This is a genomic window from Clostridium tanneri (assembly GCF_033659955.1).
Taxonomy (GTDB): domain Bacteria; phylum Bacillota; class Clostridia; order Clostridiales; family Clostridiaceae; genus Clostridium_AM; species Clostridium_AM tanneri.
Map to the genome: position 1 here is coordinate 57,672 of NZ_JARUJP010000011.1, position 57,671 is coordinate 115,342.

Here is a 57,671-nt window from a genome sequence, read left to right on the forward strand (position 1 = left end):
TTGTAATATATGGTGGATATTTTTATGCAACTTATTTTAGCTTTAAAAGAATAGTTAAAACTAGCAATTAGTATATAGAATTATAAAGCAGGGTTCATTGTAACCCTGCTTTTCTGTTATAACCACGTTAATATAAATTGCAAGTCATATACCGTTGATAAAAAGCCTATGTCATTTTATAGTACAGTTCACCTTGAATGATTTTAGTTCTATATTAAATATCATGGTTTTTTAGATGATATCAATGATTTATAAGAGGTTACAAAATTTAATATAAACCTCCTTTACTTATGGTACGGTTCACCATTAATTATTCTGAACCCTCTATAAACTTGCTCTAGTAGAATAACCCTCATAAGCTGGTGGGGAAAAGTCATTTTGGAAAAACAAAGACTGAAATCTGCTCTGTCTAAAACTGCCTTAGAAAGTCCAAGGGAGCCACCTATAATAAAAGCTATGTTACTATTACCTCTGACACCAGAATCTTTTATAAAGCTTGCTAGTTCCTCAGAGGAGAGCATCTTACCCTTAAGGTCTAATGTTACTACGAACATATTATCTTTTATATGCCTTAGTATATTTAATCCTTCTTTCTCTTTTATCATAAATTCTTCTTTTTGAGAGGCATTGTCGGGTGTCTTTTCATCAGGAATCTCTATAATATCAAGTTTACAGTATCTTGATAGACGCTTAGAATATTCATCTATAGCTTGCTTTAAATACTTTTCCTTAAGTTTGCCTACACATATTGTGGATATGTTCATAACTTTATCTCCAATCTGTTAATAAATTTTAATGATTTCATAAAATTTGTTTATAACATAAGTAAAAAATCCTTACACAATAGTGTAAGGATTTTAATTAAATTAAGCGTTTTTTCCGCAACATTGCTTATACTTTTTGCCACTTCCACATGGACAAGGATCATTTCTTCCTACCTTGTTTTTGTTGACAATAGTCTTAGAAGCTACCCAGCTTTGACGAATTTCTTTTCTTTTCTCTGGTGAGAATATAGCTTCCCATTGAGGAAGTCCATAAAGATAATCAGCCTTAGCATCTAGCATGTTAAAGTATAATTTTTCAAAGTTTACTTTAGCATTGATTTCAGAAGTTTCTTCTAAGTTTTCAAGATCTAAAGACTCTACAAGACTATCATTTATTCCATCAAGGAATCCCATGAAAAATACAGTTGTTGTTTCGTATTTTTCAGCTAAGTCTTTTATAGTGCCATTTATAGCGTCATTATGTTCAGCTAAAAGTTTAGAATAAATATGCTTTTCAATAGAACCATATTCTTTCCAAAATTCAGCCTCTCCTCTAGTCTTTACAAATTCTATAACCATATCTGTCCAGTTTTTATACAAACTCATAGTAAATTCTCCTTTTGAAAATATATTATTATTTAACAATATACATTACTTCAAATATTATAATAAAAATTATAATATTTTTCAACAACTTTTGTTATAATCAACGTATATTAGTCATTAACTAGGTAGCTTAAGAACATATTCTGCTTTCTTATTACAATAGCTGCATTTACTGTCCTCTGACTTCTCTAAGCAAGGAAATGTTTCTTTTTCTACTAAAAAGTCATCAAATGCCATGTCAACATGATCCTCACAACAATATTTATTTTCTTTTAACATTCAACAGGTCATCCTTTCCTAGTGGTTTGGATAAATCATAGTGGCCTCCCCAAAGTTCTGTATCTTTATTGTCTATTAAAATTTTCACCTTTTCAACAGAAGAAATCTGGGTTAGGGACCAAATAATGCTTTTAAGGGATGTTTCTGCTTTTAGTGGGGTCATTGCTACATTTGCCTCTTTGCTAAGATTAACATAACCAATGTTGTCTTTTATTGAAAAACTTATTAGTCTAGTCTCCTTAGGTAAAACTGGCTTAAGATTGCTTTTCACTGAAGGTCCTTTAATCAATTGGTTAACAATAGTTTCACCAAATATTTCATCCTTTTTCATGACCCTTTCTTCTTTAGAAATCTCTGAATTAATATTATCTTTAGAAGAATCAAAATAAATATTCAGGTCTAATAAATTATCTTTTTCTTTTGATAATACAATCTGCTTCTCTTTTTCAGTCGAATTAAGGCTTAAACTATCTTTCTTTTCGCATCCAGTTAGGCTTAATGTTGAAAACATTATTGTAGAACAGATAAATAGACCAAAAATCTTTTTCATATTCCTCACCTTTTTAGAATTCTATATAGTTGCTTGGCATATCTCGCTTTGCCATATATAAAGATAAATCTTTATCCAACTTAACATTGGAGTCATTTAATACATTTACTACAGTCTGATATGCAAGCTCAGGGTAATTATTTGTTTTACTTAGATGACCTAAGATTACCTTTTTAAACTTATTATTTGTAATACCTACTACAGCTTTTCCGCAATCTTCATTGGATAGATGACCAATATTGCTTAGGATTCTTCTCTTTAGATTATAAGGATAAGGTCCAAACTTCAGCATTTGAACATCATGGTTGCTTTCTAGAAGTATTACATCAGCGTCTTCCAATATTTTTTGCACCTCATTAGAAAACTCACCTAAATCTGTTGCTACACATGCCTTTTTATTTTTACTTATCAGTGAATATCCAGAAGGATCAGCCGCATCATGAGATATTTTATAGCTAATTACATCCATGTCTTTAATATTTACATAACTATTATCAATTATTTTAATGTTATGTTCTTTTATTTTACCTACGGTTTTTGACATAGCATTCCAGGTAGATAAATTTGCGTATACAGGAATATCATATTTTCTCGATAGCACACCTACGCCTTTTGTATGATCAGTATGTTCATGGGTAACAAATATTCCATCAATATTTGTTGGATTTTGTCCAATATCTACGAGAGCCTTTTCAATACTTTTCCCTGGAAGTCCAGCATCTATTAAAACTTTAGCACCGTCAGATGATACAAATATGCTATTTCCACTACTACCACTATATAAAGGACAAAAAATCATAGCAATTCTCCTATCTAGAGCTATTCGCTATAAGAAGCTCTTTTTATATCAGCGCCTAAAGCTTTAAATTTATCTTCGATATTAGGATATCCTCTATCTATATGCTCAATATTTAAAACTTCAGTGATTCCGTCTGCAATCAAGCCTGCTATTACCATAGCAGCTCCAGCTCTTAAGTCAGTTGCTTTTACAACAGCGCCTGTAAGTTTATTTACTCCATCTATAATAGCTGTTCTACCTTCAACTTTTATATTAGCACCCATTTTCTTTAGTTCATCTACATGCTTAAATCTGCTTTCCCATATGCTTTCATTAATAATACTTCTACCTTCAGATGCTGTTAAAAGCGTACTCATTGGTTGTTGAACATCTGTTGGGAATCCAGGATAAGGTTGAGTCTTTATATTTACCCCTTTTAATTTACCACTAGATTTTACAGTTACAGAGTCACCATCTTCTCTTATTTCTGCTCCCATCTCTATAAGTTTTGCAGAAATAGACTCAAGATGCTTAGGAATAACATTTTCTATAGTTACTTCACCACCACAGGCAGCAACAGCAATCATATATGTACCGGCTTCTATCTGGTCAGGAATAACACTATAGGAGCAGCCCTTTAGCTCTTCTACACCAAACACCCTTATTACATCTGTACCAGCACCTTTTATATTAGCACCCATGCTGTTAAGGAAATTTGCTACGTCTACTACATGTGGTTCTTTTGCTACATTTTCAAGAGTAGTAACTCCTTCAGCTAGTGTTGCTGCTAACATGACGTTTATTGTAGCACCAACGCTTACCACGTCAAAAAATATATTAGTACCTATTAGTTTATCAGCTTCAACTGTTACACAACCATGTTTAATCTCAACTTTTGCACCTAAAGCTTCAAAGCCTTTTATATGCTGATCTATAGGTCTAACACCTATAGGACATCCACCTGGAAGTTCTACTGTTGCTCTTTTAAATCTTCCTAAAAGGGCACCAATTAAGTAATAAGAAGCTCTCATTCTTCTAACATCTTCAGTATTTGCATTCACGTTATTTATAGCAGTGCTATCTATTACAACTGAGTTCTTTCCTCTAACTAATTTACAGCCTAATCCTTCAATTATTCTCTCTATACAGTGAACATCTTCAATATCAGGTATGTTATCTATGTTACAGGTACCTTTACTGGCCATTATAGCAGCAGGAAGTATTGCTACAGCAGCGTTTTTAGCACCATTTATCTCAATACGACCAGAAAGTGAGTTACCACCATTAATTACTAATTTATCCATTCCCGCATCCATCCTTATCATAAATTAAAAATTATATTCAAGTTTAGAAATCTTGATTTCAAATTATTACACAAACCTTATTATAACATAATTCTATAATATTTTAACACTAATTTTAAAAATGTGAATAGGTTGATTATAAATTGCATAAAGTTTCCTAGAATTTATCATATATTTATGCTTTATATATTGAACTATAATACTAAAAAAAGCACCATAACGGTGCTTTTTTTAGTATTATAGTTCAGATTCAAAACTACCACAATCAGTGCATTGTTTAGTTGTAGCTTTTGACTCATGTTTTGTAACCTGAATTTTGTTTAATGTACAATAGTTTTGGTCTTTTGCATGAAATTTACATTCAGATACTATACATCCTATACTATCATTTGGTCTTTCGTTCATAGATTCGTACCTCCATATTATATTATTTATTATTTCAAACAGTATTATTTTTTCATTTTTACTTTTTTATATGTATGGTATAATATTGAAATTAGGTTTTACTTAACTTAATTTTAATATAAATATATAACCTATATAACATCAATACAATTTTTTAATGGACTTTTATTTAGTAGATTTAAGAATATGTTTAAGTAAGAAAATGATAATATGATATAATAATATTCAGGTTATATATTTGTGTTTTAAGACTATTAGTTTTGGGGGATTATAAAAATATGAGATATTACTTAGTAGCTTTATTTGATAAGCAATCATATTCCTATATGGAAGAAATACAAAGAACTATATGTAAAAAGTATAAGATATATAAAAATATGCCTATGCTTCATATAACTTTAGAGGTTATAGGAGACCCTGATATGGAGAAATTAACGAAAATAGTTTCAGATATGTTGAAACCTTATAAGAAATTTAAAGTAGAGGTCAATGGTGCAATCTGCTTTGATCCACCTTATAAATCTGTTAATTTAAAGATAGAAAATAAAGGTTATATTATTAGATTAGCTAGGCAGATAAATGATACTCTAAAGCTGCATGGCTTTGATGTAAGGGATAACATAAGTAAGTGGGACCTGCATGTTTCCTTAGCAAATACTAATTATGCTGCAAGAGAGTGGAGTGCTAAAGAATACATAGCAGCCTGTGAAAGCACTAAAAAAGAAGATATTCACAGAATGGCTAAAATTGATAGAATAGAACTTTGGAAACCAATAAACAGTAGAAGAGATATGGTAGTAAAAAGTTTTCCGCTTAGAGATTTTTAAGGACAATTTATAAAGTAATTCTAGGAATCCTCGTGTATGGTTATACATGGGGTTTTTTTTAATATTTAACTGAATGAAAACAATTACTTTAGTAATTGACATTAGATTAATAGTAATATAAAATATACTTAACCGGTTAAATAAACCGGTTAAGTAGAGAAGAGGTGATTTAAAGTGGAAAGTATTTGTATCTTAGGAAGTATAAATATGGACTTAGTATTAAGAGTAAATAGAATGGTTCAACCAGGGGAAACTATTTTATCAAAGGACTATAAAAAGATTTTTGGGGGAAAAGGTGCAAATCAAGCAGTAGCTGCAAGAAGGTTAGGAGCCAATGTGAATTTCATAGGACAAGTTGGCAGAGATGAAAACGGTTACGAAATACTAGAGGCTTTAAAAAAGGATAACATAGATGTAAATTATATAAGGCATAGTGATAACAGTCCTACTGGAATGGCTATAATTACAGTAGATGATGAAGGAAGAAACTCAATTGTAGTAGTTCCAGGTGCCAATATGGATATTAGTAAGCAGTGGATAAGAGAAAGAGAAGATATTATAAGTGAATCAAGAATGCTTATATCACAGTTTGAAACACCATTAGAGGCTACAATAGAAGCATTCAGGGTAGCTAAGGAAAAGGGAGTAATTACAGTTCTAAATCCTGCACCGGCGAAAGAGATTCCAGATGGATTATTAAAGCTTACAGATATTATAATTCCAAATGAAACTGAAGCATTTGAACTTACAAATACTAAAGTTGATGATGAGAAAAGTATTAAAGAAGCAGCAAGTAAGTTCATGGAAAAGGGTGTAAAGTTTGTAATAATTACATTAGGAGAACGAGGGGCTGCCTTAGTTTCAAAAGATAAGTTTAATATCATACCAGCATATAAGGTAAAAGCAATAGATACTACAGCAGCTGGAGATAGTTTTATTGGTGCACTAGCAAGTAAACTTCAAAATGAAGAAAATATAGACTTTGAGCAAATTGAAAAAGCTATTAAATTTGCTAATAAAGTTTCATCAATAGTTGTACAAAGACAGGGAGCTCAACCATCACTGCCTTATTTAGAAGAAGTTGAAGCAATATACGGGGAGGAATAAAGTATGAGAAAAACTACATTGCTAAATTCAGGTATATCGGAAGTTATATCAAGAATGGGACATACAGATGGATTGGCAATAGGAGACTGTGGATTACCTATTCCAGAGGGTACTAAAAGGTTAGACATAGCACTCATAAAAAATGTTCCAGGATTTATAGATACATTAAAAGCTATTTTAACAGAACTTGAAATTGAAGAAGTTGAAATAGCTAAGGAGACAGCAGAGGTTAGTCCCCATATATATGAAGAAATAAAAAAATCAATAGGTGATGTTAAAATAACTTTAATTAGCCATGAACAGCTTAAAGAAAAGTTAAAAGACTGCAAGGCAGTTATAAGAACAGGAGAACAAACTCCTTATGCTAATGTTATTTTAAGATCGGGAGTTGTTTTTTAGAAAAGTTTAGGAGGAAGGAATATGACTGATAACAAACCTTTTTTAGAAATGGTTAACATATCAAAGTCTTTTCCAGGTGTAAAAGCACTCCAAGATGTAAATTTAAAGGTTCATAAAGGAGAGGTTTTAGCACTTCTTGGAGAAAATGGAGCTGGAAAGTCTACTCTAATGAAAATATTAAGCGGTGTTTATAAAAAGGATACTGGTAAAATTTTAATAGAGGGCAATGAAGTTAACATACAAGGAATTAAACAGGCAGAAGAGTTAGGAGTCACAATTATTCACCAAGAGCTTAGTGTACTTCCTAATTTAACAGTAGCGCAAAATATATTTTTAGGGAACGAAAAATACAGTAAAGGTACTAGAAGAATAAATAAAGGGTGGATGAAGGAAAGAAGTAAGAGTTTTCTAGAGCAGATAGGGTGCAGCGTTGATCCTAATACTCTAGTAAAAGATATAAACGTAGGCGAAATGCAAATGATAGAAATTGCAAAGGCGTTAAGTAAAAATTCAAGTCTTATCATTATGGATGAACCTACTACAGCTCTTACTGATGTGGAAACAAAAAAGCTTTTTGAGGTAATCAGAAAGTTAAAAGAAAAGGGTATAGCTGTAATATACATCTCCCACAGAATGGATGAAATTTTTGAAATTTGTGATTCTATAACAGTACTAAGAGACGGAAAATACGTTGGGGATGTAGCTACTAAAGATGTAACTAAAGATGAGTTAATAACAATGATGGTAGGGAGAAAGCTTGAGGAACAGTTTCCTTATAAAGAGGTAGAAAAAAGATCAACTTTACTAAAGGTAGAAAACCTATCATTGAAAGACAAGGTTAGAAATGCTAGCTTTGAGATAAAAGCAGGTGAAATTTTAGGCTTTGCTGGACTTATGGGGGCTGGTAGAACGGAGTTAGCAAAAACTATCTTTGGAGACTACAAAAAGAACTCAGGTGAAATTTATATAGAAGGAGAAAAGGTTAATATTAGTTCTCCTAAGGATGCTATTGAGCAAGGAATCTGCTATCTTTCAGAGGACAGAAAAAAAGAAGGCTTAATTTTAGGAATGTCTGTAAAAGAGAATATGACACTTTCTAATTTACAGAGTTATGAAAATAAGTTTATGAGAATAAACAAAAAGTCAGAGAAAGAAGAAGCACAGACATATATTAAAAAGCTTTCTATAAAAACTCCTAGTGAAAATCAAATAATTAAGAATTTAAGTGGAGGAAACCAGCAAAAAGTAATTTTGGCAAAATGGCTTATGCTTTCGCCTAAGGTTCTTATTATAGATGAGCCTACTAAGGGTATAGATGTAGGTGCAAAAAAGGAGATCTATGAAGTATTAAATGAATTAAAAAGTATGGGTAAGGCGGTAATAATGATTTCTTCAGATATGGCAGAAGTAATAGGTGTTAGTGACAGGGTAATAGTAATGCACGAAGGTAAGATAACTGGAGAACTAAAAAGGGACGAACTTACTCAAGAAAATATAATGAAGTATGCAGTAGGAATATAATTTTATAAATTAAACTTCAACGACAAAGGGGTGTTAAAGTTGGAAAAGGACGTTAAAAGTTTACTTTTTAAGTATAGATCTTTAATAGGACTAATAGTACTTTGCATTATTATATCTGTGGTTACACCTAGATTTTTAACTGTTACAAATGTACTCAATGTACTAACACAGGTTTCTGTTAATGCTATAATTGCCGTAGGAATGAGCTTTGTAATATTAACAGGGGGCATAGACTTATCAGTTGGCTCCACACTAGCTATAACAGGAGCAGTTGCAGCAGTCATGGTTAAGGCAGATATAAACGTTGTGCTAGCATTGATGGTAGCTCTAGTGATTGGTGGATTAGTTGGGTTATTTAATGGAGCATTAGTGTCTAAAGGAAGAATTCAAGCCTTTATAGTAACCTTAGCTACAATGACTATATTTAGAGGAGTTACTTATGTTTACACAAAAGGAACTCCTGTATCAGGACTTGGTTCAGATTTTATGGTGATTGGAAATGAAAAGATAGCAGGTATACCTTTACCAGTAATAATAATAGTAATTGTAGCCTTAGCAGCTTGGTATGTTTTAAATCAAACAAGGTATGGTAGATATGTATATGCAGTAGGAGGAAACGAGGATTCAGCAAGATTATCAGGGATTAATACTGATAAAATTAAAGCTTTAGTATATGTTGTTTCTGGTGTAACAGCGGCATTAAGTGGTGTAGTTGTAACCAGTAGAATAGGATCAGCATCTCCAAATGCCGGTGTAGGATTTGAACTTGATGCAATTGCAGCAGTTGTTCTTGGAGGCACAAGTCTTTCTGGTGGAGAAGGATCTGTAACCGGTACAATAATAGGTGCCATGATAATAGGTGTATTGAATAATGGATTAAACCTAATGAATGTTTCTCCATTCTATCAATCAATAGTAAAAGGGTTAGTTATTTTATTAGCAGTAATGCTTGATAAGAAGAACAAATAAGCTGTATATAAATAAAATTTATATAAATAAAACTAAGGGAGGACTATTAATCATGAAGAGAAATCGTTTAAAAATGTTATCATTAGCTTTGACAGGAGCACTTGTTATAGCAGGATTTACAGGTTGCGGCAGCAAAACTGAGCAAGGAGCTCAAGGTGGTGGGGACAAAAAGAAAATAGGAATGGTAGTGTCTACGTTAAATAATCCATTCTTCGTATCCATGAAAGAGGGAGCTGAAAAGAAGGCTAAAGAATTAGGTTATGATGTAGTAGTTCTAGATTCACAGAATGATGCTGCAAAAGAAAGATCTAATGTTGAAGACCTTTTACAACAGGGGGTATCAGCTCTTATCATAAATCCAACAGATAGTGATGCAGTTGGAAACTCAATTGCAGTTGCAAACGACAAAAAAGTACCAGTTCTAACTGTAGATAGACAAGCAAATAAAGGAGAAGTTGTTGCACATATAGCTTCAGACAATGTTGCTGGTGGAAAAATGGCAGCAGACTTTATACTTGAAAAACTAGGTGGAAAAGCTAACATAGTTGAGCTTCAAGGAATACCAGGAGCATCAGCTACAAGAGATAGGGGACAGGGATTCCACCAAGGCGTTGACGGAAAAGCAGATGTTAAGGTTGTTGCAAGTCAGGCAGCAGATTTTGATAGACAAAAAGGTTTAAATGTAATGGAAAACATAATGCAAGCTACACCTCAATTTGATGCGGTATTTGCTCACAATGATGAAATGGCTTTAGGAGCAGTTAAAGCATTAAAAGGTAAGAAAGCATTAGTTGTAGGTTTTGATGGAAATGACGATGCTAAGAAAGCAGTTGAAAGTGGAGAAATGGCAGCTACAGTTGCACAGCAACCAGATTTAATGGGAAGCTTAGGTATAGAAAATGCTATAAAAGTTATTAAAGGAGAAAAGGTAGAAAAACAAATACCAGTAGATTTAAAATTAATAAAGAAATAACAAAATCCAGGGTTAGCACCCTGGATTTTATAAAGTATAATTAAAGATAATAGCATGAAGAATGTCAATATTTTAAATTTGATTTATATGAGGTATTACAATGAAAAAGGTTACGATGCTGGATATTGCAAAACAAGCTGGGGTATCTAAAGCTACTGTTTCTATGGTATTAAATAAAAGAGACGAAAGTATAAGTGATGAAACTAAAAATAAGATATTAAACTTGGCTAAAGAATTAAACTACATTCCTAACTCATTAGCTAGAGGATTAAGTACAAAGAAAACAAGAACAATAGGGATAGTTTTACCGGATATTACAAACCCTTTTTTCTCATCTATCGCAAGGGCTATTGAAGATAGTGCTAGCTCTTCTGGGTATAATGTTATATTTTGCAATACAGATAATGAAATGGGAAAAGAACAAGAATACATTAAGCTTCTTATAAGCAAGTTGGTGGATGGGGTTATTTTTGCAACTGGTGGAGAAAGTTGCAGTAGCGTAAATATGTTAAAGCATAACAGTGTACCTTTCGTTTTAGTAGATAGATATATAGACGGATATGAAAAGGAATACGGAGTTTATTCCTTGAATCAAGAAGGTGTTATGAAAGGTATAGACTACCTACATAGTATAGGTAGTAGGAAAATAGCATTTGTTAAAGGAAATGAAAACCTTCAAATATCTAATGAAAGATTAAAAGGCTATAAGAAGGCTATGGATAAGTACTGTATATATGATAAAAATCTTATATTTTCAGGTGACTTTACTATAGAAGGTGGAATTAATGCTACAAAGCAGATATTAGACCATATTGGTAATATAGATGCAATTTTTTATAGCAATGATATGATGGCTTTAGGAGGTATGAAGGTACTACTTAGAAACGGACTTAAAATTCCAGAGGATGTAAAGATCATGGGATTTGACAATATAGATATATGTGAAATTTTTGAACCAGAGCTAACTACTATAGCTCAACCTATTTATGATATGGGAAAAGAAGCTTGCAATCTATTGATAGATATAATAGATAATAAAGACATTGAGAAGAAACAAGTTTACTTTAAAACCAGTTTGGTAATTAGAAAAACAACTTAAAAGTCCCCCCTGCATCTTTAAATGTGCAGGGGGGTTCTCTTATTATATATCTAATAGATTTTTCTTATATGAGGAGTAGAGATCTCTTAATTGTTTCATCTTTTCATCAAGTTCTATTTGAAGAACTGATACTTCTTTATAATTTTTAGCATCTGTAGCATTCTTTATTCTTGTAAATAAGCTTTGTTTTGAATAAGAGTCTTTCATTATATAATGTCTTAATTCGTTTATTTTCATCCAACTAGCTACATCAAGGTCTAGTGCTTTATCTATTGAATGAAGCATCTTATAACTTCTTATCTCATCAGAGTAGTTAGATATTATTCGGTTATTTATTTCTACAAGCCATCTTGTGGTTGTACCAAGTCTAAAGCTGTTTATGATTTTTTCATTTAGTATGTCTCCAGCCATAAGGGTAGCCGTCTTTTCAGGATACACATCGAAGGCTGTGAGATTTTCATAAACTGTAGCAGGAGCTTTACCGAAGAACTTTATCCTTTCCTCTTCAGTAAAGTCTTCGAAGACATCCTCTTCACTTCTATAAGCTCTTCCTTTTTCTAGATAAGCACTATCATCCTCAGGTTTTTTAGAAAGCTCTTCTAAAAGTTCGTCTTCCGTTCTATTGTTAGTTATTGCATACTTTATACCATCTATCATAGTCAGATAAAGGGCAGCTACTGAAAGATAAGTATTAGTATGAGGGTTTGGTGCTCTAAGCTCAAATCTTGTAGACAGAGGGTTTTGTAAGTCTCTTATAACACCTACAAGTATTGTTCTATTTCTAGAAGGTACTTCAACAGAATTTCCTAGTGATGTTACTATACAAACTGGAGCTTCAAAACCTGGTTTTAATCTTCTAAGAGAATCATTAGTAGAAGATACGAAAGGATTTATAACCTCATAATTCTTAAGTATGCCCATTATGGAAGCATAGCCTAAAGTACTTAAGAAATGATGTTTTGGAGCTGAAAATAGGTTTACCCTTTTTCCATTTTTTAATTTTAATGCTATACCTATATGAGTATGCTTTCCACTACCGGCAACTCCTTCTATAGGCTTTGCAAGGAAAGTGACATCTAACCCATTTCTTCTAAAGGTTTCTTTAACTATAGTTCTTACCAAAAGCTCATTATCTGCAGCTTGTACTGCAGTTGAATATTTCCAGTCGATCTCAAGCTGCTCCATTATGTGGGTAAAGTTTCCAGACTGATCAAGTTTAGCTTTAACTCCCCCTACTTCCTTATGCCCCATTTCTGGCTCTAATCCATATGCCTCCATCAAAAGCAAAGATTGCTCAAGAGCTGTTCTTACAGCACCTTTTGTTCTAGTCCAATATTGTTCATGCAGAACCTGAGAGGTTGATAACTCTTCAACGTGAGCCTTATCATTAGGAGTTTGAACCCAGAACTCTAATTCTGTTGCACAGGTTGCAACAATCTTGTCTATATCATCATAATTTACTCCGAAAGGTAATAGTGACTTAGGATATTTTTTAAATAAATCTAGAAGAGTTTCTTTGAAATGTTCAATGGATCTCTTTAAAATATATCTTGAGTCAACAGCTTTATTTTCATGATATAAAAAACAAGGGATTCTTAAAGTACCTATAGGATTGCCGGTTTGAGGATCTATGTGCTCGTAATTATATTCTATAAACCAGTTAACATCTGTATCAGCTAGCATATCAACTTTTGCATTATTTAGACTTGCAATTCCAGGGAGAACAACAGAAGAGCCGTCAGTTTGAATTGCTCCTTTTAGAAAAGTAGAAATATCCTCTAGAAAGATTTTAATGGGAATTTTTTCATCAGTATCATTTCCAGATAAGTCTATACCAACTAGGGATACAAATTTTATTTCTGGATGAGATATTAGTATCTTTTTCAGGTCTTCTTCTGAATGTTTTTCCTTCGGTATAACGTAGATTAAGTCCTTTACCATGTCCTTACCTCCTAAAAATAATATAAAGAAAACATAAAATATGTTTTCCTCCAAGTTTTGTGTATATCTAACATTATTAATATGATAATTATATTATTTGTATTTTAATATATTCATGATTTTATAATTAATATACACTGATGTCAATAGCAAAGGTGAAAGTTATAATATAAAAAATTGCAGTATTCAGTTGTTTTTAGAATATACTTTTTATTATAAATTTGTGTACTTAATACCAATATTATATAATATAAAATATATATACATATGTTAACTAACACAATGAGGTGGTACAGTGAAGGTAGAAGATAGACCTATCGGTTTTTTTGACTCAGGAGTAGGAGGCATTAGCGTTTTAAAAGAAGCTATAGATCTCCTGCCAAAGGAGAATTTCATTTATTTTGGGGATTCTGCAAATGCCCCTTATGGGACGAAAACTGTAGATGAAGTTAAGGATTTAACTTTTAAAGCTGTTGATTTTTTTATGGAAAAGAAAATTAAAGCTTTGGTTGTTGCATGCAATACTGCTACTAGTGCGGCAATAATAGATCTAAGGGAAAGGTATGCTAAGTACATGCCTATAATAGGAATAGAGCCAGCATTGAAGCCAGCGGTAGAATATAGGAGAAAAGGGAAAATTCTTATAATGGCAACTCCTATGACTTTAGCTGAGACTAAGTTTAATAAGCTTATGAATAATTATAAGAATGAGGCTGAAATTGAACCTCTTCCTTGTCCTGGGCTTGTAGAATTAATAGAAAGGGGAGAATTTGAAGGAGAACAAGTAAATAGTTATTTAAAAGACAAGGTAAATACCTTTGGTAAGGATGGGATTGCCGCCATTGTTCTTGGATGTACTCATTACCCTTTTATAAAAAAGGAATTATTTAAGGTAATTCCTAGAGATGTACCGGTTATTGACGGAAGTAGAGGAACAGCAAAACAGCTAAAAAGACAGCTAACTGAGTATAATATACTCAATAAAGGTAATCAAAAGGGTAGTATAGAAATTTATAATTCTTTAAATAGTGATGAGATTATAAATCTAAGTCGTAAATTGCTAGGACTAATGGATTAGGAAATTTTGAATTGATTTGTTTAATAACTTAAAAATAGAAAATAATATAAAATATGATATAATTCAAAGTATATAATAAGATTTTATTACAAATTGAAGGGAGAAAACAACTATGAATCCTATAGTTACAATTAAGATGAAAGATGGAGGAGTAATGAAAGCGGAACTTTATCCGGAGATTGCTCCAAATACAGTTAATAATTTTATAAGCCTTATAAGAAAGGGGTTCTACAATAACCTTATATTCCACAGAGTAATTCCTGGATTTATGATTCAAGGAGGATGTCCTGAAGGAGCTGGTACTGGTGGACCAGGATATAAAATAAGGGGTGAATTTGACAATAATGGATTTAAAAATGATCTAAAGCATACAAAGGGAGTACTATCTATGGCAAGAGCTATGTTCCCTAATTCTGCAGGTAGTCAATTTTTTATAATGGTAGAAGATTCCCCACATTTAGATGGCCAATATGCTTCTTTTGGAAAATTAATAGAGGGAATGGATGTAGCTGAAAAAATTGTGAGTGTAGATAGAGATTTTAGAGATAAACCTTATGAGGATCAAGTTATGGAATCTGTTACAGTTGAGACCTTTGACAAAGAATACTCTGAACCTGAAAAACTTTAAAATACAGGGTGGTGACATTGTTGGAAAATAATAAGGTTGCTCTAGTTTATGGATTTGGAGAGGCTGAGCAAAGTATTGTTTCTGAGATATTAAAGGGAAAGTATAAAGTTATAGATGAATCAATGGGAAAGATGAAGATAGGAGATATACTTAATGGTATAAAACTAGAGGTTTATAACTGTCATCTTCCTAGTGAAAAGGTGGTTTTATTTAATAACTTTGAAGATGAAGAACTAAAAAACACAATGAGAGCCATTAAAGCTAGTATTCAGCCTTCTCCTATTTTTGCTATAGTTACAGATACTTCTATAGATTGGACCTTTGAATATTTGTTAGAGCATTTAGTTGAAGAAAGAGAATGGTACAAAAAGCATGGCAGATAAAAGCGGGGGGAAAGTATGAGCAGAGTTGGAGAGAAAATTAAGAGTATAAGAAATAGTAATGGTATGAGTCAAAAACAATTAGCCAAAAAGTTAGGAGTAGCAGAAAGTTTTGTTAACGAAGTGGAGTCCGGTAGAAAAGTTGCAAATCAAAATTTAATTGATAAATTATCAAAGATTTTTGGCAAGGATATAAATGATATAACTATGTCTTTTGAAGAGCAGGTATTTAAGGAAGATAAAAACCAAAAGTACGTAGCAGAACCAAAGAAGGAAAGCATAAAAGATGTATGGAATGAAGCTTTTGGGTCCGTATTAAAGAATGTGCCAGTTTATAAGTATGATTTGCAAAAAGCTATATCCACAAAGCAACTCCCGTTAATAAATAATAAAGTAGAGGGATATTCTCAAGATAAAGTACTATACCTAGAAGTAGAAGATGAGGATATGATAGGATTTAGAATTGGAAAAGGAGACTTAGCTTTTGGTCATATAACGCATGAAGTAGAGAATAACTCTATATGTCTTATAGAATATAACAATTCTAGGGCATTAAGACAGATAAAGAAACTAGATAACAGTAAGGTTCTCCTTATAAGCAATAGGGGGACTTTAAGAACAGAGACAGTAGGAATTAAAGATTTAAAAGTAATAGTAAAACTGGATAGGATTGAAATAAGACTATAGGTTTTAGATACTTTTTATAAGAAAGAGGTGTATTGCAGTTGAACGCAGTACACCTTTTGTCTTATAAATTTAGTATAGTCAGAGTTAAGTAAATACCTAATGTGATTTTAACTTCATGTCTATAATATTGTTAGCTTTATGCTTGTATCACTATATTCCTCTTAGGTCAAACTCAGGAATAAAGCTTTCCGAACAGGTGCCACTTTCTTGAATAAATGCATTTTTTATTCCTAGAGATAGACAATAGTCTATCATAGAATCATAATGCTTTGAATTCAGTGGTCTATCTATTTCCGGAAACTTGCTTGAATTATGTGCAGGAGTATATTGATTCATAATGCTTATATAAACTGAATGACCAAAGGTTTTATATACATAGTCCATAATTTTTTTTGAATCAAATAAAAGACTAGGCATCATAAGATGGCGTATAATTATACCTTTTTTTATCAATCCATTATCATCAAATTTTACCGCTCCCACTTGAGAAAACATTTCCTCAATAGCTTTAGATGCATAATTAAAGTAATTAGGAGCATTAGAGTATCTGAGAGAAAACTTATCGTCGAAATATTTAAGGTCTGGAAGATAAACATCAATATACCCGCTAAGTGTTTTTAAGGTATCAATATTTTCGTAGCTGTTAGTATTATAAATAATAGGTATAGCAAGTCCATTAGACTTGGCAATATCTAAAGCTTCAACTATATGAGGAACGTAGTGAGTTGGAGTAACTAAGTTTATATTATGAGCACCTCTTTGTTGCTGCTCTAAAAATATTTCACTTAACCTTTTTACCGATATTTCTTTGCCAACTCCTTCAGAGCTTATTTTGTGATTTTGGCAAAAGGAACATCTTAAATTACAATTAGAAAAAAATACAGTTCCTGATCCACTAGTACCAGATATACAAGGCTCTTCCCAGTGGTGAAGAGAAACCCTCGCAACTCTGAGTTCTCTTCCGGATTTGCAAAATCCTAAAGCATTTTCCAGTCTGTTAACACCGCAGTTTCTGGGACATAAATTGCAACATTTAAGCAAGTCTAACATTTATAACACCTCTGTTTTTATGGTAGTTCTCAAACAATTATACAATTATATATGTACAATTGTACAGCTTATGATTTTCTTCTAAAATAGAAAATTAGGCATTGAATCATAAATATAAAACTAACTACTGCAAAAGCTGGGTATAAGAAGTTTATAAGCTTCACAAAACCTACTTGTGATACAGGTATTGCTAAGAGAATAATTAAAATAACAGACTTTCTGTAGGATATATGAAATAACTCTTCTAGATTTTTGCTAACGCTATATATATTTGAAACTTCTGTAGAAAACATTTCTAGCCAAATTATGCATAAAAGCAGCATTTGTATTGGTTTACCAAACCTGTTAGCAATATAAAGAAGGGGAATTTCATATTTAAAAATATAAGGAACGTTTAGCAACAATAGAAGATTTATAATCAGGGCAAGGAAAGTAAGGCCTATGGACCCAATTATAACTCCTAGCACAAGATGTCTTTTTTTCTTAATTTCTAAGCATAAAGGTACAAGAACTCCGCTGCAGCACAATACATTAAAGGCACCATATATTAATGAGGATAACATCCAATTGTTTCTATAAAACGGAATGGTTTTAAGATAAGATACATTTATATCCTTATAAAAAGCTATATACAGAATAAATAGAGTTGTTATAACTATTATTAAAGAGGGTACTATAAAAGAATTTACTTCTATAAGTCCCTTTGTATCTCTATATAGCGCTACAATAGATACAAAAATCATTATGATTATACCAACCCATTTTGAAACTCCAAAATATTGATGGATGAGAGCGCCGCTGCCAGCTAAGATTGTAGCAGCACCTCCTATTAAAAAGATAGTAGTTAAAAAGTTTGTAGCATGTCCCAAAATACCTGGACTTACAAGGGCAATAAGGCCGTCATAAGAATTCAGCTTATATTTTAGGCTTAAGTCTATAATTATACTGCCCATAGCTATGTAAATAAAGCAGCAGATAACTATGCCTATAAAACTCTTGTATCCATAGGAAGTAAAAAATTGATTTATTTCTTGTCCCGATGCAAGACCTGCACCAACTACTGTTCCTATAAAAACAGCACCTATTTGAAAGATTAGAGCTAAGTTTTTCTTCAAGATATCCCTCCTAAAATTTTTTTGAATTACTCATAAGCTAGCAAGTAATCATTCTTTTATAAATATATAGATATAAAGCTAAAATGATGATTTATAAATTAAATTTTATTTTGAGGGAAAACTAAATAAAAATCTAATCTGCAAGAAATTTACATAAACGGAGGGAAGGCTATGAAGAAGATAGATAGTAAGTGGGTAAATAGCATTATAATAATAATTGTGATTATATTTGTTAGCTGTGCATTTGTAGGATGTAAATCTAATAAAAAGGAACAGGCAAAAGAAAGCACAGAAACTTTTGATATGAAGGCTGCTACAAATGTAACAGAAACATATATGAAGTATTTGATGAAAGGCGATATAGAGAATAGTAAAAAGTTCTATTCTAAAGAACTTTTAAAGTCTTCAGCACCAGAAGAAAATAAGAGTTTAAAGATTTTTGGTTATAATTTGTCTGACACAAGTGAGGTTGGAAAGTCTGGAGTATTTAAGCTGAGAGTTTCCAGGTCAGATGTTACAAAACCTTTTGCATCTTTAGATGAATATTCTATTAAAATATCAAAGGAAGACACCGATTATAAGATAAATGAGACTAATAATAATGTACAAAAGGAAGCATTTATAGAGGGTGATCAAATAAGATTAAGAAATAAGAACAATGTAAGCACAAACTTAGTGATAGACCTAGGCAGCATACCCAACTTTGCTTTTTCTAAAGATGATAAAAGTAATATAGATAAAATACCAGTACCAAGAGCTAAATTTAGCATAATTAATTTCGCCTATGGTGGAGATAACTTAGCATTAGCTACTGAAGATAAGGATTCCTACATTGCGTTAATAAAAATAGATGAATCCCTAGCCGTACAGTCAGATAAAGGCGGCGGCGGTGATGAACAAGGTGGTGGCGGAAACGGAGGTGGAGCTAAAGCAGGTCAAGATACCGGTGGCTCCAAAACAAAAGAAAAGCCTATCGGAAAGGAAATTACTACTTTAGACTTATTAAGAGATTCAAGAGTAGAATTAATAAGTTTTTCTCCAGAAGAAAAACATGTTACAGTTCAATATACTAAGCCTGGTGTTGGGCATTGCATACGTATTTATAAGATGGATGGTGGAGATATGATACCTTTTAAGTTTGAGGAAAAGTACCCATTAGATAAGGTGGATGTGGTTATTTCTTCATATGATAAGGACACTATAAACTATGATGTGATACCTAAAAAAGCAGGAGACAAAACTGTTAACAATATTATAGGGAAGTGGCAATTGAGTCTTAAGGATTTTAAAGAGAAGAAAATGTGATATAATTAAAGATAAAAAGTATAATTGGAGAGTAAATATGCTGTGGGGAGACAAAAGATATTATAATTTAAATTATTTTTTAAGACAAAAGTTTGGAAGTAAAGTATTTAAGATATCCTTGGATGCAGGGTTTTCTTGCCCTAATAGAGATGGTACTATAAGTAAAGGTGGATGCCTTTTCTGCAGTGAAAGAGGTTCCGGTGACTTTGCAGGAAATAGATGCTTTTCTATAAAGGAACAATTTAAAGATATAAAAACAATGATGAACAACAAGTGGAGAGAAGGAAAGTACATTGCTTATTTTCAGGCATATACAAATACTTATGCGACTGTAGAGGTATTAAGGCAGAAGTATGAAGAAGCAATAAGCGAAGAAGGTGTTGTAGCATTGGCAATAGCTACAAGGCCAGATTGCCTTAGTGAAGAGGTACTAGAGCTTTTAGATGAATTTAATAAAAAAATATATACCTGGGTAGAGCTTGGGCTTCAAACTTCTAATGAAATAACAGCAAAAAAAATAAACAGAGGTTATAGTTTAGATGTATTCGAGAGAGCAGTAAACAATTTGAGAAAGATAAATATTGATGTAGTGGCCCATGTAATATTTGGATTACCAGGTGAAGCTAAAGAAGACATGATGAATACTGTAAAATATGTTTCGAAGATAGGTGTTCAAGGAGTAAAGTACCATCTCCTACACCTGATGGAAAATACGCCTTTGGTGAGCTTATATAATAGAGGGGAACTTAAATTCTTAGAGCAAGATGAGTATATAGATATAATATGTTCAGCCATATCTATTACCCCACCTGATGTAGTAATTCATAGGCTAACAGGAGATGCACCAAGAAGTTTACTAATAGGTCCAAAATGGAGTTTAAAAAAATGGGAAGTATTAAATTCCATTGACGCTAAGCTTAAAGAAAAAGATATATATCAAGGAATACACTATAAATAACTAATTTTAGGTTCTCTACTTCTTAAATAAGGTAGAGAACTTTTTAATGGGGGAAAGTTTTATGAAGATTGATTTAATAATTTCCGCAGATGATATAAAAAGAGAAAAGGTTGAAGGAAAATCAGTAGTAGTTATAGATATGCTTAGAGCTACATCTGTAATAGTTACTGCTATAAATAACGGATGCCAAGGAATAATACCAGTACTTACAGTAGAAGAGGCTTTTACCATAGCAAATAGGGATAGAAAGGTATATGTATTAGGAGGGGAGAGAGAAGCGTTAAAAATAGATGGATTTAACTTTTCAAATTCTCCATTAGAGTATAAAAGAAATTCTGTGGAAGGAAAAAACTTAGTAATAACCACTAGTAACGGCACTAGGGCAATCAGAGGAAGCGTAGGAGCTAAGAATATTTTAATAGGAGCATTAATCAATGCTAGAGCTGTTGCTGACAGATTGATTGAGTTAAATAACGATATAGTTATAGTTAATGCTGGAACTTATGGGCAGTTTTCCATGGATGATTTCATATGTAGTGGTTATATAATACACTGTATAGCTGACAAAAAGTCTGATATAGAACTGACGGATATTTCAAAGACAGCTAGCTATATATATGGTGAAAATAAAGATGTGTTAAGATTTATAAAAGGAGCAACTCACTATAAAAGAATGAAAGAATTAAAATTAGACCACGACTTAAATTACTGCTGTCAAAAGGATATTATAGAAGTCGTACCAGAATACAGAGATGGGTTAATATCTTAAATTTAAAATTAGTGATGACTTTCAATAGATTATATTGAAAATCATCACTAGCTATAAAACTATTAAACCACTTGAAATATATAAAACTTTAAGTAGTATGACTCGTCAGAATTCCATAGTATTGGATGGTCTGAAGCTTGTGTTCTAAATTCCACTTGCCTTAACATTCTTCTAGCATCTTTAGCAGCATCAGCTATTGTATCCTTGAAAAGCTCTGGATTCATAAAATGTGAGCATGAGCATGTAACGAGAAAACCACCTGGCTTAACCATTTTTATGCCTCTTAGATTAATCTCTTTGTAGCCTCTTACAGCACTATTTATAGTTGACCTAGATTTTGTAAAAGCAGGGGGATCTAGTATTACTACATCATATTGTCTTCCCTCTCTTACCCATTGTGGAAGAGCATCAAAAGCATTGTGACATTCAAACTTAACTACATCTGAAAGCCCATTTAACTCGGAGTTTCGGGTTGCTTCGTCTACAGCAAGTTGAGATATATCAAGTCCTAATACACTCTTAGCACCAGCTACACCAGCATTTAGCGCAAAGGAACCTGTATGAGTAAAACAATCTAATACATCAGCATCTTTGCAAATTTTATGTATAGCATATCTATTTTCTTTTTGATCTAAGAAAAAGCCGGTCTTTTGACCATTTTCTATATCAACAGTATACTTAACACCGTTTTCTACAATTTGTATTTTCGTTTCAAAGGGTTCAGTTAAAAATCCTTTTGTTTGCTCCATACCTTCTAATTCACGTACTTTTACATCGCTTCGTTCATATACACCTTTAGCAGCAAAGTCTTCCTGCAGTATTTTAACTATTATCTGTTTATATTTATCTATACCTAATGAAAGAGATTGTATTACGTAATAATCTTCATATTTGTCTATTATAAGACCAGGTACAAAATCTGCTTCTCCAAATAGGAATCTACAGCTTGAAGTAGCTATAACCTTCTTTCTATAATTCCAGGCATTATGTAACCTTTTTCTGAAAAATTCTTCGTCTATTTCTTCATTAATGTCACGAGTCATCATTCTTATAGTGATTTTTGATAAGTCATTTATGTAACCCTTTCCTATAAAGCTTCCTTTAAAATTATAAACTTCAACAATATCACCATTTTCATAGGTACCATCGTAACCTTCTATCTCGCTAGTGTATATCCAAGGGTGACCATTTTCAGCCTTTCTTCCCATACCTTTATGTAAATAAAATTTGCATGTCATTATAGCATTACCTCCCTGTTTTTTCATTATGTAGTATACCACAATTAAAAAGTTAATAATACTTAAAATTCCTTTGACATAAGTCATGATAATAAATTAAACTAGTTCTTGTATTATGTTTAAGAATTTTTATATTTTAAATATAGATATTTAAGGAGAGAAGATATGAGTATACTAACAGTTAAAAATGTAAATCACGGTTTTGGAGACAGAGCAATATTTGAGGATGTATCTTTTAGACTTCTCAAAGGAGAGCATGTTGGACTTATAGGGGCAAATGGAGAAGGAAAATCAACTTTTATGAATATAATAACAGGAAAACTAGCTCCTGATGAAGGAACAATTGAATGGTCTAATAGAGTAAGAGTTGGATACATGGATCAGCATGCCCAATTACAAAAAGGACAGACTATAAGGGACGTACTAAAAGGTGCTTTTCAATATCTTTTTGATCTTGAAAAGGAAATGTTAGAGATAACAGATAAAATGGCAGATGCATCCCCAGAAGAGTTAGAAAAGTTACTAGATGATATGGGAAATATTCAAGACTTACTTGATAACAATGGTTTTTATGTTATAGATGTGAAAGTAGAAGAAGTGGCTGGCGGACTTGGACTTAGAGATATAGGACTTGATAAAGATGTTGCTGACCTAAGTGGTGGCCAGAGAACTAAAGTTCTTTTAGCAAAGCTTCTTCTTGAGAATCCCGACATTTTACTTTTAGATGAGCCTACTAACTACTTAGATGAGAAGCATATTGAGTGGCTGAAGTTTTATCTTCAGAATTATGAGAATGCATTTATACTTATTTCTCATGATATTCCTTTCTTAAATAGTGTTATCAATTTAATATATCATGTTGAAAATAAGAAGCTTACAAGATATGTAGGAGATTATGATAACTTTATTAGAGTATATGAAGCAAATAAGAGACAATTAGAATTGGCATTTGAAAGACAACAAAAGGAAATAGCTAAGCTTGAAGATTTTGTGGCAAGAAACAAGGCAAGAGTTGCTACAGTGGGGATGGCCAAATCAAGACAAAAGCAACTGGATAAAATGGAGAAAATAGAGTTAACAAAGGAAAAGGTAAAGCCAGAGTTTAATTTTAAGCCTACTAGAGCATCTGGTAAGCTTATATTTGAGACTACAGACCTAGTAATAGGATATGATGAACCGCTTTCTAAACCATTGAACTTAACAATGGAAAGAGGAGATAAGATTGCTTTAGTAGGTGCTAATGGTCTTGGTAAGACTACTCTTTTAAAAAGTCTTATGGGGGAGTTAAAGCCTTTATCAGGAAAGGCAGAACTTGGAGATTACCAGTATATAGGATATTTTCAGCAGGAAATAAAAGAATCTAACTATAATACTTGTATAGAAGAAGTGTGGAGTGAGTTCCCATCATTTACTCAATATGAAATAAGAGCTGCTCTAGCAAAGTGTGGTCTTACTACGAAGCAGATAGAGAGCAAAATAGTGGTTCTTAGTGGTGGCGAGCAAGCTAAGGTAAGACTATGTAAGATATTAAATAGGGAAACCAATATTTTGATTCTGGATGAGCCTACCAACCATCTAGATGTTGATGCAAAGGAAGAGTTAAAAAGAGCATTAAAGGAATATAAGGGAAGTATTTTACTAGTTTGTCACGAACCAGAGTTTTATAGAGATGTAGTTACAGATATCTGGGATTGTGAGCAATGGACAACTAAGATAGTATAAAGCATCACTTGAATTTATGTAAGTGATTATAGTCTATTATAATAATGAAAGTGACAAGAAAATCTATATGTTTCTTGTCACTTTTTTAGGTTTATGGATTACTTTCATCACAAAGGCTTACAAAGTCTTCCTTTATCCAACCTTTCGAATTAGTTCTATCGTTAGAGCTTATAGATACTTCGTACCATACCTGATTATTAATTTTCCCACTATCATGTATTTCAATAAGCATGTCTTCTTTTAATAAATTTAGCGACGGGGAGTTAAGAAGAGGAGACATTAACAGTTCACATTTTTTCTTAACAATGCCTTTGTTGGTTGTTGGATACATATACTCTATGGTTACTTTTTTATCTGCTTTTGTTAATTGCTTCAGGTTGTTATTTTGATATTTTAGAAGCAAAATCTGTTTTCTTTGAGCTGACATTTTATTTGTAAAGTAATAAGATGCACATAAGGCTGCAACTACTAATACTATAAATAAAAAGGTTAACATGTCACATACCGCCCCCAGATAATATTATTTAATAACAGTATATTCAATACAACTATAAAAACTGTCAATTAATAAAATAATCGAGTAGAAGGTAGATAAGACTGTTATCTGCTTCATACTCGATTATTTTAAGTTAAACCGCTTTTGTTAGCTCATTATACTCGGAAATATACATATCAGCATGATTTATTATATCTTGTTTTTGATACTCAGAGTATAGATCATGGACACCTATAACTACCATACCTGCTGACTTCGCTCCTTTAACAGCAGGAAGGATGTCTTCAAACACCGCACATTCTTCAGGCTGTAAGTTAAGCTTTTTAGCAGCAAGCAGGTATATATCCGGAAAGTCTTTTCCTCTTGTAACTTCATCAGTAGTACTTATAGAATCAAAAAAGTGATATATATCATTATTCTTCAAAGCAATTTCTATAAGAAGTTTGCAATTGCTGGTAGCTAGTCCTATTTTTATTCCTTTGGATTTTAAAAGGGATAAAAATTCTTTTGCACCGGCTTTTAGTTTCACATCATGAGTATAGTGATGTATAGCCATATGATTCCATTCACTTTGAATTTCTTCTATACTGTCAGGAAGATCAAATCTATTTTTAAAGTATTGAGCAACTTCTGAAAAACTCATATGCTCTATTTCTTCTTTTAGATTATCAGGTAACTTTATATTCCTTTTTTCCAGATATTCCTCATCTACCTTAGTCCATACCCACATAGAGTCGATAAGTGTTCCATCCATATCAAATATAGCACCTTTAATATTTTTTAGCATTATATCACCCCATTTTCTAGTATAACATTAAAGAAACAAATAAAACAGCACCTCATTTTAAATTAGGTGCTGTCTATATAAGTATTGGTATGTATTACTAATACTAAAATTTTCTTTCAAATATTTCTATCTTTTTTTCATCTTTGAAGTCTTCTATAGATTCAATTCCTATATCACTTAGAATTTTATTCATACAGTCGCTATCTACAGATACCTTAATAGAGGAGTTATCAGCTAAGTGATCTACATGCTCTTTACCTTTTTCACGAGGTAAAATAGCTTTAGGACCACCAACACAGCCGCCTATACAGCCCATTCCTTCAATAAAATTAGCATCTATATCTCCATTTTTAGCTTTTTCAAGTATTGCTCTACATTCTTTTACACCATTTGCTTGAACTGTTCTTATAAGTTGATACTTTTCAGGAAATAGTCTTTCTACTGCTTCAGTTACAGCGGTAGATACACCACCGGTACGAGCATAAAGCCTTCCACCCCTTGAAGCATATTCTGTAGAAGAATCTTCATCTAGCTCTGCAGGATTAATATTTAATGATTCAAATATATCTTTTACCTCTGCAAAAGTAAGAACAAAATCTATATCGCCTAAAAGATCTTTTTCCTTAGCTTCTGCTTTTTTAGCAACACAAGGTCCAATAAATACAACTTTACAGTCGGGATTTAACTCTTTCATTACTCTTCCCGATGCAATCATTGGGGATACAGAAGGTGAAACATATCTTACTAAGTCATTATATACTCTCTTAAGCATACCTACCCACATAGGACAGCAACAGGAGGTTATCATTAGGTCTTCACGTTTCTTTACAAAGTGGTCGAATTCTACTGCTTCTTTTAAAGTAAGCATATCTGCAAAAAATGCTACTTCTATCATATCTGTAAAGCCTATTTTTTTAAAAGCGGCTCTTAGTTGATCAATAGTAATCATATCTCCAAATTGACCAATAATGGCTGGAGCAACTGCAGCTATTACAGGGTGACCACCTTTAAGCAGTTCTAGTAGTGGTATAAATTCTACTCTATCCAGTATTCCCCCTGTTGGGCATGCCTCTACGCAAAAACCGCAGTCTGTACATTTGTCATTATCAATTACACTTGTATTCTTTTCAGTATCTATAAAAATTGCATTAAAGGGACAGGATTTTTGGCACATGGTCTCACCATTTACATCCACACAATCCATAGAACAATGCTTGATTTTGTTTACTATTTTGTGATTAGTTTCATATGAGCTTATTGCTTCTTTCAGTTCTTCTACAAAGTTGTCACTATAAGTTATACCTGTTCCGCAAAGGGAGGATATAACTCTACTGAGAGATTCCTTATCCACAGATTCCTGTGAAAGAATTTCTTTTACCTTTTCTTCAAAATTACCTTCATAATAAGCATTTACTATACTCTTAAACAAATCGCTATATTTTGCCTTCATCTTAACACTCCTCTTAACGTTCCTCGGAAGATTTAGAGTAAAATGGTATTTTGTACTATGCCGCTGTTAAATATAAGTTGCCCTAAAATTAAAATTTAATTCGGATAATCTTGGATATGGTTATGTTAAAATTATATGAAAAAAGGACAAGATAATCTTGTCCTTTTGGTCGGGGTGACAGGGATTGAACCTGCGACCTCATGGTCCCAAACCACGCGCGCTCCCATCTGCGCCACACCCCGTTACAATTTAATTATATGTAATATAATGGGATAAGTCAAGTGTTAATTATATTTTTGTGTGAAATTTTAAAATATAATATATAAAGCTGACAGCAATAAAACCTTAAGGTGTCAGCTTTATATAGACATAAAATTATTCTTTAGCCTTGTCATCCCCGGCTCCTTTAGTAGGCACTGTAGATATAAGAAAACCTACCAGTATAGATACTAATGCAGGGGCTATTATATTTATATAGGCTATAAACCAGGTTCTATAGAGTATAAGAGCAGTAAGACCAGTTATAGCTATTGTAACTAGAAAGACATAAATTATAAATTTAGCAAAAGAACTAAAAAATTTCTCATAAAGTCTGTGTCTTGTAGGACCACTTATTATTTTTCTAAAGAAAAAGTATGAAACTAAGATTAGAACTATATCTACAGCAGCAGATATTAAAAAGTTTCTCATAGTAAAACACCTCCAACAGGTTATCAATTATATTATTGCCATGTTGGAGGATTTTACACATATTTATATTTTTTAATTATCTTGGTCTAGATACATTTCACCTATTTTATAGACATCTCCTGCACCTACAGTTAAGACTATGTCTCCAGCCTCTACGTTTTTACGTAAGTGAGATACGATTTCATCAAAGTTATCAAAGTTACAGCATTTTACTTCTCTTTGTTTTATTTTGTCTGCTAACATACTAGAACTTACTACTCCAGTATCTTTCTCTCTTGCAGCATATATATCTGCAAGAATAACTTCGTCTGCATCATCAAAAGCTTCAACGAACTCATCAAATAGATTTAGAGTTCTTGAATATGTGTGAGGTTGAAACACGCAAAACATCTTTTTGTGAGGATAGTTTTTAGCTGCACTTAATGTAGCTTTTATTTCTGTTGGGTGATGTGCATAATCATCTATAACTGTAACATTATTTTTTGTACCTTTTATTTCAAATCTTCTGTGGGTACCATTAAAACTTTCCAGTCCCTTAACAATGTTGTTTTTAGGAATATCTAAGCTAAGAGCAGTGCATATACTTGCTAAAGCATTTAGAACATTATGTTTACCAGGAACATTTAGTTGCACAGATAAAATTCTCTCACTTTCCTTATATGCATCAAAATAAGCACATCCATTTTCATTAAACACTATATTTTTAGCTCTTATTTCTCCAGCATCTATTCCATAGGTTAGTGTGTTGCATTTAGCATGAGATACAATATTATTTACTCTCATATCATCAGCATAACCTATTAGGTATCCATTTGTAGGGATAAGTTTAGAAAAGTTTGCAAAGGCATTTTCAATATCATTTATATCCTTATAATAATCTAGATGGTCTGCATCAATATTTAGTATCACACCTATATAAGGGAAAAACTTTAAGAAGGAGCCTTTATATTCACAAGCTTCAGTTATAAAGTAATCACTATTACCTGGACGTACATTACCATTTATAATATCTAATTGTCCTCCAACAAGTATTGTAGGATCTAGTTCTGCATTCAAACATATATGAGACACCATAGAAGTAGTAGTAGTTTTTCCATGAGTCCCTGAAATCGCTACATTATATTTGTGACCCTTCATTATATATCCTAAAAATTCTGCTCTTGTTATAGTTGGAACATTTAATTCCTTTGCCCTTAAAAGTTCAGGGTTATCTTCGGATATTGCAGCAGTATATACTACTAAGTCGATATCTTCAGTTATATTATCTCCTGATTGACCTATATTAATTTGAGCGCCATTTTGTTTTAAGGTATCTGTTATGGCAGAAGCTTTCATATCAGAGCCAGATACTTTGAAGTTTTGTTCTAATAGAATTTCAGCTAATCCGCTCATACTAATTCCACCTATTCCTATAAAGTGGATTTTCTTGTTTCTATCTTTTATAAAATCAAATGACAATAAAATCATCTCCCTGTATTAATCAAATTTATCTCATTTAATAATTATATACAAAAATGAATCAAAAAAACACATTTACATAATTTTATTTTAGTATCTTAATCTTGTAATCTACTAATTATTAATAATTAAGTATTGATTATGTATTGGTTTTATCATAGAATATGAATAATAACATATAGTTTTAGAAAGAATATTCGTAAATTTAATATAGATAGGTGATGTAATGGAGAAATTTAGTAGAAATCAAAGAGTGGCAACTATAACAAAGATTTTAATAGAAAATCCTAATAAGGTGATAAATCTTAATAATTTTACAGATATGTTCAATGCTGCAAAATCTACCATAAGCGAAGATTTAGTTGTAATCAAGGATATTTTGATGAAACTTTCCATGGGGAGAGTGGAAACTATATCAGGTGCCGCTGGTGGAGTAAAATATATATGTGGATTATCTGGAGAAAAAATTAAGGAATTTGCTGAAAGACTATGTATTATTTTGAAAAATAGAGAAAGAATAATACCAGGGAATTTTCTATACATGACAGATATAATGTTTAACCCTCAAATAATTCATACAGCTGGGGTAATATTAGCATCAGCCTTCAATGATAAAAATGTAGACTATGTGGTTACTGTTGAAACAAAGGGGATTCCGTTAGCCTATGAAGTAGCAAAGATGTTAGGTGTACAGCTCGTAGTGGTTAGGAGAGAAACAAAAGTTACAGAAGGTTCTACACTAAGTATAAATTATGTATCCGGTTCTACTGGTAGGATTCAAACTATGTCTTTATCTAAAAAAGCTATGAATAAGGGAAGCAAGTGCATATTCATAGATGACTTCATGAAAGCGGGAGGAACCGCTATGGGCATAATAGATCTTTTAAAGGAGTTTGAAAGTGAGCTTTTAGGAATTGGAGTACTGATAGATAATGTAGAAACTCCTAAAAAGTTAGTTGAGGACTATGTGTCAATTGTAGACTTCAAGGGTATTGACGAAAAGGGAGAAGCGCTATTATTTCCTTCAGAAATGTTCAAATAATAAAATTTTCAAAAAATTTATTGTTTTTTTGAAAAGCAAGAAGGAAAAATATAAAATTTAGAGAATATTATATACATAAGCATCTTGGAGGTGGATTTTATATGCAAATTACAGACGTTAGAGTTAGAAAGATTGCCGCAGAAGGCAAGATGAAAGCTATAGTTTCAGTAACCTTTGATAATGAATTCGTAGTTCACGATATAAAGGTTATAGAAGGTCAAAATGGGCTTTTTATAGCAATGCCAAGTAGAAAAACTCCAGACGGAGAATTTAAAGACATTGCACATCCAATCAACACTCAAACAAGAGAAAAGATACAACAAGCAATTTTAGAAGAATATGAAAAAGTAAAAAATGAAGAAACTGTTTCTGATGACAGAGTAGAAGAAGAATAATAAAAAGGAGTAAAATTACTCCTTTTTATTATTTTTAGATTATTAACAGTGAAATATATCAATTTATGAAATTCCTTATAAAAATTAACTATAAGGTTGAAAATACTTTTTATATAAAATATAATATTAAGGGATGTTTTTATAAAATAAGATAGAAAAATGTAAGTTTATGACCATAAAGAGGTGTTATAATGTATAATTGTGCTATAATATTAGCAGCTGGTGAAGGAAAAAGGATGAAATCGTCTACGCCTAAGGTACTTCACAAAGTATGTGGAAAAGAAATGGTTAACGTAGTAATAGATGTTATTAAAAATGCAGGAATAAAGGACATAAATGTAGTTGTTGGAAGAGGAGCAGATAAGGTAAAGGAAGCTACTGAGGTAAATGGAGTATTTTATGCTCTACAGGATAAGCAGCTAGGAACTGGGCATGCAGTTATGTGTGCAAGGGAGTTTCTAACAGGTAAACAAGGTACGGTAGCGATTTTTACAGGAGATGCTCCTTTAATAACAAAGGAAACAATAGAAAAGCTTACTCTTTTTCATAGAGAAGGTATGTATAAGGCTACCTTATTGACTTCTATAGTAGACAATCCTTCAGGATATGGAAGAGTAATAAGAGGAAATAATGAAGATGTAGTAAAGATCGTTGAGCATAAAGACTGTACAGAACAGGAACTTAAGATAAATGAAATAAATTCAGGTATGTACTGTTTTGATATAGAACATCTGTTAAAAAGCCTAGACAGACTAGATAATAATAATGCTCAAGGAGAATACTATTTGACAGATGTTATAGGAATTTTAAAGAGCGACGGAGAGAAGATTGGAGCATTGCCAATACCTTTTGAGGAAACAATGGGTGTAAACTCTAGAGCTCAACTTGCAGATGCAGAAAAGGTTATGAGAAAGAGAATAAATTTAAAACATATGGAAAATGGAGTTACATTAATAGACCCTGATAACACCTATATTGATATAGATGTTGAGATTGGTAATGATACTATAATTTATCCTGGAAATGTGATCTCAGGAAAAACCATTATCGAAGAGGGTTGTACTATATATCCTAATTCCAGAATAGAGAATAGTCTTATAGGAAAAGGTGTTAATATTCAAAACTCTGTCATATTACAGAGTAAGGTAGGAGAAGGCACCTCAGTAGGACCGTTTGCCTACATAAGACCAGAGAGTGTTATTGGTAAATCTGCTAGAATTGGAGATTTTGTTGAGATTAAAAAGTCCGTTATAGGAGATAAGACTAAGGTTTCTCATTTAACTTACATTGGAGATGCAGAGGTTGGAAGTGGATGCAACTTCGGTTGTGGTACTGTTGTTGTTAACTATGATGGAAAGAAAAAGCATAAAACTATAATTGGAGATAATGCATTTATAGGATGTAATGTAAACTTAGTTGCTCCAGTTAAGATTAATAATGACACATACATTGCAGCAGGCTCAACTATATTAGAAGAAGTGCCAGAAGGTGCCTTGGCCATTGCAAGAGCAAAACAGGTAAACAAAGAAGGTTGGGTAGAAAAAAAAGGATTAAAGAAATAAAATTTTAGGAGGATTACATAATGATAACCCATGGTAAAAACATTAAAATTTTTGCAGGTAATTCACACCCAGATTTAGCTAAGGATATTGCAGATATGTTAGGATTATCCGTAGGAGATGCAAATGTATGCACGTTTAGTGACGGTGAGATATCTGTAAATATTAATGAAACAGTAAGAGGAACAGATGTATTCGTAATTCAGTCAACTAATCACCCTGTAAATGACAACTTGATGGAATTACTAATAATGATTGATGCCTTTAAAAGAGCATCTGCTGGAAGAATAACAGCAGTAATGCCTTACTATGGATATGCAAGACAAGACAGAAAAGCAAAGGCAAGAGATCCAATTACAGCAAAGCTTGTTGCTGATATACTAACAGCAGCTGGTGCAGATAGAGTCCTAACAATGGATTTACATGCTGCACAAATACAAGGATATTTTAATATACCTCTTGACCACTTATTAGGTGCACCTATACTTGCAAAATACTTTGTACAAAAAGGATTTGCAGAGAGAGAAGATATTGTTGTTGTTTCACCAGACTTAGGAAGTGTAACAAGAGCTAGAAAGTTTGCAGATAAATTACATGCACCTATTGCTATTATCGATAAGAGAAGACCAAAGGCAAATGTATCAGAAATAATGAATGTTATAGGCGATATTCAAGACAAAACTGTAATATTAATTGATGATATGATAGACACAGCTGGAACTATAACAAATGGAGCTAATGCCCTAGTAAAGATGGGTGCGAAGGAAGTTTATGCTTGTTGTACACACGCTGTATTATCTGGTCCAGCAATCGAGAGAATTAATGAATCAGCTATAAAAGAGCTAGTAATGCTAAATACTATTAAGTTACCAGAAGATAAGATATTAGATAAGTTTAAAACTTTATCAGTAGCACCTGTATTTGCAGAAGCGATAAAGAGAATATACGAAGATATTTCTGTAAGTAAGTTATTTGAAGAATAGAATGATGAAAAGCATGTGGAACAAAAATTCCACATGCTTTTTATCATGCTGTTAAACATTAAGGTAATATACTATACAATAGAATAAGCATAAGTACTTTTTATGTTAGTAGAATAAAATATAGTAAATTATTTGTAACTTTTTAAGGATATACTACTATTATACATGTTATATATGATAAATTTAATATAGGTAGATATAATTAAAACAAATAACTACTCAATTTAGAGAGAGGGGATGTAGTTAATGGAAGGATCAATAGGAAAAGTTTTGATAGTAGATGATGATGAAAATATATGTGAAGTAATAAGAATGTATGTTGAAAGTGCGGGATACGATACAAAAGTTTGCAATGATGGCAAGGCAGCTCAAGAGGACTTCTTAGAATATAAACCGGATTTAGTTTTATTAGACATAATGCTACCTCATGTTGATGGTATAGATGTGCTTAAGTGGATAAGAAAAGATTATGAAACCCCCGTTATTATGCTTACAGCTAAAGGGGAGACCTTTGATAAGGTATTAGGTCTTGAATTAGGTGCAGATGACTATATAGTGAAGCCTTTTGAACCTAAGGAATTGCTTGCTAGAATCAAAGCTGTTTTAAGAAGGTATAATGTAGATAATGAAAATAAGGAAGTATTAAAATTTGAACAATTAACAGTTGATATCAATTCTTATACTGTGGTATACAAAGATGAAGAGATAAAAATGCCTCCGAAAGAGTTTGAACTTCTATATTATTTATCTAGTAATAAGAACAGAGTATTTACAAGGGAGCAACTTTTATGTGAAGTTTGGGGTTACGACTATCCAGGGGACTCTAGAACTGTAGATGTGCATGTTAAAAGACTTAGAGAAAAGCTTCAAGGAGGACCTAATTGGCAAATAGAGACGGTTTGGGGAGTTGGGTATAAGTTTGAGGTGAAATAAATGAAGAAAGGGTTATTTTCAAAGCTAGTAGCTACTTTTGCAGTGATAATTGCTGTAAGCTTTATTATAACAGCAGCCTTCTTATCCTATTGGTTTGAAAGTTACTATTTTGAACAAAGAAAGGGTCAGTTAGAAACAGAATCTCAGTTTATCAGTACTGCTGCAGAGCAATATTTACAGGGAAATGTTTCACCGGACAAAATAAATGAGACCTTAACATATATAGGAAACTACTTATCTACATATATATGGCTTGTAGATAATTATGGCTATGTGTATGCAGTTTCAGATAGTGAACATAAAGCTCTAATAGGAACACAAATAATAACAAAAGAGTTAGAGGAATTGAGGCTTGGACATACCGTTGAAAAGAGAGAAGTCTACCAAAATATTTTCAAGGGACCTGTACACACCTTTGAAATTCCCATCTTCTCAAAAGGGATATTTAAAGGTTCAATGTTACTGCACACTTCCATAAGTGAATTAAGGGAACCTTTGAAAAGAGTTTACGAAATAATATGGATGTCAGCAATACTGGCTATTGTAGTTTCCTGTGTAGTAATATACTATCTTTCTCAAAGAATAATAATCAAGCCCCTAGAACAGATTAACTATGTAGCAGATAAGATATCAAAAGGAGAAGTGGACAAAAGGGTAAGTATAGAGTCTAAAGATGAAATCGGGACTTTAGCTAGGTCCTTTAATTCTATGGCAGATTCTCTAGAAGCAGTTGAGAAAAATAGAAGAGAATTTATATCCAACGTATCTCATGAAATTAGATCTCCTATAACTTCAATAAAAGGATTCATAGGTGGAATATTAGATGGGGTTATTCCTAAAGAAAAAGAGAATTATTATCTCTCTGTTACTTATGGAGAAATTCAAAGACTTACAAGATTAGTAAATGACTTACTAGACTTATCAGCTATAGAGGCTGGACAGTTTAGACTTAGAATAGAGGAGTTAGACATTAATGAGATCATTAGGTTATCTGTAATAAAGTTTGAAACCAAAATAAGAGAAAAAGGATTAAAAGTAGATGTACTAATGCAGGATGATGAACTTTACGTTGCGGCAGATAAGGATAGGATAACGCAGGTAGTAACGAATCTTATAGATAATGCCATAAAATACGTAGGAGAGGGTGGAACTGTAAGAATTAGTACAAAAACTAAGGGAGATAAGGCCCTTGTATCTGTATTCAACGATGGACCCTCTATTTCTAAGGAAGATTTGAAGCATATATGGGACAGATTTTACAAGGCTGATAAGTCAAGAACAACAAAGCTGAGTACAGGACTTGGTTTGTCAATCGTCAGAAGTATACTAACTCAGCTTGGGGAGGATGTTTGGATTGAAAATAAAGAACCTCAGGGAGTAAAATTTGTTTTTACACTAAAGAGGATTTAAACAATGATTACATTTTATTCATATTTACGTAAAGAAGTTTGTTTATAATATCTCTAAATTGATGGATTATGAGGTGCGAGTAAATGGATGATAACAGATTGGATGAAGTAAAGGACGTTAGGTGGGAGAGTGCAGAATGTTCAAAGGGAGAGATAAACTTTACTAGTAGAAGGAGAAAATCCAGGATTAAAAAGTTACTTAATGGATTAGTTTTTGTGCTTATAGCAGCAATTTCAGGTGGTGCATCAGGAGCCTACGTAATAAGCAAGAAATATCCAAATAATTATTCGTCAATTAACCAACCCTCGCTGGAACCAAAAAAAGAGGTTAACAAAGTGGAGACTGCTGACATACCCAAAAACGCCATAACGAAAGTGGCAGAGGTAGTCGGACCAACAGTAGTTGGTATAAGCAACCGAGCTGAAGGCTTTTTTGGATTGCAAGATTTGGGGGGCGGTTCGGGAATAATATTTGATTCAAATGGATATATAGTTACCAACAATCATGTAGTAGAAGGTGCTGCTAAGGTTACTGTAAAACTCTCCAGTGGCAAAACATTACCAGCAACTATAGTTGGCACTGATTCAAGATCAGATTTAGCTGTTATCAAAGTAGATGCTCAAAACTTACCTACTGCTAAATTAGGAGATTCATCTAAGGTAAAAGTAGGTGACATAGCTATTGCCATAGGTAATCCATTAGGAGAGGAATTTTCAGGCTCAGTTACAGCGGGAATAGTTAGTGCTTTGAATAGGAGAATACAATATGCAGGAGCTATATATAAAGTACTTCAAACAGATGCTGCCATTAATCCAGGAAATAGCGGTGGACCACTTTGCAATGAAGCCGGAGAGATTATAGGAATAAATAGTTTGAAGATGGGCTCTGATCAGAATGCTGAGGGAATGGGTTTTGCTATTTCTATAAATGAAGCAAAAGATATAATTAAGTCTCTAATGGACTATGGGAAGGTTGCTAGGCCATTCCTTGGAATATATGGTCAAGGTGTCGTTTCAGAGAAAAATAACATTAAAGGTATTTACGTTAGAGAAGTTGTACAGGGAAGTGGAGCTGCATTAGCTGGGGTTAAACCTACAGATATAATATTAGAACTAGATGGAAAGAAAGTTACAAAATTTGAAGACCTGGCAGACATTTTGGATAAACATAAAATTGGTGACTTGGTAGTGTGTAAAATTTGGAGAAGTGGAGAAACTATAGAAGTAAATATAACTCTTTCGGATGTAAGAGAAAAAAGTAAGTAAAGAGACTTTTAAGTCTCTTTATTATTTATGTCATTTAGTATAATATATAATATAGTGTAAGTTTGAAAAAAATGTATGATATAAGATATAGTAGGGAGTGAAGAGATGTTTTTAGTAGTGGGACTAGGAAACATAGGTAAACAGTACGAGCATACTAGACATAATGTAGGATTTGATGCTATAGATTTAATTAGTAACAAGTATAATATAGCTGTTAATAGGGAAAAATTTAGAGGAATGTATGGTGAAGGGAATATATGTGGTAGTAAGGTAATCTTGTTAAAGCCAAGTACATATATGAATCTTAGTGGAGAAAGTGTAAGAGAGGTTGTTAACTTTTACAAGATAGAAAATGAAAATATCATAGTTTTATATGATGATATAAGCCTAGATATAGGTCGACTTAGAATAAGAAGCCAGGGAAGTGCTGGTGGCCATAATGGAATAAAAAATATTATATCTAATTTAGGCACAGATGTTTTTCCTAGAGTTAAGATAGGAGTAGGACAGCCTAATGGAGAACTAGTAGCCCATGTCCTAGGAAGGTTCTCTAAAGATGATGCAGAAAAGCTTAAGGAAGTCTTTATAGCAGCTGTAGAATCGGTAGAGGTTATTATAGATAAGGGGATAAAGGAAGCTATGAATAGGTTTAACGGTTTTAAATTATAAATTATGTAAAGTTGATAGGGTGGTTGTTGAAATGAGACTAGATGGACTTTTTAAACCTCTTAAGAGTAGTAGGGAGTTTAAAAACATAATTAGTGGTATAGGGGGAAATAAGTTTCCAATAGGAATATTTGGTCTCTCGGAGTCTGCTAAAAGTTATTTAATAGATGGAGTGTTTAATGAATTAGACAAGCCTTTCCTCGTACTCACTCACAGCGATGTAGAAGCTAGAAAGTTGTATGAGGATTTATCTTTTTATATACCTAAAGTCTACTATTTCCCTAATAAGGAAGTAGTTTTCTATAATATTGATGCTATATCTGGGGACTTAAGGTGGGAGAGGCTTAAAGTAATCAGGGAGATGCTCAATAAGGAAAAAAAGGTAATAGTTACAAGTATAGAAACTCTAGCTTCAAGTTATATACCAGTAGATTTGTATAGGGAACATACCTTTACTATGTCTGTGGGTAAAACCTTGGATTTAGAAAAATTAAGTGAAAAACTGGTACAGTGTGGATATGAAAGAGTTGAAATTGTAGAGGCTAAAGGACAATTCTCTGTAAGAGGAGGGATAATGGATGTATATTCCCCTATATCTGCAGAACCTTATAGAGTTGAATTGTTTGGAGATGAAATTGACTCTATTAGAAGTTTTAATTTAGAATCACAGAGAAGTATAGAAAAGGTAAAAGAGATTGAGTTATTTCCAGCAAAGGAAATAATTTTAGATAGTGACAAAATCAGAAAAGGGTATGACAACATAGAAAAGGACTTAAATATTATTTCAAGTAAGTTCAAAAATAGTAAAAATAAAGAGGCTATGGAGAAAATACAGGGAATAATAAGAAAAGATTTGGAATCATTAAGAGAGAGTTGGAGTTTTGAAACTATAGATAGTTTTCTTCCATATTTCTATGATAAACCATCTTCTTTTTTAGATTATGTTAAGGATTATTTTATAGTCATAGACGATGTTCAAAGGTGCGGTGGAAAGATAGATAGTGTCTACTTTGAATTTGAGGAAAACTACAAAGGTTTCTTGGAAAGAGGAAATATCTTACCGAGACAAATTGAACTTTTAGTACACAAGCAAGATATATTTGGAAGATTAAAAGGCGAAATGACAATGACACTAGATTCTATAGCTAAATCAAATAAGGTTTTATCTCCTAGAGCTATAGTAAATTTCTCTCAAATAACACTGCATAATTATCAAGGGCAAATAGACTTACTTATAGAGGATATAAAAGAGAAAAAAAATAGAGGATATAAAATAGTTATCCTCTCCGGTACAAGACCAAGAGGAGAAAGACTTGTAGATACTTTAAGAGATAGGGGAATAGAAAGTAACTATAGAGATGTAATACATGAAATTCAGTCAGGAGAGGTAGTAATAACCTTTGGAAGCCAGCTAAAGGGATTTGAGTATCCAGAAATGAAGATATGTGTTATTTCTGATAAGGAAGTTTTTGGAGAAGCTAAAAGAAAGACTGTTAATAAAACAACTAAAAAAGGTGTAAGTAAAATCAAAAGTTTTACAGAACTAAAACCAGGAGATTATGTAGTACATGTAAACCATGGTATAGGGGTATATAAGGGAATAAGACAACTAGAGTTAGAAGGTCATAAGAAGGATTATCTTGAGGTAATATACGATTCAGATGATAAGTTATATGTACCAGTAGAACAGTTAGATATGGTACAAAAATATATAGGTAGTGAAGGTAAAAATCCAAAGGTAAACAAGTTAGGAAGCGGAGAATGGGTTAAAGCTAAAAGAAAGGTCAAAAAGTCAATAGAGGCAATAGCTGAGGATTTAGTTAAGTTATATGCAGTTAGGTCTACGTTAAAGGGGTACAGATATTCAAGGGATACTCTTTGGCAGAAACAATTTGAAGAAGAATTTCCTTATGAGGAAACACCAGATCAGTTATCCGCTATAATTGATATAAAAAGAGATATGGAATCAGACAAAGCTATGGATAGGCTGTTATGTGGGGATGTAGGTTACGGAAAAACAGAAGTAGCTATAAGGGCTGCATTTAAAGCTGTAATGGACGGAAAACAGGTTGCTATTCTAGTTCCGACAACTATACTTGCACAACAACATTACAATAACTTTGTACAGCGATTTTCTGACTTCCCAGTTAGGATAGATATGGTAAGTAGATTTAGAACAACAGCACAGCAAAAATCCACTATTAAAGCAGTGAAGGATGGGGAAGTAGATATTCTTATAGGAACTCATAGAGTTTTGCAAAAGGATATTCAATTTAAGGATTTAGGTCTTTTGATAATAGATGAAGAGCAAAGGTTTGGGGTAGCCCACAAGGAAAAAATTAAAAAGTTTAAGAAGAATATAGATGTATTAACGCTTAGTGCAACACCTATACCAAGGACGCTTCATATGTCTCTTGTAGGAGTTAGAGATATAAGCGTTATTGAAACGCCGCCAGAGGAAAGATATCCAATACAAACCTATGTGGTTGAATATAATGATCAACTAATAAGGGATGCTATACTAAGAGAACTGAATAGAGGAGGACAGGTTTATTTTGTTCATAATAGAGTTGAAAATATTAAGGATATAGCTGCCTATGTATCAAAATTAATTCCAGAAGCAAGAGTGGCTGTAGCCCATGGACAGATGCAGGAAAGAGAACTTGAAAACATAATTGTAGATTTTATGAAAAATGAATATGATGTTCTTGTTGCCACTACCATTATAGAGACAGGGATGGATATCCAAAATGTTAATACCATGATAATATATGATGCAGACAAGATGGGCTTATCTCAGTTATATCAGCTAAGAGGGAGAGTTGGAAGAAGTAATAGAATGGCATACTGTTATTTGACCTACAGGAAAGACAAAGTTCTAACTGAAGTAGCTGAAAAAAGGCTTAAAGCTATAAAAGACTTTACAGAATTAGGTTCAGGTTTTAAAATAGCTCTAAAAGATTTAGAAATAAGAGGAGCTGGAAACATGATGGGAGGCTCTCAACATGGGCATATGGCATCCATAGGGTATGATTTATATTGCAGGATGTTGGAAGACACTATTAAGTTGGTAAAGGGAGAGATAGATCAAGAACCGGTAGAGACCACAGTAGAGTTAAAGGTGGATGCATATATTCCAAGTGAATATATAAAGGATGAAGTTCAAAAAATAGAAGTGTATAAAAAGATAGCAGCAATTGATTCCTATGAGGATATGATGGATATCAAAGAGGAAATTGAGGATAGATTTTCTACAATACCTGCCTCAGTTTCTAACCTTATGAACATATCTTATATAAGAAGCATGGGAAAAAGGCTTGGTATAGAAGAAATAAAAGAAAGAAAGGATGAGGTAATTTTCCAATTTGAAAGTCAAGGAAGAATTGATGGAAATGTTATGAAGGGTTTATTAAAGGATTTTAGTAGAAAGATAACACTAAAGATGTCAGATAAACCGGGCTTTGGATATAAGCTTAAGGATGTGAAACGAGAGGAACTAATATCAAATATAAAAGAAATGATGGAATATATGATAAAAATGCAGCTAAAAAAATAATTTTGTAGTAAAAATAGTTTTATGTTAAAATAATTTTATGTTGCTTAAAAACACTAGAATAGAGTGGGGGAATAAATTGTGAAAAATATAAAAAAGTTAGTTAGTACAGCATTAATAACCATGTTTGCATTTTCAGCTGTTGGTTGTAATATGATAGAAAAGACACCAGAGGCTATAGCTAAAAGTCCTGTAGCAGTTGTAAATGGAGAAAAAATTACTAGGGGAGAGCTAGATAAGAGTGCAGATATGATGGGTGTTGTAGCTCAACTTAAGCAGAAGTATGGTGAAAATTACGATAAAAATGATGAGGCTAAAGAGATATTAAAGACTGAAAGACAAAAAGTAGTAGATAAGATGGTTACTGAAAAAGTTATAGAGCAAAAGGCAAAAGAACTAAAATTAATGCCAGATGAGTCAAAGTTAAAAACAGAAGTTGACAAACAATACAGTGATACCAAGCAACAATTCGAGAGCAGCGGAGCTAAATTTGATGAGGTTTTAAAGAAGGAAGGATTTACAGAGCAGTCCTTAAAAGACTTTTTCTTAGCTCAGACAAGAAATAATGAGATCTTTAAGAATGTCACAGATAACTTGTCAAAAGACATTAAAATTGATGACAAAAAAGTAGGGGACTACTATAACTCTAACAAAAATCAATTTACTGAAAAGCCTAATAAGATACATGTAGCTCATATATTAGTAAAGACAGAAGACGAAGCTAAAAAGGTGAAGGAAAGACTAGACAAAGGAGAAGAATTCGGGAAAGTGGCTAAGGAAGTTTCAACAGACCCAGGTTCAAAGGATAAGGGTGGAGATTTAGGAACAGTTCCTTATGTTGATTCTGGATTTGATCCTAAGTTTATGGAAGCTGCTATAGCTCTAAAAGAGGGAACTATATCAGGTCCAGTTCAAACAAGCTTTGGATATCATATAATAAAGGCTATCAAAAAAGAGGAATATCCAGTTAAGAAACTTGATTCAGTGAAAGACCAAATAAGAAAACAGCTTGAGGATGAAGAAAAGCAAAAAGTTGTTTCACAAAAAATTGAAGAGTGGAAAAAAGCAGCTAAAATAAAAACATATGAAAAAAATCTTCAGTAATAGGTAAACATAAAACCGTGGTATATAATATACCGCGGTTTTATTTTATTTGAAAAAGTGAAATCTAATTTAAATAACAATTGTGTATAAAATTTCATATTTAGAAAGATAATATTAACACAAGTGATACTTATATTATTTTTGAGGAGGTACAACATAATGAAAGCAACAGGTATTGTTAGACGTATAGACGACTTAGGTAGAGTAGTTATACCAAAGGAGATAAGAAGAACACTTAGGATAAGAGAAGGAGATCCACTTGAGATCTTTACTGATAGAGAAGGAGGAGTTATATTAAAGAAATATTCTCCAATAGGAGAGTTAAGTGACTTTTCAAAGGGATATGCAGAATCTCTCCAACAAACCATGGGTCACATAGTTATTATATGTGATAAAGATAGCATAATATCCATAAGTGGATCACAAAAAAAGGAATACTTGGAGAAGAAAGTTAGCAGTGATCTTGAAAAGATAATAGAAGAAAGAAAAACTATCTCTTTTGGAGAAGGTGGAGAAAAATCCATTGCACTATATGATGATGAAGAAATAGAAGGAAAATATTCAGCACAAGTAGTTTCACCTATTATAGCCGAAGGTGACGCAATTGGAGCCGTAATTATAGTATCTAAGGAAGAAGGAACTAAGTTTGGAGATGTGGAAGTAAAATTAGCTGAAACTGCGTCATCCTTCTTAGGAAAGCAAATGGAGCAATAGGCAGTGGCAGCATAGCTGCCATTACTTATTTGTCCATAAAAGATTATTGACACAAATAATAAAAATATTCACTTGTAAAGTAATAATACCCCTAAACATTAAATAATTATAGACATAGAGGTAAATCCTTTATTGATTTAGTTTTAAAGTGGAAAACATTAAGGCAAGGTAATTGTCATCATACTGTTTCGGGGGTATTTTTATGAAAAAACAATCACTTATAAGAGGTACTGTTATTTTAGGAGTGGCAGGAATTCTATCCAAATTCTTAGGTCTATTCTTTAGATGGCCACTGCAGATGCTTATTGGAGATGAGGGTATAGGTTATTACCAAATGTCCTTTCCTCTTTATATGTTTTTTATTGCAACAGCATCTGGTATACCTGTAGCCATATCTAAGATGGTTTCTGAAAGAAAGGCTTTTAATGATGATGAAGGAGCGATTTTGGTTTTTAGGAAAGCCATGCTTCTTATGGTTATTATGGGGATAGGATTTACTGCAGCTCTCCTAATATTTTCAAGACCAATTATTGAATTTCTAAAGTGGGATAATAAATCTTATTACTCGCTAATAGGTATTGCTTTCGCACCTATATTTATATCAATAATGAGTGCTTTTAGAGGTTTTTTTCAGGGACTGCAAAACATGAATTATACTGCAGTTTCACAAATTATAGAGCAGATTGGAAGAGTGGTAGTAGGAGTTGGACTTGCATACTTGCTATTACCTAGAGGAATTGAATATTCTGCAGGCGGTGCCGCCCTTGGTGCTGCAGCTGGGGGAATATTTGGAGGAATATATCTTCTGATAAAATATGTTGGCGTAAGAAAAGAGTTTAAAGTAAAAAGGATTAGGGATAATGTAGATGTTTTAAGTAAACTGTTATATATAGCAATTCCTGTATCCTTAGGAGCAACTGTAAGCAGTGTAATGAGCCTTATAGATTCAGCATTGGTTCCTCAAAAACTACTAGAGGCTGGATTTACGTATAGAGAGTCAACTATATTATATGGACAACTTACCGGCAAGGCTTTTATTTTAACTAACGTTCCACTTACCCTATCTGCAGCATTGTGTGCATCTCTTGTGCCGATAATTGCAGAATCATATATACTCAATAAAAGATTTGAGGTAGTGGCTAAAGTAGACTTAGCTCTTAAAACTTCTATGATTATAGCATTACCTTCTTGTCTAGGACTATTTAGTCTTGCTTATCCTATTTTAGATTTAATATTTCCAGGACAATCTGACGGATTCAGAATACTACAATACTCTGCACTAGCTGTTCCTTTTATAATAATTGCACAGACTTCCACATCTATTCTACAAGGAGTAGGCTTATATATACTTCCTGTAATAAACTTAGGGATAGGTTGTATAATAAAAGTATTTATAACATTATTTATGGTACCGATGAGTCATATTAATATATATGGGGCTATAATAGGAAGTACAGCAGGATATATTGTTGCCTCTGCTTTAAATATAAGATTATTAAAAAGAAAATTAAAAGTAGATATCAAGACATTTGAAATAGTGGTAAAGCCATTATTTGCAGCCCTTTTAATGGTAATAGCTGTTGTAATTATTTATATGAATGTCTATAATTATACCATAAGTAGTAGAATAGCCTGTTTAGCAGCTATTCTTTCGGGAGTAGTTGTATACTCGGTGTTAGTAGTTGTATTTGGGATATTCAAGTACAGCTATATAAAAAATAGGTTTCTTAAAAGGTAAAGGAGAGAATACAGATGATTAAAATAGTAGGCTTAGGACCAGGAGACAAAGACGCTCTTACTATAGGAACAGTAGAGGCACTTAGAAATTCATCAAGAGTATATCTAAGAACAGAAAAGCATCCCACTGTAGAATATTTAAAGAATAACAATATAGAGTTTCAAAGTTATGATTACCTATATGATAGATCGGAAAGCTTTGAAGAAGTATATAACTCTATTGCAGAAGACTTAATAAGTGCTCATGAAGAGTTCGGTAATATAGTATATGCTGTACCCGGTCATCCACTAGTTGCAGAAAAGTCTGTAAGTATACTAATAAAACTCTGTGAAAATAATAGTGTAGCAACAGAATTGATGACTGCAGTAAGCTTTGTAGATGCACTTATGGAAAGTTTAAAGATAGATCCTGTAGAAGGACTTAAAATAATAGATGCCTTTGACATAAGGAGTCAAGTTTTAGATAAGAGAGTTGGAACAGTAATAACCCAGGTATACGATAAATTTATTGCTTCAGAGGTAAAGCTTGCATTAATGGAATACTATAAAGATGATATGGAGATATATTTTGTTAGGGCTGCTGGTATAAAAGGCATGGAGAGCGTGAGAAAGATTCCTCTGTATGAGTTAGACAGGCAGAGTGACATAGATTACCTAACCTCTCTATATATACCTAAAGACCTAAGTTCAACAAATGATTTTAATGATCTATTGGTTATAATGGATACCTTGAGGTCAGAGGAAGGATGTCCTTGGGACAGGGAACAAACACATGATAGCCTAAAGAAGTATCTTGTAGAAGAAAGTTATGAAGTTTTAGAGGCTATAGACGAAAAAAATGATGATAAGTTAGTGGAGGAGTTAGGAGATGTATTGCTTCAAGTGGTATTTCATGCTCAAATAGGTAGGGAAGAAGGGTTCTTTAACATAAATGATGTAATTAAAGCTATATGTAGTAAAATGATAGGAAGGCACCCGCACGTTTTTGGAACATTGAGTGTTAACAATTCTGAAGAGGTATTAGAAAATTGGGATGAGATTAAAAAGAAAGAACAGGGACTTGAAAGTTACACAGATGAATTAAAACATGTTGCTAAGAGTCTTCCTGCTTTGATAAGAGCAGAGAAGATTCAAAAAAAGGCTGCAAAGGTTGGTTTTGACTGGGATAGAGTAGAGTGTGCACTAGAAAAAGTTTTAGAAGAATATTATGAAGTAAAGAATGTATATAAAGGGAAAAACAGGGCAAAAATAACAGAAGAAATAGGGGATTTGATATTTGCTTCCGTAAATGTTGCAAGATTCCTTGACATAGACCCTGAGTTTGCATTAAATTATACTATAGAGAAGTTTATAAATCGTTTTGCATACATAGAACAAATAGCAAAGTCCAGAGATGTTGATATGGCAGATATGACACTTCAACAAATGGATGAGCTTTGGGAAGAGGCTAAGTGTAAGAAAATTTAGATTTATATGCAAAAACTCTATAAAAAAGAAGGATTTTTAAAATCCGTGCAGAATAAGCTAGTATGCTGGTGTATAGGCATACTCAATATTAAGGAGGTAAAAAAGGTGAATAAGTCAGAATTAATTGCAAGCATAGCAGAAAAGTCAAAAATAACAAAAAAAGATGCAGAAGCAGCTTTAAAGGCATTTATAGAAAGTGTTGAAGAGACACTTGAGAATGGAGATAAGGTTCAGCTAGTTGGATTTGGTACTTTCGAAACAAGAAAAAGAGCTGCAAGAGTTGGCAGAAACCCAAGAACTAAAGAAGAAATAACTATACCAGAATCAACTGTTCCAGTATTTAAAGCTGGTAAGGAATTTAAAGATAAAGTAAATAAGTAATTTGCTAATTTTGAGAGTATTTTCAGAAAACCTGGGTGTAAATCTAGGTTTTTTGTTTTAGATAAGGAGAATTTGAGATGAGACTAGATAAATATTTAAAAGTATCCAGAATAATAAAAAGAAGAACAGTAGCAAAGGAAGCTTGTGAAGGTGGTAGGGTTAGTATAAATGGCAAAGTAGCAAAGCCAGGAACAGAGGTTAAGGAAGGAGATATTATTGAGATACAATATGCTAATAGGGTACTAAAGGCTAAGATTAAGAACATAGCACAGCATGTAACCAAGGAAAATGCCCAAGGAATGTATGATATTATCGCTGGTGAGGAAGAGGAGGAAGAGTAATAATCTAACATACCTTCGCATATATTAGTTACAAGTGGAGGGGATGTTATGGAGAAAAAAGAAACAAAGTTAGAAGAAAAAAAGAGTGTTCTGAATCTTGAAAATAGAAAAAGATTAATACTAAACGGAGTAGTAGAGGTAATAAGCTTTAATGAAGAGCAGATAGTACTAAATACTAACCTAGGGAGTCTTAATATCAAAGGAGCAGGACTTAAGATGAATAAATTAGACGTTCAAAATGGGGATGTTATAATAGTAGGCACTATAAATTCCTGTATTTATACTAATAGTGAAATTAAAAAAGAAAAACAAAGCTTAGTTTCAAAACTATTTAAATAGGTGCAACTATGATAATCTCAATAAGTGAACAATTTAGGTTAGTTATATTTAGCCTAATTGCAGGAATAATAACTGGTGTATTATTCGATTCTTATAGACTAATAAGAGGATTTAGTAGTGTAAACAAGATAATAACTTTTATTGAAGATACCTTGTTTTGGATATTTACAGCTGTTGTAGTATTTATATTCCTGCTATACACAAATTATGCATACATAGGTGCATATGTCTATATGTGCATAGCTATAGGTATATATCTTTATATTAAATTGTTAAGTCATATTTTCATAAAATCTCAATATAAGGTATTAGGAATACTAGGAAAGGTGCTTAGAATTAGCAGAAACTTAATACTATACCCTTTTCAAGTTATAGTTTATAGCATTAAAAGAAAAAATAAAGGAAATTATAAAAAATAGCTTGAAGAAAATTGAAAATCAAATTAAAATATAGATATGGCCTTTATAAAAATAATCTCCTTTGAGGGAATATGGTGATTACACATGAATAATAAAATCAAAGGAAAAAGTATAATCATTGTTTTAATAATCTGTTATGTATTTTATATATTTATAAGTCAACAGATAACTATGCATAAGATAAAAAGCCAAATATCAGATAAAAAGATAGAGGAACAAAAGGTAAAAGAAAAAAATCAGAAATTACAGGATGAAGTTAAAATGTCCAAATCAGACATGTATATAGAGAAGCTAGCAAGAGAAAGACTAGGTCTTATTAAACAAGGTGAGACTCCTGTAATAGATAGTAAAAATTAATACTTAGGTTTAAATTATAATTTAATATAAACATTATTTTATTTAAGGAGGAGTCTTTTTAATATGACCTTAAAGGCAGGAAGCATACTAGAGGGGATAGTAGTTAACATTACTAGTTTTGGAGCTTTTGTAGAAATTGATGGTAAAACAGGTTTAGTCCATATATCTGAGGTGTCAGATACTTATGTGAAAAATATAAGGGATCATCTAAAAGAAAAGGACAAAGTAAAGGTTAAAGTAATTTCAGTAGATGATAATGGAAAGATAAGCCTATCAATAAAACAGGCTATGCCAGAGAAAAAAACCTTTAAACCAGCTGAAATAGATTGGTCAAAGGAAAAAGGTAAGCAATCCCAAGGGAATTTCGAAGATAGACTATCTAGGTTCTTAAAAGATAGTGAGGAGAGATTTCAGGATTTGAAAAAGCACCAAGACACAAAAGGTAGAGGATATAGAAGAACTTCAAATTATTAGTTTATAAGAGGCTATGTATTAGCCTCTTTTATGTTATTCAATATAACAAAGCTAAATAATACTTGCTAAATAGAACACATTTTAACCTTATAAATAATATAAAAAATAAAGTTAAAAAAGTTGTTGACAATAGTAGATATATATAATATAATTTATTATGTCGTCAGGAAATAACAAGTGATGACAATGCTGAAGTGGCGGAACTGGCAGACGCACAGGACTTAAAATCCTGCGGGCCTTAAAACCCGTACCGGTTCGATTCCGGTCTTCAGCACCAATATCGCGGGGTGGAGCAGTTGGCAGCTCGTCGGGCTCATAACCCGAAGGTCGTAGGTTCAAGTCCTACCCCCGCAACCAATTTAAAACGTGGCGGAATAGCTCAGCTGGCTAGAGCATTCGGTTCATACCCGAAGTGTCGTAGGTTCAAGTCCTATTTCCGCTACCATATAACGCTGAAGTGGCGGAACTGGCAGACGCACAGGACTTAAAATCCTGCGGGCCTTAAAACCCGTACCGGTTCGATTCCGGTCTTCAGCACCAATATCGCGGGGTGGAGCAGTTGGCAGCTCGTCGGGCTCATAACCCGAAGGTCGTAGGTTCAAGTCCTACCCCCGCAACCAATTTAAAATATGGCGGAATAGCTCAGCTGGCTAGAGCATTCGGTTCATACCCGAAGTGTCGTAGGTTCAAGTCCTATTTCCGCTACCAAAACCTGTGGTTTAACCACAGGTTTTTTTATTTTGCTTATCTTATAGTCTTACCAGATAAATTTCGAATAAAAAACAATAAATCTTAAATTTTAATTTAAAATTAAAATTTATATATTATAATGTTGAAATATAAAAAAAACTATTTCATGTGACATGGAATATATTGGAAAATATTTTTTTTGCCCTTTAATTGTCTAAATATCATGATTATAAAAAAACATAGAAATATATGTCCTAAAAAAAATATATACGCATATCACCTTATGACATTTATTTCCAATTACGATTGCTATAATAAAGAAAGTAATTCTATAAGGTGGGTGGTATGTAATGCAGTACGGAGTAGAGCTTTTTCCGTATCAAAGAATTGGAAAATTAAAAGGTGAGGAAAAAAAATATAGGCTTAAGGATTTACCAATAATAATGACGTTAGGTATTTATTTTTTATCAGCTTTCCTTATTGGCAGAGTACTTATGATAAATCTTATGGCTCCATTTGGATTAGCATTCCTAGTTGCAGTAATTGTTTCAGAGGAGCGAAGGATAGCATTAGTATCAGGTTGTGGTACGTTATTAGGATATGTTTCGTTATATAACAATGTTAAGAATTTGCCTATGTATTTTATAATAACTGCTTCTTTAATGCTCTTAACTCATATAATAAAGTATATGGATAGAAAAAGGAAATTATTACTAATATTTGGTGTTGCTTTTATAGAAATTTTATTTTATAAGTTACTTATTGTTAAAATTGCATTTGTAATAGCTTTTTTAAACTCTTTTTTTGAAGTCATGTGCATATTTCCACTATATTTTATTATTAATTATTCTATAATATGCTTCAAGGAGTTAAAAACTAGACATTTATATAGTAATGAAGAAATAATCAGTATGTGTATAACTATATCCTTAGCTATTGCAGGAACATGGGGGACAAGTATTCAAGGGGTATCTTTAAGGAATATAATAGCTTTAACATTTATTCTAGTAGTTGGGTACATAAAAGGAAGTTCTTCTGGTGCAGCTGCGGGAGTAGCTATGGGTACCATAATTGGTGTGACATCTAATGATATGATTACCTTTATTGGCGTTTACGGTTTGTGTGGATTAATATCTGGTATATTTAGGGAAACAGGAAAATTGATGAGCGCCTTAGCTTATTTAGTAGCCTTTGCAGTACTCAAGATGTATTCGGATATAGGTGTACAATTCAAGATCATAGAGGTTGTTCTAAGCAGCACAGTATTTATTGCTATTCCTGAAAAGTTCTATAAAAAGTTGGAGTTAGAATTAGACTGGCAGAAAAAAGAGGAACATCTCAGAGAAAACTATGCTGAAAAGATTAAAGAAATATTAATGGACAAACTAAATAGTTTTGCAGATGTATTAGGTAACATGTCCCATACTCTTGAAAAACTAGCTGACAACGACAAACTTACTCTAAAGAATAAGAGTAGTGCGTTAATAGAAAATCTTGCGGACAGAGTTTGTGCAGATTGTAATATGAAATCCATGTGCTGGAGAAGAGAAACTTTTTATACTTACAACGCTTTCGGAGAATTGATACAAAACTATCAGGAAAGCAAGAAAGAAATACCTTTTGAAATAGAGCGAAAGTGTACAAGACGTTCTGCACTTATAAAGAATACAGAAGAAATCGTAAATAACTATATAATTAATGAGATGTGGAGAAGTAGGCTAAGTGAGTGTAGAGAACTGTTATCGCAGCAGATTAGTAACATGGGTAACTCTGTATCTGAGATAGTAGAAGAGTTTAATGTTGATATAAAATTTAATGTTGACATTGAAAATAGTATAAGGAGAATATTAAATAAAAATAATATCACATATAGGGATGTATTTTGCTTTAACAATAAAAATGATAGACTAGTGATAAATATATCTATGGAGGCTTGTGGCGGAAGTCAATTATGTATAAAGAAAGTTCTGCCTTTAATTAATGAGGTCACAGGAAAATGTATGTGTATAAGTGATGAGGGGTGCAATATAGATCCTCTAATGAAGTCCTGTAACGTGACCTTCGAAGAAACTCCAAAATATCATGTAGCAGCATATGTTAGCAGAAAGAGTAAAGAAGGGGAAAAATGTAATGGGGATAGTTATAGTTTTGGAAAACTTTCAGATGGAACTTATATGACAATAATTAGTGATGGAATGGGGTCAGGTCCCCAGGCAGGACAGGAAAGTAGCGCTGCAGTAGAATTAATAGAGAGGTTTGCTAAGGTAGGCTTTAATAAACTTACAGCTATAAATACCGTTAATTCTTTAATGAGCATAAAGTTCTCTGAGGATGAGAAATTTTCTACCCTAGATTTAAGTAGTATAGATTTATATGAGGGAGAGATAGACTTCATGAAGGTAGGTGCTGTAGCTAGTTTTATAAAAAGGGGAGATGAGGTTGAGGTAATAAAATCTAAGACATTACCTATAGGTGTTTTGGACAAACCAGATATTGACATAACTAAAAAGAAAATAAAAAATGGTGACTTTATAATAATGATAAGTGATGGAATACTTGATTATGAGAGTGAAGCAGCAGGTAAGGTAGACTGGATGGTTGATTTTTTAAAAAATGCAAAGTTTAATGATGCAAGGGAACTGTCTGAAGCAATAATAAGTAAGGCGAAGGAGTTGAGCGGCGGAAGAGCAAAAGACGATATGACTGTAGTTGTAGAAAAGGTCTATAGTCTATACTAAATAAGGGCTCAAGGACTAAATGTACATTTATTATAATGTATATTTAGTTCTTGAGGATTTAACAGATTCAAAATTTATTAGAGGTTACTCTACATTATTAATTTATTATGGTATAATAAAGTACATATTGTTGTTAAAAAAAACTATTTTAGGAAGTGTTTGCTTTGATAGATAAGGTCTTGAAAACTATAAAAGATAATAATATGTTTCAAAGAGGAGATAAAGTAATAGTGGCTGTTTCTGGGGGACCAGATTCTATAGCGCTTTTAAATATTTTACATGAACTTAAAAAGGATTTACAAATAGAAATTTGCGCTGCTCACGTCAACCATTGTCTAAGAGGAGAGGAAGCAGATGCAGATGAAGAATATGTAAGAAGATTTTGTGAAAATTTAAATATAAATTTTAAGAGTAAAAGAGTTGATATAAATGAATTGGCAAAGGCTAGAAATATATCATCTGAAACTGCAGGTAGAGAAGTTAGATATGAGTTTTTTCGGAAGCTAAGGGAAGATATTAAAGCTCAAAAAGTAGCAATAGCACATAATGCCAATGATCAAGCAGAAACTGTTTTAATGAGGATTATGAGAGGAACAGGATTAGAAGGTTTAATAGGAATAAGACCTGTTAGAGATGAAATTTTTGTAAGGCCAATAATAAATAACACCAGAGAAGAGGTAGAAGAGTATTGTAGAAAAAATAAGCTTAACCCAAGAATCGATAAAACAAATTTTCAATCTATATATTCTAGAAACAAGATAAGACTAGAATTGATACCTTATATTCAGCAGAACTTTAATAAAGATATTATAAGTGTCTTAAATAGATTAGCTGATACTATAAAAACAGACAATGATTACTTAGAGATAATATCCAAAGAGAAATATAAAAAATATTGTGAAATTAGTGAAAAAAAAGTTATAATATCTAAAGAAGCCTTTCTAGAACATCAGTCTATAATTACTAGGATTATAAGATTAGCTCTATATAATATAACTGGTAGTCTGAATAACTTTGAAAAAATTCACATTTATGATGTTATGGATATTCAAAAGAACACTACTGGTAAAAGAATATGTCTTCCAAAGGATGTATACATATTAAATAATTACGGAGATATAATTGTTCATGATGGCAGTAGCTATAATAAAGAGGTGAACACTAAAGAGTACTTGTTAAGGGAAGGGGTTAACAAGTTAAAGGAGCTTAAACTAAGAGTTGCTATTAGAATAATTGATGCTGAGAGTAGGATGAACTTTAGAAGTACGGAACTTATAAAATATTTTGATTATGATAAGATTGGTGGAAATATGACACTAAGATTTAGAAGGGACGGAGATAGAATTATACCTTTAGGTATGGTTGGAAGTAAAAAATTAAAGGATTTATTTATAGATTTAAAAATTCCTAAAGAACAGAGGAATGAGATACCATTAATATGTTTTAATGATCAGATAGCATGGATTGTTGGATATAGAGTAAGTGAGTCTTTTAAGATTAGTAAGAATACAAGAAAAGTTTTAGAAGTAAAAATTGAAAGTGAGGAGTCTTAGAATGAAGAAGGATATAAAGCAGGTATTATTTGAAGAAGAGCAGTTGAGAAACAGAATAAGAGAATTAGGTAATGAGATAAGTAAGGATTATGAAGGAAAGGATTTATTGCTTATTGGGATTTTGAAAGGGTCTGTTCCTTTTATGGCTGACTTGATAAAAGAAGTAACTATTCCATGTAGTATAGATTTTATGGCAGTTTCTAGTTATGGAAACTCAACAAAAACTTCTGGTGTAGTAAGGATTTTAAAGGACTTAGACTTTGAAATAGAGAATAAACACATATTAATAGTAGAGGATATAATAGACTCAGGAATAACTCTCAGATATTTAACAGAGTATCTGAAAGGAAGAAAAGCTGCTAGTATTGAAATAGCTGCACTTTTAAGCAAACCTGAAAGAAGGACAGAGGAAGTAAATGCTAAATACATAGGGTTTAATGTTCCTGATTACTTTTTGGTGGGATATGGACTGGATTATAGTGAGAAATACAGAAACTTGCCTTACATTGGTATATTAAAAGAAGAAGTTTATAGATAATTAATATTAAATTTATTGTAAAGAAAATTTCGTTATGATACAATTTTACATTATAAAGCTAGAAAGAAAGGGGGGCCTGTAGTGAAGAAGTTTTCAAGCGCAACGGCCTGGGTTATAGTATTTGTGTTTGTAATTCTTGCAGCTATGATGCTTGTAAGAACTAATGAAGGTTCAACAGCTATTAGTTTTAATGAATTTCAAAAATATTGGTTAGATAACAATATAAAAAGTTTCCAAGTAAGAGAAGATAAGATGACTGTAATAGGTAATTTGAAAGATGGTACACAATATGAAACTGTAGTTCCCTCAGAAAGATTATTTCAGTTTATAGGAGATCATCCTAAGAATGGAGACATAAAGGAGATATATGTCAAACCCGCAACGGTTCCTATGTGGATACAATATCTACCTACCGTTTTATTAATACTTATGCTCGTCGCTTTTTGGTTCATGTTTATGCAACAGTCCCAAGGCGGTGGTGGTAACCGGAATGTAATGAATTTTGGGAAGAGTAGAGCTAAAATGGCAACACCGGATAAAAAGAAGGTAACTTTTGATGATGTTGCAGGAGCTGATGAGGAAAAAGAGGAATTAGCTGAAATAGTAGATTTCTTAAAACAACCTAAAAAATATATAGAGATGGGAGCTAGAATACCAAAAGGGGTTCTTTTAGTTGGACCTCCTGGAACAGGTAAAACTCTACTTGCAAAAGCTATAGCAGGAGAAGCAGGAGTACCTTTCTTTAGTATATCAGGTTCTGACTTTGTAGAAATGTTTGTTGGGGTTGGAGCTTCTAGGGTTAGGGATTTATTTGATCAGGCTAAAAAGAACTCTCCTTGTATTATATTTATAGATGAAATCGACGCAGTTGGAAGACAAAGGGGAGCTGGTCTTGGTGGTGGTCACGATGAAAGAGAACAAACTTTAAACCAGTTACTAGTTGAGATGGATGGATTTGGTGCAAATGAAGGAATAATAATGATAGCAGCAACAAATAGGCCAGATATACTAGATCCGGCGCTTTTAAGACCAGGAAGATTTGACAGACAAATATTGGTCGGTGCTCCAGATGTTAAAGGAAGAGAAGAGATTCTTAAAGTACACTCTAAAAATAAACCTTTAGCAGAGGAAGTTAAATTAGATATTTTAGCAAAAAGAACACCAGGCTTTACTGGTGCAGATCTAGAGAATTTAATGAACGAATCAGCACTTTTGGCTGTTAGAAAAGATAGAAACCTAATAGGTATGGATGAGTTAGAAGAGGCTGTAACTAGAGTAATAGCAGGACCAGAGAAGAAAAGTAGAGTTATTGCAGAAGAGGATAGAAGACTTACTGCTTATCATGAAGCTGGTCACGCTGTAGTAATGAAACTATTACCTACTGCAGATCCAGTCCATCAGATAAGTATAATACCAAGAGGTATGGCAGGTGGGTATACAATGCATCTTCCAGAAAAGGATACAGCTTACATGTCTAAAACGAAACTTGAGGATGAAATAGTTGGACTTCTTGGAGGAAGAGTTGCGGAGAAACTCATAATAGGAGATATTAGCACAGGTGCAAAAAATGATATTGATAGAGCAACTACAATAGCTAGAAAAATGGTTATGGATTATGGTATGAGTGACTTAGGTCCAATAGCCTTTGGATCAGGACATGATGAAGTTTTCCTAGGAAGAGATTTGGGAAAAGGTAGAAACTTTAGTGAAGAAGTAGCCTTTGAAATAGATAAAGGAATTAGAAAATTTATAGACGATGGATATAAGAAGGCAGAGACTTTGCTAACTGAAAATACGGCAAAGCTTCATGCGGTTGCTAAGGCTCTTCTTGAAAAAGAAAAGCTTGAAGCTGACGAATTTGAGGAAATATTTAATAACGCATAAAATAGAGGCAAATTTGCCTCTATTTTTTATTAACAAATTATATATTAAAGTTACTCTTCCGTGATATAATTGATGTGTATGTGTGAGATTATGGAAAATTTTAAAGGAAATGAGATGATCATGTGGAGTTTAATGTAAAAGAAGGAATGACCGCTACCATGGAGATATGCGTAACTGAAAATGATACTGCTAGCAAACTTGGGTCTGGCAATTTAGATGTTTTTTCTACGCCTTCAATGATAGCGCTTATGGAGAATACCTGTAAGAGTTCTGTAGATTTACATCTTCCTTTTGGATATACTACAGTCGGTATAGAGTTAAATGTAAGACATATAAAAGCATCACCTATAGGTGTGAAAATAAGATGTAAGGCTTCTCTAATAGAAGTGGATAGAAAGAAATTGTTATTTAATGTTAGAGCTTGGGACGAAAAAGGTATAATTGGAGAAGGAGTTCATGCAAGATACATAGTGAATAGTGAGGAGTTTATGAGAAAGGTTAAGCTATAAATTGGTAAAATTGATGTTGGCTTGACAAATATAATTTAGCTGATAAAATTAAATTATTAAATTGACAGTGTTTTGGGTATACTAAAGGGCAGCTCTAAAGCTGCTCTTTAATTATGTAAAGTATTTATTATAAATTTTGTATTATTAAGAAAGGTGGGATATACTGTGATTTTAGTCTTAGATGTAGGAAACACCAATATTGTATTAGGAGTTTATGAGGATAAGGAGCTTATTGCAAGTTGGAGGTTATCAACGGACTCTAAAAGAACTGCAGATGAGTACGGTGTTCAGGTAACACAATTATTTTTGCAAAGTAAACTAGATCCGACAGATGTAGAAGGAGTTATAGTATCTTCAGTAGTTCCTAACATAATGTATTCATTAGAGCATATGATAAAAAAGTATTTTGAAATAGATCCGTTAGTAGTTGGACCGGGAGTGAAAACTGGTATAAATATAAAATATGACAATCCAAAAGAAGTTGGTGCAGACAGGATAGTTAATGCGGTTGCTGCTTACGAAATGTATAAAAAGCCAATTATTATAATAGATTTTGGAACAGCTACAACTTTTTGTGCTATAACAGCTAAAGCAGATTATTTAGGCGGTACTATATGTCCTGGTATAAAAATATCTTCAGAAGCGTTATTTGAAAGAGCGGCTAAATTGCCTAGAGTTGAACTTACAAAGCCATCAGGTGTAATATGTAAAAATACAGTTTCAAGCATGCAGGCTGGTATAATTTATGGATATATTGGACAGGTTGATTACATAGTAGATAAGATGAAAAAGGAAATGATGCAGTTAGGTGAGGAAGAGCCGGTAATTATAGCAACGGGAGGATTGGCTAAACTTATAAGTGAAGAATCTAAATTTATAGATAATATAGATCCGATACTAACCTTAAAAGGATTAAGAATAATTTATGAAAAAAATAAAGAGCAGGTGTTGTAATGAAGATAAGGGAGTTAGAATTCAAGAACAATGTGTTCTTAGCTCCTATGGCAGGAGTTACTGATATAGCTTTTAGAGGTATATGTAAAGAGATGGGGTGTGGACTTGTTTATACTGAAATGATAAGTTCAAAAGCCTTATTTTACGGAAGTGAGAATACAAAGAGTATGCTGAATATCTCTGCTAAAGAAAGTCCGGTGGCAGTACAAATATTCGGTTCAGATCCTGCTATTATGGCTAAGTCCTGTGATTTTTTCAATGATAACAAGGATATATGTATTGTTGATATTAATATGGGATGTCCAGCCCCTAAGATTGTCAAGAATGCAGAGG

The 57,671-nt window shown here is 32.6% G+C and carries 58 protein-coding genes and 7 tRNA genes (2 of these 65 cut by a window edge); 48 read left to right on the forward strand and 17 right to left on the reverse strand.

Translation table 11 applies throughout. The annotated features are described in order from the left end of the window. Positions 1–71, forward strand: partial view of an FtsX-like permease family protein gene (locus P8V03_RS10765; RefSeq protein WP_318798141.1) — the end only. It extends 1,954 nt beyond the left edge of the window; the window shows 71 of its 2,025 coding nt (coding positions 1,955–2,025); its start codon lies off the left edge, out of view; it ends in the stop codon at positions 69–71. Positions 72–284: 213 nt separating this feature from the next. Here P8V03_RS10765 and rlmH read toward each other — a convergent pair whose 3' ends face one another. The 7 genes from rlmH to P8V03_RS10800 all read right to left on the reverse strand — a co-directional run bounded on the left by rlmH (position 285) and on the right by P8V03_RS10800 (position 4,686). Further along, on the reverse strand, positions 285–764 hold the full coding sequence (gene rlmH / locus P8V03_RS10770; RefSeq protein ID WP_318798142.1) for a 23S rRNA (pseudouridine(1915)-N(3))-methyltransferase RlmH: 480 nt from the start codon (positions 762–764) through the stop codon (positions 285–287). Between the two features lie 102 nt (positions 765–866). Beyond that, positions 867–1,370, reverse strand: coding sequence for an SEC-C metal-binding domain-containing protein (locus tag P8V03_RS10775; protein WP_261672248.1), 504 nt, complete (start codon positions 1,368–1,370; stop codon positions 867–869). A 117-nt stretch (positions 1,371–1,487) separates the two neighbouring features. Then, positions 1,488–1,649, reverse strand: coding sequence for a CxxH/CxxC protein (locus tag P8V03_RS10780; protein WP_261672247.1), 162 nt, complete (start codon positions 1,647–1,649; stop codon positions 1,488–1,490). After that, entirely contained in the window at positions 1,633–2,199 is a 567-nt protein-coding gene (locus P8V03_RS10785) for a GerMN domain-containing protein (RefSeq protein ID WP_261672246.1), read from the reverse strand. The genes P8V03_RS10780 and P8V03_RS10785 overlap by 17 nt, the downstream gene beginning before the upstream one ends. Before the next feature lie 13 nt (positions 2,200–2,212). Beyond that, complete coding sequence (locus P8V03_RS10790) at positions 2,213–2,998, reverse strand: MBL fold metallo-hydrolase (protein WP_261672245.1); 786 nt, start codon at positions 2,996–2,998, stop codon at positions 2,213–2,215. A gap of 20 nt (positions 2,999–3,018) precedes the next feature. Beyond that, entirely contained in the window at positions 3,019–4,281 is a 1,263-nt protein-coding gene (gene murA, locus P8V03_RS10795; RefSeq protein WP_261672244.1) for a UDP-N-acetylglucosamine 1-carboxyvinyltransferase, read from the reverse strand. Positions 4,282–4,518: 237 nt separating this feature from the next. Next, positions 4,519–4,686 carry a DUF1540 domain-containing protein gene (locus tag P8V03_RS10800; protein ID WP_261672243.1) on the reverse strand — a complete coding sequence of 56 codons (168 nt, stop codon included), beginning with the start codon at positions 4,684–4,686 and terminating at the stop codon, positions 4,519–4,521. Positions 4,687–4,964: 278 nt separating this feature from the next. On the opposite strand from P8V03_RS10800, the gene P8V03_RS10805 reads away from it, so the two are divergent. The 7 genes from P8V03_RS10805 to P8V03_RS10835 all read left to right on the forward strand — a co-directional run bounded on the left by P8V03_RS10805 (position 4,965) and on the right by P8V03_RS10835 (position 11,581). Then, positions 4,965–5,513: a 2'-5' RNA ligase family protein gene (locus tag P8V03_RS10805; protein ID WP_261672242.1), complete on the forward strand. Its 549-nt coding sequence runs from the start codon at positions 4,965–4,967 to the stop codon at positions 5,511–5,513. A 174-nt stretch (positions 5,514–5,687) separates the two neighbouring features. After that, positions 5,688–6,620 (forward strand): ribokinase, encoded by a 933-nt coding sequence (gene rbsK, locus P8V03_RS10810; RefSeq protein ID WP_261672241.1) that lies wholly within the window; start codon positions 5,688–5,690, stop codon positions 6,618–6,620. A gap of 3 nt (positions 6,621–6,623) precedes the next feature. After that, the gene (gene rbsD / locus P8V03_RS10815; protein ID WP_261672240.1) at positions 6,624–7,019 is read left to right on the forward strand and encodes a D-ribose pyranase; all 396 of its coding nucleotides are present in this window, start codon (positions 6,624–6,626) and stop codon (positions 7,017–7,019) included. Between the two features lie 21 nt (positions 7,020–7,040). After that, on the forward strand, positions 7,041–8,540 hold the full coding sequence (locus P8V03_RS10820) for a sugar ABC transporter ATP-binding protein (RefSeq protein WP_261672239.1): 1,500 nt from the start codon (positions 7,041–7,043) through the stop codon (positions 8,538–8,540). A gap of 39 nt (positions 8,541–8,579) precedes the next feature. Continuing rightward, entirely contained in the window at positions 8,580–9,509 is a 930-nt protein-coding gene (locus P8V03_RS10825; RefSeq protein WP_261672238.1) for an ABC transporter permease subunit, read from the forward strand. Positions 9,510–9,561: 52 nt separating this feature from the next. Further along, a complete protein-coding gene (gene rbsB, locus P8V03_RS10830; RefSeq protein WP_261672237.1) occupies positions 9,562–10,482 on the forward strand; it encodes a ribose ABC transporter substrate-binding protein RbsB in 921 nt (306 codons plus the stop codon). A 100-nt stretch (positions 10,483–10,582) separates the two neighbouring features. Next, on the forward strand, positions 10,583–11,581 hold the full coding sequence (locus P8V03_RS10835; protein WP_318798143.1) for a LacI family DNA-binding transcriptional regulator: 999 nt from the start codon (positions 10,583–10,585) through the stop codon (positions 11,579–11,581). Between the two features lie 42 nt (positions 11,582–11,623). On the opposite strand, the gene P8V03_RS10840 is transcribed toward P8V03_RS10835, so the two are convergent. After that, complete coding sequence (locus P8V03_RS10840) at positions 11,624–13,522, reverse strand: type I glutamate--ammonia ligase (protein ID WP_261672235.1); 1,899 nt, start codon at positions 13,520–13,522, stop codon at positions 11,624–11,626. Between the two features lie 295 nt (positions 13,523–13,817). On the opposite strand from P8V03_RS10840, the gene murI reads away from it, so the two are divergent. The 4 genes from murI (at position 13,818) to P8V03_RS10860 (ending at position 16,295) form a co-directional block, all read left to right on the forward strand. Then, positions 13,818–14,600 (forward strand): glutamate racemase, encoded by a 783-nt coding sequence (gene murI / locus P8V03_RS10845; protein ID WP_261672234.1) that lies wholly within the window; start codon positions 13,818–13,820, stop codon positions 14,598–14,600. Positions 14,601–14,712: 112 nt separating this feature from the next. After that, entirely contained in the window at positions 14,713–15,228 is a 516-nt protein-coding gene (locus P8V03_RS10850) for a peptidylprolyl isomerase (RefSeq protein WP_318798144.1), read from the forward strand. An 11-nt stretch (positions 15,229–15,239) separates the two neighbouring features. Further along, a complete protein-coding gene (locus tag P8V03_RS10855; RefSeq protein ID WP_261672343.1) occupies positions 15,240–15,611 on the forward strand; it encodes a DUF3783 domain-containing protein in 372 nt (123 codons plus the stop codon). A 15-nt stretch (positions 15,612–15,626) separates the two neighbouring features. Beyond that, on the forward strand, positions 15,627–16,295 hold the full coding sequence (locus P8V03_RS10860; RefSeq protein WP_261672232.1) for a helix-turn-helix domain-containing protein: 669 nt from the start codon (positions 15,627–15,629) through the stop codon (positions 16,293–16,295). 150 nt (positions 16,296–16,445) lie between these two features. On the opposite strand, the gene P8V03_RS10865 is transcribed toward P8V03_RS10860, so the two are convergent. Continuing rightward, positions 16,446–17,345: a radical SAM protein gene (locus P8V03_RS10865; protein WP_261672231.1), complete on the reverse strand. Its 900-nt coding sequence runs from the start codon at positions 17,343–17,345 to the stop codon at positions 16,446–16,448. Positions 17,346–17,413: 68 nt separating this feature from the next. Further along, positions 17,414–18,463, reverse strand: coding sequence for a YkvI family membrane protein (locus tag P8V03_RS10870; protein ID WP_396125128.1), 1,050 nt, complete (start codon positions 18,461–18,463; stop codon positions 17,414–17,416). Positions 18,464–18,631: 168 nt separating this feature from the next. Between P8V03_RS10870 and P8V03_RS10875 the strand changes: the two genes are divergently transcribed. The 3 genes from P8V03_RS10875 (at position 18,632) to P8V03_RS10885 (ending at position 21,492) form a co-directional block, all read left to right on the forward strand. Then, the gene (locus P8V03_RS10875) at positions 18,632–19,765 is read left to right on the forward strand and encodes a hypothetical protein (RefSeq protein ID WP_318798145.1); all 1,134 of its coding nucleotides are present in this window, start codon (positions 18,632–18,634) and stop codon (positions 19,763–19,765) included. A 37-nt stretch (positions 19,766–19,802) separates the two neighbouring features. Next, complete coding sequence (mnmL, locus tag P8V03_RS10880; RefSeq protein ID WP_318798146.1) at positions 19,803–20,723, forward strand: tRNA modification radical SAM protein MnmL/YtqA; 921 nt, start codon at positions 19,803–19,805, stop codon at positions 20,721–20,723. Between the two features lie 61 nt (positions 20,724–20,784). Further along, complete coding sequence (locus tag P8V03_RS10885) at positions 20,785–21,492, forward strand: 2-phosphosulfolactate phosphatase family protein (RefSeq protein ID WP_261672227.1); 708 nt, start codon at positions 20,785–20,787, stop codon at positions 21,490–21,492. 62 nt (positions 21,493–21,554) lie between these two features. On the opposite strand, the gene P8V03_RS10890 is transcribed toward P8V03_RS10885, so the two are convergent. Further along, on the reverse strand, positions 21,555–22,730 hold the full coding sequence (locus tag P8V03_RS10890) for a class I SAM-dependent rRNA methyltransferase (protein WP_261672226.1): 1,176 nt from the start codon (positions 22,728–22,730) through the stop codon (positions 21,555–21,557). 165 nt (positions 22,731–22,895) lie between these two features. Between P8V03_RS10890 and P8V03_RS10895 the strand changes: the two genes are divergently transcribed. Beyond that, a complete protein-coding gene (locus tag P8V03_RS10895; RefSeq protein ID WP_318798147.1) occupies positions 22,896–24,452 on the forward strand; it encodes an ABC-F family ATP-binding cassette domain-containing protein in 1,557 nt (518 codons plus the stop codon). Between the two features lie 91 nt (positions 24,453–24,543). On the opposite strand, the gene P8V03_RS10900 is transcribed toward P8V03_RS10895, so the two are convergent. The 6 genes from P8V03_RS10900 to murC form a co-directional block, all read right to left on the reverse strand. After that, on the reverse strand, positions 24,544–24,948 hold the full coding sequence (locus tag P8V03_RS10900; protein WP_261672224.1) for a hypothetical protein: 405 nt from the start codon (positions 24,946–24,948) through the stop codon (positions 24,544–24,546). A gap of 133 nt (positions 24,949–25,081) precedes the next feature. Next, entirely contained in the window at positions 25,082–25,735 is a 654-nt protein-coding gene (locus P8V03_RS10905) for an HAD family hydrolase (protein WP_318798148.1), read from the reverse strand. A gap of 103 nt (positions 25,736–25,838) precedes the next feature. After that, positions 25,839–27,185: a [Fe-Fe] hydrogenase large subunit C-terminal domain-containing protein gene (locus tag P8V03_RS10910; protein WP_261672222.1), complete on the reverse strand. Its 1,347-nt coding sequence runs from the start codon at positions 27,183–27,185 to the stop codon at positions 25,839–25,841. Between the two features lie 166 nt (positions 27,186–27,351). Continuing rightward, positions 27,352–27,427 (reverse strand) — tRNA-Pro (locus tag P8V03_RS10915). 133 nt (positions 27,428–27,560) lie between these two features. Further along, entirely contained in the window at positions 27,561–27,875 is a 315-nt protein-coding gene (locus P8V03_RS10920) for a hypothetical protein (RefSeq protein ID WP_261672221.1), read from the reverse strand. Positions 27,876–27,947: 72 nt separating this feature from the next. Then, positions 27,948–29,333 carry a UDP-N-acetylmuramate--L-alanine ligase gene (murC, locus tag P8V03_RS10925; RefSeq protein WP_318798149.1) on the reverse strand — a complete coding sequence of 462 codons (1,386 nt, stop codon included), beginning with the start codon at positions 29,331–29,333 and terminating at the stop codon, positions 27,948–27,950. Positions 29,334–29,559: 226 nt separating this feature from the next. On the opposite strand from murC, the gene purR reads away from it, so the two are divergent. From purR to dusB, 32 genes are all read left to right on the forward strand, one after another. Further along, positions 29,560–30,375 (forward strand): pur operon repressor, encoded by an 816-nt coding sequence (gene purR / locus P8V03_RS10930; protein WP_261672219.1) that lies wholly within the window; start codon positions 29,560–29,562, stop codon positions 30,373–30,375. Between the two features lie 101 nt (positions 30,376–30,476). Continuing rightward, entirely contained in the window at positions 30,477–30,770 is a 294-nt protein-coding gene (gene spoVG / locus P8V03_RS10935) for a septation regulator SpoVG (RefSeq protein ID WP_261672218.1), read from the forward strand. Between the two features lie 191 nt (positions 30,771–30,961). Further along, entirely contained in the window at positions 30,962–32,332 is a 1,371-nt protein-coding gene (gene glmU / locus P8V03_RS10940) for a bifunctional UDP-N-acetylglucosamine diphosphorylase/glucosamine-1-phosphate N-acetyltransferase GlmU (protein WP_261672217.1), read from the forward strand. A 20-nt stretch (positions 32,333–32,352) separates the two neighbouring features. Beyond that, a complete protein-coding gene (locus P8V03_RS10945; RefSeq protein WP_261672216.1) occupies positions 32,353–33,312 on the forward strand; it encodes a ribose-phosphate diphosphokinase in 960 nt (319 codons plus the stop codon). Between the two features lie 246 nt (positions 33,313–33,558). Continuing rightward, a complete protein-coding gene (locus tag P8V03_RS10950; RefSeq protein WP_261672215.1) occupies positions 33,559–34,245 on the forward strand; it encodes a response regulator transcription factor in 687 nt (228 codons plus the stop codon). Next, the gene (locus P8V03_RS10955; protein ID WP_318798150.1) at positions 34,246–35,655 is read left to right on the forward strand and encodes a sensor histidine kinase; all 1,410 of its coding nucleotides are present in this window, start codon (positions 34,246–34,248) and stop codon (positions 35,653–35,655) included. An 83-nt stretch (positions 35,656–35,738) separates the two neighbouring features. After that, positions 35,739–36,920 (forward strand): S1C family serine protease, encoded by a 1,182-nt coding sequence (locus P8V03_RS10960; RefSeq protein WP_261672213.1) that lies wholly within the window; start codon positions 35,739–35,741, stop codon positions 36,918–36,920. Between the two features lie 105 nt (positions 36,921–37,025). Further along, the gene (pth, locus tag P8V03_RS10965) at positions 37,026–37,589 is read left to right on the forward strand and encodes an aminoacyl-tRNA hydrolase (protein WP_261672212.1); all 564 of its coding nucleotides are present in this window, start codon (positions 37,026–37,028) and stop codon (positions 37,587–37,589) included. Between the two features lie 31 nt (positions 37,590–37,620). Further along, positions 37,621–41,142 carry a transcription-repair coupling factor gene (gene mfd, locus P8V03_RS10970; protein ID WP_318798151.1) on the forward strand — a complete coding sequence of 1,174 codons (3,522 nt, stop codon included), beginning with the start codon at positions 37,621–37,623 and terminating at the stop codon, positions 41,140–41,142. Between the two features lie 78 nt (positions 41,143–41,220). Next, the gene (locus P8V03_RS10975; RefSeq protein ID WP_318798152.1) at positions 41,221–42,243 is read left to right on the forward strand and encodes a peptidylprolyl isomerase; all 1,023 of its coding nucleotides are present in this window, start codon (positions 41,221–41,223) and stop codon (positions 42,241–42,243) included. 159 nt (positions 42,244–42,402) lie between these two features. Then, on the forward strand, positions 42,403–42,957 hold the full coding sequence (spoVT, locus tag P8V03_RS10980) for a stage V sporulation protein T (protein ID WP_261672208.1): 555 nt from the start codon (positions 42,403–42,405) through the stop codon (positions 42,955–42,957). 202 nt (positions 42,958–43,159) lie between these two features. Next, the gene (locus P8V03_RS10985; protein WP_261672207.1) at positions 43,160–44,695 is read left to right on the forward strand and encodes a putative polysaccharide biosynthesis protein; all 1,536 of its coding nucleotides are present in this window, start codon (positions 43,160–43,162) and stop codon (positions 44,693–44,695) included. A gap of 14 nt (positions 44,696–44,709) precedes the next feature. Next, a complete protein-coding gene (gene yabN, locus P8V03_RS10990) occupies positions 44,710–46,161 on the forward strand; it encodes a bifunctional methyltransferase/pyrophosphohydrolase YabN (RefSeq protein ID WP_318798153.1) in 1,452 nt (483 codons plus the stop codon). 6 nt (positions 46,162–46,167) lie between these two features. Next, positions 46,168–46,542 (forward strand): HU family DNA-binding protein, encoded by a 375-nt coding sequence (locus P8V03_RS10995; RefSeq protein WP_487286209.1) that lies wholly within the window; start codon positions 46,168–46,170, stop codon positions 46,540–46,542. A gap of 77 nt (positions 46,543–46,619) precedes the next feature. Further along, the gene (locus P8V03_RS11000; RefSeq protein ID WP_261672205.1) at positions 46,620–46,883 is read left to right on the forward strand and encodes an RNA-binding S4 domain-containing protein; all 264 of its coding nucleotides are present in this window, start codon (positions 46,620–46,622) and stop codon (positions 46,881–46,883) included. A 48-nt stretch (positions 46,884–46,931) separates the two neighbouring features. Further along, positions 46,932–47,222, forward strand: coding sequence for a sporulation protein YabP (yabP, locus tag P8V03_RS11005; RefSeq protein ID WP_261672204.1), 291 nt, complete (start codon positions 46,932–46,934; stop codon positions 47,220–47,222). Positions 47,223–47,230: 8 nt separating this feature from the next. After that, complete coding sequence (gene yabQ, locus P8V03_RS11010) at positions 47,231–47,641, forward strand: spore cortex biosynthesis protein YabQ (RefSeq protein WP_318798154.1); 411 nt, start codon at positions 47,231–47,233, stop codon at positions 47,639–47,641. Positions 47,642–47,725: 84 nt separating this feature from the next. Continuing rightward, positions 47,726–47,998, forward strand: a complete 273-nt coding sequence (locus P8V03_RS11015; protein ID WP_261672202.1) for an FtsB family cell division protein — start codon at positions 47,726–47,728, stop codon at positions 47,996–47,998. A 63-nt stretch (positions 47,999–48,061) separates the two neighbouring features. Continuing rightward, positions 48,062–48,472 (forward strand): S1 domain-containing RNA-binding protein, encoded by a 411-nt coding sequence (locus P8V03_RS11020; protein ID WP_261672201.1) that lies wholly within the window; start codon positions 48,062–48,064, stop codon positions 48,470–48,472. A 188-nt stretch (positions 48,473–48,660) separates the two neighbouring features. Further along, positions 48,661–48,749: transfer RNA gene (locus P8V03_RS11025), tRNA-Leu, on the forward strand. Positions 48,750–48,753: 4 nt separating this feature from the next. Beyond that, positions 48,754–48,829, forward strand: a tRNA-Met gene (locus tag P8V03_RS11030). 11 nt (positions 48,830–48,840) lie between these two features. Further along, positions 48,841–48,917, forward strand: a tRNA-Met gene (locus tag P8V03_RS11035). A gap of 6 nt (positions 48,918–48,923) precedes the next feature. Then, positions 48,924–49,012, forward strand: a tRNA-Leu gene (locus tag P8V03_RS11040). A 4-nt stretch (positions 49,013–49,016) separates the two neighbouring features. Next, a tRNA-Met gene (locus tag P8V03_RS11045) sits at positions 49,017–49,092 on the forward strand. Between the two features lie 11 nt (positions 49,093–49,103). Further along, positions 49,104–49,180, forward strand: a tRNA-Met gene (locus tag P8V03_RS11050). 332 nt (positions 49,181–49,512) lie between these two features. After that, on the forward strand, positions 49,513–51,900 hold the full coding sequence (gene spoIIE / locus P8V03_RS11055) for a stage II sporulation protein E (protein ID WP_318798155.1): 2,388 nt from the start codon (positions 49,513–49,515) through the stop codon (positions 51,898–51,900). A gap of 164 nt (positions 51,901–52,064) precedes the next feature. Then, positions 52,065–53,453 (forward strand): tRNA lysidine(34) synthetase TilS, encoded by a 1,389-nt coding sequence (tilS, locus tag P8V03_RS11060; protein ID WP_318798156.1) that lies wholly within the window; start codon positions 52,065–52,067, stop codon positions 53,451–53,453. Position 53,454: 1 nt separating this feature from the next. After that, the gene (hpt, locus tag P8V03_RS11065) at positions 53,455–53,991 is read left to right on the forward strand and encodes a hypoxanthine phosphoribosyltransferase (RefSeq protein WP_318798157.1); all 537 of its coding nucleotides are present in this window, start codon (positions 53,455–53,457) and stop codon (positions 53,989–53,991) included. Positions 53,992–54,072: 81 nt separating this feature from the next. Beyond that, positions 54,073–55,875, forward strand: a complete 1,803-nt coding sequence (ftsH, locus tag P8V03_RS11070) for an ATP-dependent zinc metalloprotease FtsH (protein ID WP_261672197.1) — start codon at positions 54,073–54,075, stop codon at positions 55,873–55,875. A 122-nt stretch (positions 55,876–55,997) separates the two neighbouring features. Further along, positions 55,998–56,384 carry a thioesterase family protein gene (locus tag P8V03_RS11075; RefSeq protein WP_261672196.1) on the forward strand — a complete coding sequence of 129 codons (387 nt, stop codon included), beginning with the start codon at positions 55,998–56,000 and terminating at the stop codon, positions 56,382–56,384. Between the two features lie 165 nt (positions 56,385–56,549). Beyond that, a complete protein-coding gene (locus tag P8V03_RS11080; RefSeq protein ID WP_318798158.1) occupies positions 56,550–57,338 on the forward strand; it encodes a type III pantothenate kinase in 789 nt (262 codons plus the stop codon). Then, positions 57,338–57,671, forward strand: the 5' end (the start) of a protein-coding gene (gene dusB, locus P8V03_RS11085) for a tRNA dihydrouridine synthase DusB (protein WP_261672194.1). It continues 644 nt past the right edge of the window; the window shows 334 of its 978 coding nt (coding positions 1–334); its start codon is at positions 57,338–57,340; its stop codon lies beyond the right edge, outside the window. The genes P8V03_RS11080 and dusB overlap by 1 nt, the downstream gene beginning before the upstream one ends.

Excerpts from the sequence above, each read along its gene's own strand:
- P8V03_RS10995 (WP_487286209.1), top strand. The coding sequence starts at position 46,168 with ATGCAAAAACTCTATAAAAAAGAAGGATTTTTAAAATCCGTGCAGAAT.
- spoIIE (WP_318798155.1), top strand. The coding sequence starts at position 49,513 with ATGCAGTACGGAGTAGAGCTTTTTCCGTATCAAAGAATTGGAAAATTA.
- P8V03_RS10865 (WP_261672231.1), bottom strand. The coding sequence starts at position 17,345 with ATGTTAGACTTGCTTAAATGTTGCAATTTATGTCCCAGAAACTGCGGT.
- P8V03_RS10890 (WP_261672226.1), bottom strand. The coding sequence starts at position 22,730 with ATGACATGCAAATTTTATTTACATAAAGGTATGGGAAGAAAGGCTGAA.
- P8V03_RS11000 (WP_261672205.1), top strand. The coding sequence starts at position 46,620 with ATGAGACTAGATAAATATTTAAAAGTATCCAGAATAATAAAAAGAAGA.
- P8V03_RS10960 (WP_261672213.1), top strand. The coding sequence starts at position 35,739 with ATGGATGATAACAGATTGGATGAAGTAAAGGACGTTAGGTGGGAGAGT.
- rbsB (WP_261672237.1), top strand. The coding sequence starts at position 9,562 with ATGAAGAGAAATCGTTTAAAAATGTTATCATTAGCTTTGACAGGAGCA.
- P8V03_RS10785 (WP_261672246.1), bottom strand. The coding sequence starts at position 2,199 with ATGAAAAAGATTTTTGGTCTATTTATCTGTTCTACAATAATGTTTTCA.
- P8V03_RS10780 (WP_261672247.1), bottom strand. The coding sequence starts at position 1,649 with ATGTTAAAAGAAAATAAATATTGTTGTGAGGATCATGTTGACATGGCA.
- pth (WP_261672212.1), top strand. The coding sequence starts at position 37,026 with ATGTTTTTAGTAGTGGGACTAGGAAACATAGGTAAACAGTACGAGCAT.
- P8V03_RS10875 (WP_318798145.1), top strand. The coding sequence starts at position 18,632 with ATGAAGAAGATAGATAGTAAGTGGGTAAATAGCATTATAATAATAATT.
- P8V03_RS10985 (WP_261672207.1), top strand. The coding sequence starts at position 43,160 with ATGAAAAAACAATCACTTATAAGAGGTACTGTTATTTTAGGAGTGGCA.
- P8V03_RS10895 (WP_318798147.1), top strand. The coding sequence starts at position 22,896 with ATGAGTATACTAACAGTTAAAAATGTAAATCACGGTTTTGGAGACAGA.
- purR (WP_261672219.1), top strand. The coding sequence starts at position 29,560 with ATGGAGAAATTTAGTAGAAATCAAAGAGTGGCAACTATAACAAAGATT.
- mfd (WP_318798151.1), top strand. The coding sequence starts at position 37,621 with ATGAGACTAGATGGACTTTTTAAACCTCTTAAGAGTAGTAGGGAGTTT.
- spoVT (WP_261672208.1), top strand. The coding sequence starts at position 42,403 with ATGAAAGCAACAGGTATTGTTAGACGTATAGACGACTTAGGTAGAGTA.
- P8V03_RS10885 (WP_261672227.1), top strand. The coding sequence starts at position 20,785 with ATGAAGATTGATTTAATAATTTCCGCAGATGATATAAAAAGAGAAAAG.
- glmU (WP_261672217.1), top strand. The coding sequence starts at position 30,962 with ATGTATAATTGTGCTATAATATTAGCAGCTGGTGAAGGAAAAAGGATG.
- P8V03_RS10920 (WP_261672221.1), bottom strand. The coding sequence starts at position 27,875 with ATGAGAAACTTTTTAATATCTGCTGCTGTAGATATAGTTCTAATCTTA.
- P8V03_RS10820 (WP_261672239.1), top strand. The coding sequence starts at position 7,041 with ATGACTGATAACAAACCTTTTTTAGAAATGGTTAACATATCAAAGTCT.
- P8V03_RS10800 (WP_261672243.1), bottom strand. The coding sequence starts at position 4,686 with ATGAACGAAAGACCAAATGATAGTATAGGATGTATAGTATCTGAATGT.
- P8V03_RS11020 (WP_261672201.1), top strand. The coding sequence starts at position 48,062 with ATGACCTTAAAGGCAGGAAGCATACTAGAGGGGATAGTAGTTAACATT.
- P8V03_RS10790 (WP_261672245.1), bottom strand. The coding sequence starts at position 2,998 with ATGATTTTTTGTCCTTTATATAGTGGTAGTAGTGGAAATAGCATATTT.
- P8V03_RS10905 (WP_318798148.1), bottom strand. The coding sequence starts at position 25,735 with ATGCTAAAAAATATTAAAGGTGCTATATTTGATATGGATGGAACACTT.
- P8V03_RS10850 (WP_318798144.1), top strand. The coding sequence starts at position 14,713 with ATGAATCCTATAGTTACAATTAAGATGAAAGATGGAGGAGTAATGAAA.
- mnmL (WP_318798146.1), top strand. The coding sequence starts at position 19,803 with ATGCTGTGGGGAGACAAAAGATATTATAATTTAAATTATTTTTTAAGA.
- P8V03_RS10910 (WP_261672222.1), bottom strand. The coding sequence starts at position 27,185 with ATGAAGGCAAAATATAGCGATTTGTTTAAGAGTATAGTAAATGCTTAT.
- P8V03_RS10840 (WP_261672235.1), bottom strand. The coding sequence starts at position 13,522 with ATGGTAAAGGACTTAATCTACGTTATACCGAAGGAAAAACATTCAGAA.
- P8V03_RS10835 (WP_318798143.1), top strand. The coding sequence starts at position 10,583 with ATGAAAAAGGTTACGATGCTGGATATTGCAAAACAAGCTGGGGTATCT.
- spoVG (WP_261672218.1), top strand. The coding sequence starts at position 30,477 with ATGCAAATTACAGACGTTAGAGTTAGAAAGATTGCCGCAGAAGGCAAG.
- hpt (WP_318798157.1), top strand. The coding sequence starts at position 53,455 with ATGAAGAAGGATATAAAGCAGGTATTATTTGAAGAAGAGCAGTTGAGA.
- murA (WP_261672244.1), bottom strand. The coding sequence starts at position 4,281 with ATGGATAAATTAGTAATTAATGGTGGTAACTCACTTTCTGGTCGTATT.
- yabN (WP_318798153.1), top strand. The coding sequence starts at position 44,710 with ATGATTAAAATAGTAGGCTTAGGACCAGGAGACAAAGACGCTCTTACT.
- P8V03_RS10950 (WP_261672215.1), top strand. The coding sequence starts at position 33,559 with ATGGAAGGATCAATAGGAAAAGTTTTGATAGTAGATGATGATGAAAAT.
- yabP (WP_261672204.1), top strand. The coding sequence starts at position 46,932 with ATGGAGAAAAAAGAAACAAAGTTAGAAGAAAAAAAGAGTGTTCTGAAT.
- P8V03_RS10955 (WP_318798150.1), top strand. The coding sequence starts at position 34,246 with ATGAAGAAAGGGTTATTTTCAAAGCTAGTAGCTACTTTTGCAGTGATA.
- P8V03_RS10900 (WP_261672224.1), bottom strand. The coding sequence starts at position 24,948 with ATGTTAACCTTTTTATTTATAGTATTAGTAGTTGCAGCCTTATGTGCA.
- P8V03_RS11015 (WP_261672202.1), top strand. The coding sequence starts at position 47,726 with ATGAATAATAAAATCAAAGGAAAAAGTATAATCATTGTTTTAATAATC.
- P8V03_RS10775 (WP_261672248.1), bottom strand. The coding sequence starts at position 1,370 with ATGAGTTTGTATAAAAACTGGACAGATATGGTTATAGAATTTGTAAAG.
- rbsD (WP_261672240.1), top strand. The coding sequence starts at position 6,624 with ATGAGAAAAACTACATTGCTAAATTCAGGTATATCGGAAGTTATATCA.
- P8V03_RS10860 (WP_261672232.1), top strand. The coding sequence starts at position 15,627 with ATGAGCAGAGTTGGAGAGAAAATTAAGAGTATAAGAAATAGTAATGGT.
- yabQ (WP_318798154.1), top strand. The coding sequence starts at position 47,231 with ATGATAATCTCAATAAGTGAACAATTTAGGTTAGTTATATTTAGCCTA.
- rlmH (WP_318798142.1), bottom strand. The coding sequence starts at position 764 with ATGAACATATCCACAATATGTGTAGGCAAACTTAAGGAAAAGTATTTA.
- P8V03_RS10805 (WP_261672242.1), top strand. The coding sequence starts at position 4,965 with ATGAGATATTACTTAGTAGCTTTATTTGATAAGCAATCATATTCCTAT.
- P8V03_RS10945 (WP_261672216.1), top strand. The coding sequence starts at position 32,353 with ATGATAACCCATGGTAAAAACATTAAAATTTTTGCAGGTAATTCACAC.